The sequence below is a fragment of the Noviherbaspirillum pedocola genome (assembly GCF_016632335.1).
GTDB lineage: Bacteria > Pseudomonadota > Gammaproteobacteria > Burkholderiales > Burkholderiaceae_D > Noviherbaspirillum_A > Noviherbaspirillum_A pedocola.
Map to the genome: position 1 here is coordinate 628,963 of NZ_JAEPBG010000002.1, position 57,671 is coordinate 686,633.

48 protein-coding genes and 1 pseudogene (1 of these 49 running past the window's edge) are annotated in these 57,671 nt (G+C 62.4%); 32 read left to right on the top strand and 17 right to left on the bottom strand.

Features of this window, described 5'->3' with window-relative positions; translation table 11 throughout:
* From bamA to JJB74_RS08050, 8 genes are all read left to right on the top strand, one after another.
* Positions 1-75: the end of an outer membrane protein assembly factor BamA gene (bamA, locus tag JJB74_RS08015; RefSeq protein ID WP_200591284.1), read on the top strand. The gene continues 2,259 nt to the left of window position 1, outside the view; only the last 75 of its 2,334 coding nucleotides appear in the window; its start codon lies beyond the left edge, outside the window; it ends in the stop codon at positions 73-75.
* Positions 76-161: 86 nt separating this feature from the next.
* Positions 162-644, top strand: a complete 483-nt coding sequence (locus tag JJB74_RS08020) for an OmpH family outer membrane protein (protein ID WP_200591396.1) — start codon at positions 162-164, stop codon at positions 642-644.
* A 9-nt stretch (positions 645-653) separates the two neighbouring features.
* Positions 654-1,715 carry a UDP-3-O-(3-hydroxymyristoyl)glucosamine N-acyltransferase gene (lpxD, locus tag JJB74_RS08025; RefSeq protein WP_200591285.1) on the top strand — a complete coding sequence of 354 codons (1,062 nt, stop codon included), beginning with the start codon at positions 654-656 and terminating at the stop codon, positions 1,713-1,715.
* An 11-nt stretch (positions 1,716-1,726) separates the two neighbouring features.
* Complete coding sequence (gene fabZ, locus JJB74_RS08030; RefSeq protein ID WP_200591286.1) at positions 1,727-2,197, top strand: 3-hydroxyacyl-ACP dehydratase FabZ; 471 nt, start codon at positions 1,727-1,729, stop codon at positions 2,195-2,197.
* Entirely contained in the window at positions 2,197-2,988 is a 792-nt protein-coding gene (gene lpxA / locus JJB74_RS08035) for an acyl-ACP--UDP-N-acetylglucosamine O-acyltransferase (RefSeq protein WP_200591287.1), read from the top strand. The genes fabZ and lpxA overlap by 1 nt, the downstream gene beginning before the upstream one ends.
* Positions 2,989-3,001: 13 nt before the next feature.
* Positions 3,002-4,144 carry a lipid-A-disaccharide synthase gene (gene lpxB / locus JJB74_RS08040; RefSeq protein WP_200591397.1) on the top strand — a complete coding sequence of 381 codons (1,143 nt, stop codon included), beginning with the start codon at positions 3,002-3,004 and terminating at the stop codon, positions 4,142-4,144.
* Positions 4,141-4,758 carry a ribonuclease HII gene (gene rnhB, locus JJB74_RS08045; protein WP_200591288.1) on the top strand — a complete coding sequence of 206 codons (618 nt, stop codon included), beginning with the start codon at positions 4,141-4,143 and terminating at the stop codon, positions 4,756-4,758. Before lpxB ends, rnhB begins: the two co-directional genes overlap by 4 nt.
* On the top strand, positions 4,755-5,540 hold the full coding sequence (locus JJB74_RS08050) for a TrmH family RNA methyltransferase (RefSeq protein ID WP_200591289.1): 786 nt from the start codon (positions 4,755-4,757) through the stop codon (positions 5,538-5,540). The genes rnhB and JJB74_RS08050 overlap by 4 nt, the downstream gene beginning before the upstream one ends.
* 138 nt (positions 5,541-5,678) lie before the next feature.
* On the opposite strand, the gene JJB74_RS08055 is transcribed toward JJB74_RS08050, so the two are convergent.
* Positions 5,679-6,035 carry a hypothetical protein gene (locus JJB74_RS08055; protein WP_200591290.1) on the bottom strand — a complete coding sequence of 119 codons (357 nt, stop codon included), beginning with the start codon at positions 6,033-6,035 and terminating at the stop codon, positions 5,679-5,681.
* Between the two features lie 72 nt (positions 6,036-6,107).
* Complete coding sequence (gene ppsR / locus JJB74_RS08060; RefSeq protein WP_200591291.1) at positions 6,108-6,956, bottom strand: posphoenolpyruvate synthetase regulatory kinase/phosphorylase PpsR; 849 nt, start codon at positions 6,954-6,956, stop codon at positions 6,108-6,110.
* 184 nt (positions 6,957-7,140) lie between these two features.
* Here ppsR and ppsA point away from each other — a divergent pair, with 184 nt between their 5' ends.
* From ppsA to JJB74_RS08075, 3 genes are all read left to right on the top strand, one after another.
* Positions 7,141-9,570, top strand: a complete 2,430-nt coding sequence (gene ppsA, locus JJB74_RS08065) for a phosphoenolpyruvate synthase (RefSeq protein ID WP_200591292.1) — start codon at positions 7,141-7,143, stop codon at positions 9,568-9,570.
* Positions 9,571-9,747: 177 nt separating this feature from the next.
* Positions 9,748-10,167, top strand: coding sequence for an NfeD family protein (locus tag JJB74_RS08070; protein WP_200591293.1), 420 nt, complete (start codon positions 9,748-9,750; stop codon positions 10,165-10,167).
* 12 nt (positions 10,168-10,179) lie between these two features.
* Entirely contained in the window at positions 10,180-11,115 is a 936-nt protein-coding gene (locus tag JJB74_RS08075) for an SPFH domain-containing protein (RefSeq protein ID WP_200591294.1), read from the top strand.
* Between the two features lie 35 nt (positions 11,116-11,150).
* On the opposite strand, the gene JJB74_RS08080 is transcribed toward JJB74_RS08075, so the two are convergent.
* On the bottom strand, positions 11,151-11,684 hold the full coding sequence (locus JJB74_RS08080) for a DUF3617 domain-containing protein (protein WP_200591295.1): 534 nt from the start codon (positions 11,682-11,684) through the stop codon (positions 11,151-11,153).
* Between the two features lie 216 nt (positions 11,685-11,900).
* Here JJB74_RS08080 and JJB74_RS08085 point away from each other — a divergent pair, with 216 nt between their 5' ends.
* The 5 genes from JJB74_RS08085 to JJB74_RS08105 all read left to right on the top strand — a co-directional run bounded on the left by JJB74_RS08085 (position 11,901) and on the right by JJB74_RS08105 (position 22,597).
* Positions 11,901-13,388, top strand: a complete 1,488-nt coding sequence (locus tag JJB74_RS08085; RefSeq protein WP_200591296.1) for an efflux RND transporter periplasmic adaptor subunit — start codon at positions 11,901-11,903, stop codon at positions 13,386-13,388.
* An 11-nt stretch (positions 13,389-13,399) separates the two neighbouring features.
* Positions 13,400-16,501 (top strand): efflux RND transporter permease subunit, encoded by a 3,102-nt coding sequence (locus JJB74_RS08090; protein WP_200591398.1) that lies wholly within the window; start codon positions 13,400-13,402, stop codon positions 16,499-16,501.
* Entirely contained in the window at positions 16,498-19,875 is a 3,378-nt protein-coding gene (locus JJB74_RS08095; RefSeq protein WP_200591297.1) for an efflux RND transporter permease subunit, read from the top strand. The genes JJB74_RS08090 and JJB74_RS08095 overlap by 4 nt, the downstream gene beginning before the upstream one ends.
* A gap of 19 nt (positions 19,876-19,894) precedes the next feature.
* The gene (locus JJB74_RS08100; RefSeq protein ID WP_200591298.1) at positions 19,895-21,340 is read left to right on the top strand and encodes an efflux transporter outer membrane subunit; all 1,446 of its coding nucleotides are present in this window, start codon (positions 19,895-19,897) and stop codon (positions 21,338-21,340) included.
* Positions 21,341-21,760: 420 nt separating this feature from the next.
* Positions 21,761-22,597 (top strand): hypothetical protein, encoded by an 837-nt coding sequence (locus JJB74_RS08105; RefSeq protein WP_200591299.1) that lies wholly within the window; start codon positions 21,761-21,763, stop codon positions 22,595-22,597.
* Positions 22,598-22,773: 176 nt separating this feature from the next.
* On the opposite strand, the gene JJB74_RS08110 is transcribed toward JJB74_RS08105, so the two are convergent.
* The 3 genes from JJB74_RS08110 to JJB74_RS08120 form a co-directional block, all read right to left on the bottom strand.
* The gene (locus JJB74_RS08110) at positions 22,774-23,007 is read right to left on the bottom strand and encodes a hypothetical protein (protein ID WP_200591300.1); all 234 of its coding nucleotides are present in this window, start codon (positions 23,005-23,007) and stop codon (positions 22,774-22,776) included.
* 269 nt (positions 23,008-23,276) lie between these two features.
* Complete coding sequence (locus JJB74_RS08115; protein WP_234484025.1) at positions 23,277-24,572, bottom strand: cytochrome P450; 1,296 nt, start codon at positions 24,570-24,572, stop codon at positions 23,277-23,279.
* On the bottom strand, positions 24,569-24,769 hold the full coding sequence (locus tag JJB74_RS08120; RefSeq protein WP_200591301.1) for a hypothetical protein: 201 nt from the start codon (positions 24,767-24,769) through the stop codon (positions 24,569-24,571). Before JJB74_RS08120 ends, JJB74_RS08115 begins: the two co-directional genes overlap by 4 nt.
* A 231-nt stretch (positions 24,770-25,000) precedes the next feature.
* Between JJB74_RS08120 and JJB74_RS08125 the strand changes: the two genes are divergently transcribed.
* Positions 25,001-25,858, top strand: a complete 858-nt coding sequence (locus tag JJB74_RS08125; protein WP_200591302.1) for an SDR family oxidoreductase — start codon at positions 25,001-25,003, stop codon at positions 25,856-25,858.
* Positions 25,859-25,967: 109 nt separating this feature from the next.
* Positions 25,968-27,692, top strand: a complete 1,725-nt coding sequence (locus JJB74_RS08130; protein WP_200591303.1) for an ArnT family glycosyltransferase — start codon at positions 25,968-25,970, stop codon at positions 27,690-27,692.
* A 27-nt stretch (positions 27,693-27,719) separates the two neighbouring features.
* On the opposite strand, the gene JJB74_RS08135 is transcribed toward JJB74_RS08130, so the two are convergent.
* Both JJB74_RS08135 and JJB74_RS08140 read right to left on the bottom strand, forming a co-directional pair.
* Entirely contained in the window at positions 27,720-28,433 is a 714-nt protein-coding gene (locus JJB74_RS08135) for an RES family NAD+ phosphorylase (protein ID WP_234484026.1), read from the bottom strand.
* 22 nt (positions 28,434-28,455) lie between these two features.
* Positions 28,456-28,845, bottom strand: coding sequence for an antitoxin Xre/MbcA/ParS toxin-binding domain-containing protein (locus JJB74_RS08140; RefSeq protein WP_200591304.1), 390 nt, complete (start codon positions 28,843-28,845; stop codon positions 28,456-28,458).
* A 236-nt stretch (positions 28,846-29,081) separates the two neighbouring features.
* Between JJB74_RS08140 and purL the strand changes: the two genes are divergently transcribed.
* Positions 29,082-33,104: a phosphoribosylformylglycinamidine synthase gene (gene purL / locus JJB74_RS08145; protein WP_200591305.1), complete on the top strand. Its 4,023-nt coding sequence runs from the start codon at positions 29,082-29,084 to the stop codon at positions 33,102-33,104.
* Positions 33,105-33,271: 167 nt separating this feature from the next.
* Here purL and JJB74_RS08150 read toward each other — a convergent pair whose 3' ends face one another.
* The 6 genes from JJB74_RS08150 to JJB74_RS08175 all read right to left on the bottom strand — a co-directional run bounded on the left by JJB74_RS08150 (position 33,272) and on the right by JJB74_RS08175 (position 37,780).
* Positions 33,272-34,048 (bottom strand): peptidylprolyl isomerase, encoded by a 777-nt coding sequence (locus tag JJB74_RS08150; RefSeq protein ID WP_200591306.1) that lies wholly within the window; start codon positions 34,046-34,048, stop codon positions 33,272-33,274.
* 63 nt (positions 34,049-34,111) lie between these two features.
* Entirely contained in the window at positions 34,112-34,399 is a 288-nt protein-coding gene (locus tag JJB74_RS08155; protein WP_200591307.1) for a BolA family protein, read from the bottom strand.
* The gene (locus JJB74_RS08160) at positions 34,396-35,016 is read right to left on the bottom strand and encodes a septation protein A (protein ID WP_200591308.1); all 621 of its coding nucleotides are present in this window, start codon (positions 35,014-35,016) and stop codon (positions 34,396-34,398) included. Before JJB74_RS08160 ends, JJB74_RS08155 begins: the two co-directional genes overlap by 4 nt.
* Positions 35,017-35,025: 9 nt before the next feature.
* Entirely contained in the window at positions 35,026-35,430 is a 405-nt protein-coding gene (msrB, locus tag JJB74_RS08165; RefSeq protein ID WP_200591309.1) for a peptide-methionine (R)-S-oxide reductase MsrB, read from the bottom strand.
* Positions 35,431-35,462: 32 nt separating this feature from the next.
* Positions 35,463-36,968, bottom strand: a complete 1,506-nt coding sequence (locus JJB74_RS08170; RefSeq protein WP_200591310.1) for a protein adenylyltransferase SelO — start codon at positions 36,966-36,968, stop codon at positions 35,463-35,465.
* Between the two features lie 11 nt (positions 36,969-36,979).
* Positions 36,980-37,780, bottom strand: a complete 801-nt coding sequence (locus JJB74_RS08175) for a Crp/Fnr family transcriptional regulator (RefSeq protein WP_200591311.1) — start codon at positions 37,778-37,780, stop codon at positions 36,980-36,982.
* Positions 37,781-37,893: 113 nt separating this feature from the next.
* Between JJB74_RS08175 and JJB74_RS08180 the strand changes: the two genes are divergently transcribed.
* From JJB74_RS08180 to JJB74_RS08220, 9 genes are all read left to right on the top strand, one after another.
* Complete coding sequence (locus JJB74_RS08180; protein WP_200591312.1) at positions 37,894-38,670, top strand: class II aldolase/adducin family protein; 777 nt, start codon at positions 37,894-37,896, stop codon at positions 38,668-38,670.
* A 115-nt stretch (positions 38,671-38,785) separates the two neighbouring features.
* Positions 38,786-39,361, top strand: a complete 576-nt coding sequence (locus tag JJB74_RS08185) for an HD domain-containing protein (RefSeq protein ID WP_200591313.1) — start codon at positions 38,786-38,788, stop codon at positions 39,359-39,361.
* A gap of 113 nt (positions 39,362-39,474) precedes the next feature.
* Positions 39,475-41,139: a 3-(methylthio)propionyl-CoA ligase gene (locus JJB74_RS08190; RefSeq protein ID WP_200591314.1), complete on the top strand. Its 1,665-nt coding sequence runs from the start codon at positions 39,475-39,477 to the stop codon at positions 41,137-41,139.
* A 316-nt stretch (positions 41,140-41,455) separates the two neighbouring features.
* Positions 41,456-42,403 carry a branched-chain amino acid ABC transporter permease gene (locus JJB74_RS08195; protein WP_200591315.1) on the top strand — a complete coding sequence of 316 codons (948 nt, stop codon included), beginning with the start codon at positions 41,456-41,458 and terminating at the stop codon, positions 42,401-42,403.
* Positions 42,400-43,710, top strand: coding sequence for a branched-chain amino acid ABC transporter permease (locus tag JJB74_RS08200; protein WP_234484027.1), 1,311 nt, complete (start codon positions 42,400-42,402; stop codon positions 43,708-43,710). The genes JJB74_RS08195 and JJB74_RS08200 overlap by 4 nt, the downstream gene beginning before the upstream one ends.
* Complete coding sequence (locus JJB74_RS08205; RefSeq protein ID WP_200591316.1) at positions 43,707-44,468, top strand: ABC transporter ATP-binding protein; 762 nt, start codon at positions 43,707-43,709, stop codon at positions 44,466-44,468. The genes JJB74_RS08200 and JJB74_RS08205 overlap by 4 nt, the downstream gene beginning before the upstream one ends.
* An 11-nt stretch (positions 44,469-44,479) precedes the next feature.
* The gene (locus JJB74_RS08210) at positions 44,480-45,172 is read left to right on the top strand and encodes an ABC transporter ATP-binding protein (protein ID WP_200591402.1); all 693 of its coding nucleotides are present in this window, start codon (positions 44,480-44,482) and stop codon (positions 45,170-45,172) included.
* A gap of 174 nt (positions 45,173-45,346) precedes the next feature.
* Positions 45,347-46,588: a branched-chain amino acid ABC transporter substrate-binding protein gene (locus JJB74_RS08215; RefSeq protein ID WP_200591317.1), complete on the top strand. Its 1,242-nt coding sequence runs from the start codon at positions 45,347-45,349 to the stop codon at positions 46,586-46,588.
* A 252-nt stretch (positions 46,589-46,840) separates the two neighbouring features.
* Positions 46,841-48,919, top strand: coding sequence for a 3-hydroxyacyl-CoA dehydrogenase NAD-binding domain-containing protein (locus tag JJB74_RS08220; RefSeq protein WP_200591318.1), 2,079 nt, complete (start codon positions 46,841-46,843; stop codon positions 48,917-48,919).
* Positions 48,920-49,129: 210 nt separating this feature from the next.
* Here JJB74_RS08220 and JJB74_RS08225 read toward each other — a convergent pair whose 3' ends face one another.
* Together JJB74_RS08225 and JJB74_RS08230 are read right to left on the bottom strand one after the other, a co-directional pair.
* The gene (locus JJB74_RS08225; protein WP_200591319.1) at positions 49,130-50,242 is read right to left on the bottom strand and encodes a zinc-binding metallopeptidase family protein; all 1,113 of its coding nucleotides are present in this window, start codon (positions 50,240-50,242) and stop codon (positions 49,130-49,132) included.
* A 99-nt stretch (positions 50,243-50,341) separates the two neighbouring features.
* A complete protein-coding gene (locus JJB74_RS08230) occupies positions 50,342-51,127 on the bottom strand; it encodes a ferredoxin--NADP reductase (protein WP_200591320.1) in 786 nt (261 codons plus the stop codon).
* A gap of 104 nt (positions 51,128-51,231) precedes the next feature.
* Here JJB74_RS08230 and serA point away from each other — a divergent pair, with 104 nt between their 5' ends.
* Positions 51,232-52,455 carry a phosphoglycerate dehydrogenase gene (gene serA, locus JJB74_RS08235; protein ID WP_200591321.1) on the top strand — a complete coding sequence of 408 codons (1,224 nt, stop codon included), beginning with the start codon at positions 51,232-51,234 and terminating at the stop codon, positions 52,453-52,455.
* 100 nt (positions 52,456-52,555) lie between these two features.
* Here the strand turns inward: serA and cls are convergent, their stop codons facing one another.
* The gene (cls, locus tag JJB74_RS08240; RefSeq protein WP_234484028.1) at positions 52,556-54,010 is read right to left on the bottom strand and encodes a cardiolipin synthase; all 1,455 of its coding nucleotides are present in this window, start codon (positions 54,008-54,010) and stop codon (positions 52,556-52,558) included.
* Between the two features lie 198 nt (positions 54,011-54,208).
* Here cls and JJB74_RS08245 point away from each other — a divergent pair, with 198 nt between their 5' ends.
* The 3 genes and pseudogenes from JJB74_RS08245 to JJB74_RS33655 all read left to right on the top strand — a co-directional run.
* Entirely contained in the window at positions 54,209-54,814 is a 606-nt protein-coding gene (locus JJB74_RS08245) for a DUF924 family protein (protein WP_200591322.1), read from the top strand.
* A gap of 140 nt (positions 54,815-54,954) precedes the next feature.
* Positions 54,955-56,793 carry a putative bifunctional diguanylate cyclase/phosphodiesterase gene (locus tag JJB74_RS08250; RefSeq protein WP_234484029.1) on the top strand — a complete coding sequence of 613 codons (1,839 nt, stop codon included), beginning with the start codon at positions 54,955-54,957 and terminating at the stop codon, positions 56,791-56,793.
* Positions 56,790-57,524: pseudogene (locus JJB74_RS33655) on the top strand (HAMP domain-containing protein); the annotation flags it as partial. The gene JJB74_RS08250 and the pseudogene JJB74_RS33655, both read left to right, overlap by 4 nt.
* Positions 57,525-57,671: the final 147 nt, after the last annotated feature.

A 57,671-nucleotide genomic window follows, 5' to 3' on the forward strand; every position in this document is an offset into this window, starting at 1 on the left:
TTCGGCAAGCCGCTCAATGCCAAGGATGCGGATCGCACCCAGGCCTTCCAGTTCCAGCTCGGCACCGGCTTCTGACGAGCGGTTATCATTACTGTTTTTTGCAAACGCGGAGAAAGACCTTGAAGTTTTCCCTTCCCCAATCTCTGAGCAACCGGTGCGCGATGCTGCTGGCGGCATCGCTGCTAGTCATCGGTTCCGCCCAGGCGCAGGCCCAGGAAATGAAGATCGGCTTTGTCAGCACCGAACGCATCTTCCGCGAAGCGGCGCCTGCCAAGGCGGCGAATGCCAAGATCGAACAGGAATTTTCGAAGCGCGACAAGGACCTGCAGGACATGGCTGCACGGCTCAAAGCGATGTCGGACAAGCTGGATAAGGATGCGCCGGTGCTTTCCGAGTCCGACCGCGGCAGACGGCAACGCGAGCTGGCTGAGCTCGACAAGGATTTTCAGCGTCGTCAGCGCGAGTTTCGCGAGGATTTGAACCAGCGCCGCAACGAAGAGCTGGCCACAGTGCTCGATCGCACCAACCGCGTGATCAAGCAAATCGCTGAAGCCGAGAAATACGACATCGTCTTCCAGGAAGCCGTCTACATCAGCCCGCGCATCGACATCACCGACAAGGTGCTGAAGGCGCTCAACAAATAAGCGGCGGCAATGGCGATCCGGCTCCAAGCTCTCATCGAGCGTCTGGGCGGTCAGTTGACTGGCGATGGCGAATTGGAAGTCACCGGCATCGCGCCGCTTGATGTCGCCGGTCCGACCGAAATCAGCTTTCTGTCCAACGCCAAGCTGCGCGATCAGGCTAGCGCCAGTCATGCGGCGGCCCTGATTCTTACCGAGGCGGAACACGGCCGCATCGGTCCTGAATATGCGGGCGCGCGTATCGTCACCCCCAACCCCTACGCCTATTTCGCGCGTGCCGCGCAATGGTTCGCCGAACTCGCTGCGCCGCCGGTGACGCCGGGTATCCATCCCAGCGCAGTGGTGGATCCGAGCGCGCGCGTGGCGGCGACTGCCTGCATCGGTCCGCATGTCACCATCGAGGCTGATGCGCATGTTGGCGAGTATTGCCGCATCGATGCCGGCAGCTACATAGGTCGCGGCGCCTCGGTGGGAGCGCATACGCATTTCCATGCGCGGGTGTGCTTCCATGCGCGCTGCGTCATCGGCGAGCGTGGCATCCTGCATTCCGGCGCGGTGATCGGGGCGGATGGTTTCGGCTTTGCGAACGAAGGCGGCGCGTGGATCAAGATCCCGCAAACCGGCCGCGTCGTGATCGGCAACGACGTGGAAATCGGCGCCAATACCTCGGTCGACCGCGGCGCGCTGGCCGACACCGTCATCGAGGATGGCGTCAAGCTCGACAACCAGATCCAGATCGGCCACAACTGCCACATCGGCGCGCACACCGCAATGGCGGGCTGTGTCGGCGTGGCCGGCAGCGCCAGGATCGGCAAGTACTGCACCTTTGGCGGCGCGGCGATGATCAGCGGGCATATCACCATCGCCGACCATGTGCATGTAACCGCGGCAACCATGATCAGCCGCTCCCTGCCTGAGCCGGGGAAATACACTGGCTACTATCCTTTCGCCAGCGATGCGGAATGGGAAAAGTCGGCAGCCATCCTGCGTAACCTGACGAAGATGCGCAGTCGTCTGCGTGAACTCGAGAAGACCGTGGAACGGCTTGCCGATAACAAGAAAGAAGAGAATTGAAAGAGAACGCTATGAACACCCTCGACATCAACCAGATCAAGGAGTATCTGCCGCACCGCTATCCGCTGCTGCTGGTGGACCGGGTACTCGACTATGAGCTGGACAAGTCGATCACCGCAATCAAGAACGTCACAATCAACGAGGAATTCTTCAACGGTCACTTCCCGCACAAGCCGGTGATGCCGGGCGTGCTGATGATCGAAGCGCTGGCCCAGACCGCAGCGCTGCTGTCCTTCATGAGCAAGGGCGTAAAGCCGGACAGCAATTCTATTGTCTATTTCGTCGGCATCGACAATGCGCGCTTCAAGCGGCCGGTGGGTCCTGGCGACCAGCTGCGTATGGAAGTTCAACTGATGCGCGCGGCGCGTGGCATCTACAAGTACAAGGCGCGTGGTGTCGTCGATGGCGAGACCGCGGTCGAGGCCGAACTGATGTGCACGATGCGCAGCGCCGTTGATGCCAGCCAGCCGGCGGGTGAGTGATGGCGAAGATTCATCCCACCGCCATCGTCGATCCGATGGCGGAGCTCGATGCTACGGTCGAGATCGGGCCGTATTCCGTGATCGGCCCGAAGGTGAAGATCGGCGCCGGCACCTGCATCAAATCGCATGTGGTGATCGAGGGCAATACCACGATCGGTCGCGATAACCTGATCTACCAGTTCTGCTCGCTCGGCGCCGCTCCGCAGGACAAGAAGTACCGGGGCGAAGACACCCGGCTTGAGATCGGCGACCGCAACACGATCCGTGAATTCTGCAGCTTCAATACCGGCACCGTGCAGGATGCCGGCACGACACGGCTCGGCAATGACAACTGGATCCTGGCCTATGTGCATCTCGCGCATGATTGCCAGGTCGGCAGCAACACGATCTTCTCGAATAACGCCACGCTTGCCGGTCATGTGCATGTCGGCGATTGGGTCATCATGAGCGGCTTCGCGGCCGTGCATCAGTTCTGCAAGATCGGCGACCATGCCTTCGTCGGCATGAACGCCAGCCTGTCGCAGGATGTGCCGCCGTATGTGCTGGCTGCCGGCACGCCCATCGCTGTGCGCGGCCTGAATATCGAAGGCCTGAAGCGGCGCGGATTTTCCGGTGAAGACATCGCCGCCATCCGCCGTGCGTACAAGCTGATCTACAAGTCCGGGCTGACGCTGGACGAGGCGAAAGCGGCCATCGAAGCCGATCCCGCCTATCAAAACGAAGACGGTGGCGCGCATCTGCGTCGCATGCGCGAATTCCTGGACAACGCAACACGTGGCATCGTCCGCTGATCTCAACATCGCCATGGTCGCCGGTGAACCTTCCGGCGATCTTCTCGCGGCGCGCCTGCTGACGGGCGTGCGCGCGCAGGCGCCGAATGCGCTGGTGCATGGCATTGGTGGTCCGCGCATGGCAGAGCTTGGTTTCCGTAGTGATTGGCCGATGGAGAAACTGGCAGTGCGCGGCCTGTTCGAAGTGCTTGCGCATTACCGTGAGATCAAGGGCATACGCGATGCGCTGCGCGAGAAGCTGCTTAAAGAGCGGCCGGGCGTGTTCGTCGGCGTCGATGCGCCGGATTTCAACCTGGGCCTGGAAGCGGAACTGAAGGCGGCGGGTATTCCGACGGTGCACTTCATCAGCCCATCGGTCTGGGCCTGGCGCGGCGGACGCATCAAGAAGATTGCGCGTTCGGTGTCGCACATGCTGGTGGTATTCCCCTTCGAGGAAGCGATCTACCGCAAGGCAGGTATTCCGGTCACCTACGTCGGTCATCCAATGGCTGAAGTCATTCCGATGACGCCCGACGTTGCCGCGGCGCGCGCTGCGCTAGGCTTGCCCGATGACGCCAAGGTCGTTGCCATCCTGCCGGGCAGCCGCATGTCCGAGCTGAAGTACAACAGCGCAGCCTTCATCGGCGCGGCGAAGCTGCTGGCCGCGCGCGAGCCCGGGCTGCGCTTTGTGGTGCCGATGGCCGGCGCGGCGCAGCGCGGTCTCTTTGAAAGCCTGTTGAAATCCGCCGGCCTTGCCGACGTGCCGCTGACGATACTCGACGGCCAGTCGCATGCGGCCATCGCCGCCGCCGATGCCGTGCTGGTCGCTTCCGGCACCGCGACGCTGGAAGTTGCGTTGTTCAAGAAGCCGATGGTCATCGCCTACAAGATGATGCCCGCCTCCTGGCATGTGTTGAAGCACATGGCTTACCAGCCGTGGGTGGGCTTGCCGAATATCCTGGCGCGGGAATTCCTGGTGCCCGAGCTGCTGCAGCATGCGGCGACACCGGAAGCGATCGCCGAAGAAGTCTGGCTGCAATTGACCGATGAGAGCGCGCGCCGCAGATTGCGTCGCCGCTTCACCGAAATGCATCACACGCTGTTGCGCGACACCTCGCGCGAAAGCGCGCGGGCGGTGCTGCAACTGCTCGCATCGCAACGTGGAAGACTGGCATGAAGCGCGGCCCAAAAAGCCTGCCGCTGTTCGATCGGGCCGGGGAAATCATTTGCGGCGTCGATGAGGCGGGCCGCGGTCCGCTGGCCGGGCCGGTGTTTGCCGCGGCTGTCGTTCTCGATCCGACGCGGCCGATTGAAGGTTTGCGTGATTCCAAGAAATTGACTGCGGCACGGCGCGAATCCTTGGCCGAGGCGATCCGGCGCGATGCCCTCGCCTGGTCAGTGGCGCAATGCTGCGAAGAGGAGATCGATCGCCTGAACATCCTGCATGCGACGATGCTGGCCATGCGCCGCGCGATCGAAGGTTTGCGCCATGCGCCGACACTCGCGCTGATCGATGGCAACCGTTGCCCGGTCGCCTCCGTGCGCTGCGAAGCGATCGTCGGCGGCGATGATCTCGTTGCAGAGATTTCCGCGGCATCCATCCTCGCCAAGACCGCGCGCGATGCCGCGCTTGAAGCGCTGCACCTCGACTATCCGCAGTACGGCTTCAACCAGCACAAGGGATATCCGACCGCGCTGCATCTCGAGCGTTTGCGCATGCATGGCGTATCGCCGGTGCATCGCCGTTCGTATGCGCCAGTACGCTTGCTGCTGGAAAAGGAGGGCGCATGAAGCGGATCAGCTCGCGCGACAACGCGCTGTACAAGGAACTCAAGGCGCTGGCGACCAGTTCGCAGGCGCGGCGCCGCGCGGGCCGCACGCTGCTCGACGGTGTGCATCTGTGCGAAGCCTATCTCGACGCGGTCGGCTTGCCGGCGATTTGCGTCGCCAGCGATAGCGCGATGGTCAATCCGGAAGTCGTGGCCATACTCGAACGCTGTGCCGGCACGCATTCCGTGGTACTTCCGGATGCTCTGTATGGCGCGCTCAGCCAGGTGGAGCATGGCGTTGGCCTGATGTTCGTCATCGACACCCCGCAACTCGACGCGCCAACCGAGCTTTCCGGAGCGGCAGTGCTGCTCGACAATCTGCAGGATCCCGGCAACCTCGGGTCCATCCTGCGCAGTGCCGCGGCGGCCGGCATCCGGGAAGTCCATTGCAGTGCTGGAACGGTGTTCGCGTGGTCGCCCAAGGTCTTGCGCGCCGGCATGGGTGCGCATTTCACCTTGCAGATCCACGAGCATGCGGATCTAGCCTCTCTGCTGAAAACCGCCAGGCTGCCGGTGCTGGCGACCAGTTCGCATGCGAGCGCGAGCATTTACGACACCGATCTTTCGCAGCCTGTGGCCTGGCTGTTCGGGCACGAAGGGCAGGGCGTTTCCGCGGAGTTGCTTGCGCTCGCCGGCCGGCACGTGGCAATCCCGCACCTGGGACCGATCGAATCGCTGAATGTCGCCGCGAGCGCGGCGGTATGCCTGTTTGAAAGCGTGCGGCAGAAGCTCAGCCGCAAGTAGCGCTTGCAGTACGTCGGTATCGAACCTGCCCCCTGTAGCTTTGGACGCGCACCGCGGCTTCTCGTATGGCGCGCCTTACCTCGGCAGTTCGCGCTCCTGCAGCGACAGCGCAGACCCTCAGTCAATGCGCACAGCGTTTCAGGAACGTCGTACGGTTTCGCTGCCACATTCCGAATACAGCAAACCAGGCTCAATACAACGCTGATGCGGCAGCAGCTTGAGGTCGGCTACCCAAGGGCAAATATGCTCGAAACGGTAGATCTTGCCGTCGATGTGCGCATATCGATAAATCGTCGCGCCGCCATAGCTGCCGATCGGTTCACTGAACGACTCGACACGAGCCCGAACGAACGGGCGACTGCGGGCGACGGCTGATTTCCTGCCAGCGCGTGAACGCTCGATGTCGGACTCGAGTTTGCCCATGGTGTCCTTCAGTACCCACAGGAAGAAGATCAAGCCTGCCCACAGCAGTAACTCGACCATGACCGCATCCATATATCCTCCAGAACCTTTCCATGTATTCGACAGATCAGGCTCCGGAAGATTGCGTCACACGCTCGCTTCAAATCAATACGAATGTCGTTCCAGCCTGATTTCCTGCAGTATCGTCGCGGCAATTTCCTCGATCGACTTCGTCGTCGAGGACATCCAGCGTATTCCTTCCCGTCGCATCATCGTTTCCGCCTCATTGATTTCGTAGCGGCAATTTTCCAGGGCGGCGTATTTGCTGCCTGGCCGACGTTCGTTGCGCACTTCAGCAAGACGTTCCGGAGCAATCGACAAGCCGAATATCTTGTTCTTGTATTGCGCCAGGGTGCCGGGCAGCTTGCCGCGCTGGAAGTCTTCGGGAATCAGCGGGTAATTCGCTGCCTTGATGCCGTACTGCATGGCCAGGTAAAGGCTGGTCGGCGTCTTGCCCGAGCGGGATACGCCGACAAGAATCACATCGGCCAGCGCCAGGTTCTTGTCCGACTGTCCATCGTCATGCGCCAGCGAGAAATTGATCGCCTCGATGCGGTTCTTGTATTCGTCGGAGTCGGCGATGTTGTGGCTGCGGCCGATGGTGTGGCTCGACTTGATGCCCAGCTCCTGCTCGAGCGGCTCGACGAAGGTATGGATCAGGTCCATGTGCATGCCGCTGGAGCGGCGCACCACAGCCGACAGGTCGGCCTTGACCAGGGTGGAAAAAACGATTGGACGCTTGCCGTCCTGGACACAGGACTCGTTGATGCGGCGTACCGCGTCATAAGCCTTCTCAAGCGTGTCGATGAAGGGCAGGCGAATTTGCTTGAAGCGCAACTCGAATTGGGTCAGCACGGAATGCCCGAAGGTCTCGGCGGTAATGCCCGTGCCGTCGGAAACAAAAAACACCGTGCGTTCGGCGGCAGGAAGAGAAGAAGAAGCGGGATCGCGCATTGGACTGGCCGGAGAATGGAGTTGATTACGGAACAAAAAGTTGTGGAATTGTACAAGGCAAATCTTGACGGCGCCTGTAGAATGTCGGGCAAATGAAAACCGCCCAAACCGATCGAAGAATAGCAAAAACCCCTGCCACGGGCGGCGCACTTACCGATTTCTTATCATCACCTTTGAGGTTCACATGTCCAATGCAGCAAACACGGGGGGCTCCCAGGAGGCCACCTACGTAGCATCGTTCGAAAATCTGCGGATGAGCGATGTTGAATCGGTCGGCGGCAAGAATGCGTCGCTGGGCGAAATGATTAGCCAGCTGGCTAGTGCAGGCGTGCGCGTTCCTGGTGGTTTTGCAACCACCGCGCAGGCTTTCCGTGACTTTCTTTCCTACAGCGAGCAAGGCGGTCAGTCGCTGGCGCAACGCATCGAAAACCGCCTCGCGGATCTGAACGTCGACGACGTGCGCGCCCTGGCCCAGGCCGGCGCAGAAATCCGCCAGTGGATCATCGACACGCCTTTCCAGCCGCGTCTGCAACAGGAAATCACCACGTTCTACGAGCGCCTGGTTGCCGATTCCGCGGCTGAGGTGTCCTTCGCCGTGCGCTCGTCGGCCACCGCGGAAGATCTTCCCGATGCTTCCTTCGCCGGACAACAGGAAACCTTCTTGAACGTCGTCGGCATCGACAATGTGCTGGAAGCGATGAAGCATGTATTCGCTTCGCTGTATAACGATCGCGCCATTTCCTATCGCGTTCACAAGGGCTTTACCCATGCCGAAGTGGCGCTGTCCGCTGGCGTGCAACGCATGGTGCGCTCGGACGTCGGCGCTGCCGGCGTGATGTTCACCATGGATACCGAATCGGGTTTCCGCGATGTGGTGTTCATCACCTCGAGCTATGGCCTCGGCGAAACCGTGGTGCAGGGCGCGGTCAACCCGGACGAGTTCTATGTGCACAAGCCGATGCTCGAGCAGGGCAAGCTGCCTATCATCCGCCGCAACATCGGCAGCAAGCTGATCAAGATGGAATTCACCGGCGAAGCCAAGGCTGGCCGCTCGGTGCGGACTATCGATGTGCCTATCGAACTGCGCAACCGTTATTCGCTCAATGATGAGGAAATCATCGAATTGGCGAAATATGCAGTGATCATCGAAAAGCACTACGGCCGCCCGATGGATATCGAGTGGGGCAAGGATGGCCGCGACGGCAAGCTGTATATCCTGCAGGCGCGCCCGGAAACGGTGAAGTCGCAGCAGCATGGCGATCAGGCGCAGCAGCGCTATCGCTTGAAGAGCAGCGGCTCGGTGCTGACCTCCGGCCGCGCGATCGGCCAGAAGATCGGCGCGGGCCCGGTGCGCGTGATCAAGGATCCGTCCGAGATGGAACGCGTGCAGCCCGGCGACGTGCTGGTTGCCGACATGACCGACCCGAACTGGGAGCCGGTGATGAAGCGCGCCGCCGCCATCGTCACCAACCGCGGTGGCCGCACCTGCCACGCGGCGATCATCGCCCGTGAGCTTGGCGTGCCCGCGGTGGTCGGCTGCGGCGATGCCACCGAGGTGCTGAAGGATGGCACGCTGGTCACCGTGTCCTGCTCGGAAGGCGATGAGGGCCGCATCTATGACGGCTTGCTGGAAACCGAAGTCACCGAAGTCAGCCGCGGCGAACTGCCGGAAATCCCGCTGAAGATCACGATGAACATCGGCAATCCGCAGCTGGCCTTCGAATTCCAGGCAATTCCGAACCATGGTGTTGGCCTGGCGCGTCTGGAATTCATCATCAACAACAATATCGGCGTGCATCCGAAGGCGATCATCGAGTACCCGAACATCGACCAGGATTTGAAAAAGGCAGTGGAATCGGTCGCGCGCGGTCATGCTTCGCCGAAGGCGTTCTACGTCGACAAGCTGGCCGAAGGCGTGGCGACCATCGCCGCCGCATTCTGGCCGAAGCCGGTGATCGTTCGTCTGTCCGATTTCAAATCGAACGAGTACAAGAAGCTCATCGGTGGTTCGCGCTACGAGCCGGACGAGGAAAACCCGATGCTCGGTTTCCGTGGTGCCGCGCGTTATCTCGCAGCCGACTTCGCCGAAGCCTTCCAGATGGAATGCCAGGCAATGAAGCGGGTGCGTGATGAGATGGGCCTGACCAATGTCGAGATCATGGTGCCTTTCGTGCGTACGCTCGGCCAGGCAAAGAAGGTCATCGATCTGCTGGCGCAGAACGGCCTGAAGCGTGGCGAAAACGGCCTGCGTCTGATCATGATGTGCGAAGTGCCGTCGAATGCAATTCTGGCCGAGCAATTCCTCGAATACTTCGATGGTTTCTCGATCGGTTCGAACGATTTGACCCAGCTTACCCTGGGCCTGGACCGCGATTCGGGCATGGAATTGCTGGCAGCGGATTTCGACGAGCGCGATCCGGCAGTAACCGCGATGTTGTCCCGTGCGATCAATGCCTGCCGCGCACAGGGCAAGTATGTCGGCATCTGCGGTCAGGGTCCTTCCGACCATCCGGACTTCGCCGAGTGGCTGATGGAGCAAGGTATTGGCTCGCTGTCGCTGAACCCGGACTCGGTGATCGATACGTGGCAAACGCTGGCGCAACGCAAAAAGTAAGGCGTTGCGATCATGGAACAGTGTGTTCGAAATTTGTGTGAAGAGTTTGGATAGCGCAATTTTTCGGATACACTGCCCAGCACTGAAGCCGCAGAACAATTAACAATAACAGTTCTTGCTGTTCCTTCTAGCCCCTGCCACCTTGCGTCGCCGGGGCTTTTGTTTTGGAGGCGGGAAATGAGTGACTGGATCGTCTGGATTGCATTGGCCGCCGCGCTGGTCATCCTGGAAATCTTCAGCGGCACCTTTTATCTCTTGATGGTCGCGCTTGGCGCGCTTGCCGGCGCAGCCGCAGCATGGGCCGGCGCCGGTATGGAAGCGCAACTGGTGCTCGCAGGCCTGGTAGGCAGCGCCGCCACCTTGCTGCTGCATCGGATGCGCCGCGGCCGACCGCGTCCGGACCGTAATCCTGATCTCAACCTCGATATTGGCCAGACTGTCGATGTATCGCACTGGCAGGCCGGTGTCGCCCGTGTCAGCTATCGCGGCGCCTTGTGGGACGTGGAACTGGCGTCGGGCGCGGAAGCGCGTCCGGGCCGCTTCGTGATTCGCGAAGTCCATGGAAGTCGTCTCGTCGTATCCAATGAAACTCACTAACAGGGAGCAGTCATGGAACTCAGCATCGGCACGATCGCGCTCATCATTTTCATTCTGGCCGTGGTCTTCATCGGCAAGACGATACAGGTGGTTCCGCAGCAGCATGCCTGGGTCGTCGAGCGCCTCGGCAAATACCATGCGATTCTCGGCCCCGGATTGAATATCGTCGTGCCGTTCATCGACCGCATCGCATACAAGCATCTGCTCAAGGAGATACCGCTGGATGTGCCGCCGCAGGTCTGCATCACCAAGGACAACACGCAATTGCAGGTGGATGGCATTCTGTACTTCCAGGTGACCGACCCGATGCGCGCCTCCTACGGTTCTTCGAATTACGTCGCCGCGATTACGCAACTGGCGCAAACGACCTTGCGCTCGGTGATCGGTCGAATGGAGCTTGATAAAACCTTCGAGGAGCGCGACCACATCAATACTGCCATCGTCAATGCGATCGATGAATCGGCCACCAACTGGGGCGTGAAGGTACTGCGCTATGAGATCAAGGATCTGACGCCGCCCAAGGAAATCCTGCATGCGATGCAGGCGCAGATAACCGCCGAGCGCGAGAAGCGGGCGCTGATCGCCGCATCAGAAGGCCGGCGTCAGGAACAGATCAATATCGCCGCTGGCGAGCGCGAAGCGGCGATCGCGAAATCCGAAGGTGAAAAGCAGGCGGCAATCAATCGGGCACAGGGGCAGGCCGCCGCGATCATTGCCATTGCCCAGGCGACTGCCGATGCCTTGCGCCAGACAGCATCCGCGATCCGCGAACCGGGCGGCGCGGACGCGGTGAACCTGAAGGTGGCCGAGCAGTATGTCAACGCATTTGCGAACCTGGCAAAGACCAATAACAGCCTGGTGGTGCCGGCCGATGTCAGCAACCTGTCCGGCATGATTGCCACCGCCTTGCAGGTGGTGAAGTCGCAATCGCGCGAAACACCACGCTGATCAGGTTGCGGCGCTTGCGCCTGCCGCACGCGGCCTCAACGCACCTCACTGCAACTGGCCGCGACCCAGCGGCCGCTGATATCGGCCCCTTCATTGACCGGCTGCCCATCGAAGGTGCCCGAGAAGCTGGTGCGGCCGGTGAAGCTTTCCGGGTTCTGCAGCAACGCATCGGTATGACCGGTGCCGCGCACACGGTCGCCGCTGCAGCGAATCTCGGCGCTGAGACGGTTGCCTTCACGCCGCGCATCGCTGCTGCTGCAACCCGATTCCGCCTGATAGGCATTCGGCAGCCGGTTACTTCTTGCCATCTCGGGCGTGACGCAGATGCGCGAGGAAGCCGCGCCATTTTCGATGCGAGGCAGCTTGAAGCCGTGTTCGCTGGCCAGTGCGCGCAATTGGTCCATCCTCTCCGGCGGCAATGCGGGAATCATGGAAAGCAGACCCGAGTTTGCCCTGACTTCCCAGAGGCCTGGCTTGATGGCGATGTTTTTCTCTGCGAAAGCCGCAGCCGGTGCGCCCAGCGCGATCGCAAGCAGCGCTGCTGAAAAAGCTGGTGTCGAACGTCTCAATCCTTGCTCCCTTGTTCATTTCGATATCAGGTTCTGATAGCCCGCCGCCTGATGGGTTCCGTAAAGCCTGAGGGCGTAAAGTAATGTAAAACCATTTCCCGCCCGCAAGCGACGCCAAGATCACCGTGTTAGACTGAGGCCGCCTTTTTTCCGGCCCGGATTGCCGATGGCCGAAGCATCAAAACCGCAGGCTCAGCGCGGTTCAGAAAGACTGGTATGGACACCCGATCCCGCGATCCCCAAACTCCCCCAAAGACGACAACTTCCCGACCGCGCCGCCTGCTCGGCAGCGTGATTGCCATTCTCGTGTTGCTTGCGCTTGCCGCGCTGGCCTGGCATCTCACTCACAAGCAAGAGCCGACTGCCGGCGCGCGCCCCGGCGCGCCTGGCGCACCCGGCGGCCGCGGCATGCCGGTGACCACCGTTGGCGTCGGCGCCGCCGAGCAGGTGGCGCTGCCGGTGACGCTGGATGCGATCGGCACCGTCACGCCGCCGGCCACCGTGACGGTTCGGCCGCAGGTGTCTGGCGTGATGCAGCAGGTACTGTTCACCGAAGGACAGGAAGTGAAGGCTGGCCAGGTGCTGGCGCTGATCGATCCGCGCCAGTTCGAAATGGCCTTGATGCAGGCCACCGGCCAGCGGCAGAAGGATGAAGCGCAGCTCGAGAATGCGCGTCTGACGCTGCAACGCTATCAGACGCTGCTCGCGCAGGATTCGATTGCGCGCCAGGATGTCGACACCCAGGCCGCGCTGGTGCGTCAGCTCGAAGGCACGGTGGTCGCCGACCGTGCCGCCGAAGGCACGGCCAAGCTCAATCTCGGCTACACCAAGGTCATGTCCCCGATCAGCGGCCGGGTCGGCCTGCGCAATGTGGATGTCGGCAATATCGTCAGCGGCAGCGATGCCAATGGCATCGCCGTGGTCACCCAGATCGCGCCTATCGATGTGGTGTTTGCCATTCCGCAGGATCGGGTGCCGGAACTGCGGCAGGACGCGCGCGGCGGCATGCATGTCACCGCGCTGGACCGCACCCGCAACACCGTGCTGGCCGAAGGCGGCTTCCACGCGCTGGACAACCAGGTCGATGTGCAGACCGGCACTGTCAAAGCCAAGGCGCGCTTCACCAATGAACAGCGCACGCTGTTTCCGAACCAGTTCGTCAATGTGCGGCTGTTGCTGCGCACGATACCGGAAGCGCTGACCGTGCCGGTCAATGCACTGCGCCATGGCAGCAATGGCGATTATGTGTATGTGCTCAATGCGCAGGAGCGCACCGTCGCCTTTCGCAAGGTCACGACCGGCCTGGCGACGGTAGACCGCGTGCAGATCGTGTCCGGTCTCGAAGCCGGTGAAAAGGTCATCACCGAGGGCGCCGACCGCCTGAAGGATGGCGACAAGGTAGCGCTGCCGGCCGATCGTCCGGCCACACCGCAAGGCACGGGCGGGCAGCGTCGACGCCAGGGCGGTGCGGCCGGGCAGGGCGCAGGCAAGCGCGGCCACGGTGGCGACGCCGCGGCTGCCAATGCCGGCTCGAACAATGCCGACGCCAGCGGCAATACGACCGCTTCGACCGCGGCTGCCGGCAACGGCAGCACTTCCGCGCCGGGCGGAAACTCGGTCACCCCCGCCGCGGCCGACAAGGGCGGTACGTCCGCCATGCCGTCGCGCCCACGCAGCGCCGGCGCCAGCGGCCAGGAGCGCTGAAGCGCATGGCCATGGGTCCATCCACGCCGTTCATCCGGCGTCCTGTCGCGACTTCGCTCCTGATGCTGGCCATCGTGCTGGCCGGCATCATGGGTTTCCGCTTTCTGCCGCTGTCGGCGCTGCCGCAGGTCGACTTCCCGACGATACAGGTGCAGACGCTGTACCCGGGCGCGAGTCCCGAGGTGATGAGCCAGACCGTGACCGCGCCGCTGGAGCGTCAATTCGGCCAGATGGCGGGACTCACGCGCATGAGCTCCACCAGCGCCGCCGGCGTGTCGGTAATCACGCTGCAGTTCGATCTGAGCCTGGCCCTCGATGTGGCGGAACAGGAAGTGCAGGCGGCGATCAATGCCGGCTCCTCGCTGCTGCCGGCCGATCTGCCGGCGCCGCCGGTGTATGCGAAGGTCAATCCGGCGGACGCGCCGGTGCTGACGCTGGCCATCACGTCGGACACGCTGCCAATGACCGAAGTGCAGAACCTGGTCAACACCCGTCTGGCATTGAAGATCAGCCAGGTCGCCGGCGTAGGCCTGGTGAGCCTGTCCGGCGGCCAGCGCCCGGCGGTGCGCATCCAGGCCGACAGCTCGCAGCTCGCGTCCTACGGACTAGGCCTGGACACGCTGCGCTCGGCGATCTCGGCTGCGAATGCCAACAGCGCCAAGGGCAGCTTCGATGGCCCGACGCGCGCCTACACCATCAATGCCAACGACCAGCTGCTGACCGCCGACGACTACAGCAACCTGATCATTGCCTATCGCAACGGCGCGCCGGTACGCCTGAAGAACGTGGCCCGCGTCGTCGACAGCGCCGAGAACGTCAAGCTCGGCGCCTGGGCCAATACCAAGCCGGCGATCATCCTGAATGTGCAGCGCCAGCCGGGCGCGAACGTGATCGCTACCGTCGATGCGATCAAGCGCCGCCTGCCGGAGCTGCAGGCGGGACTGCCGAATTCGCTGCATGTCGATGTGCTGTCCGACCGCACCACCGGCATCCGCGCGTCGGTCGAGCATGTGGAAATCGAACTGGTGCTGGCGGTCGTGCTGGTGGTGCTGGTGATCTTCGCTTTCCTCAACAGCCTGCGCGCGACCATCATCGCCAGCCTGGCCGTGCCGATCTCGCTGATCGGCAGCTGCGGCGTGATGTACCTGCTCGGCTACAGCCTGAACAACCTGTCGCTGATGGCCCTGACGATTGCCACCGGCTTCGTCGTCGACGACGCCATCGTGATGATCGAGAACATCGCGCGCTACATCGAAGAAGGCGAGACGCCGATGGCCGCGGCCCTGAAGGGCGCGTCGCAGATCGGCTTCACCATCATCTCGCTCACGGTGTCGCTGATCGCGGTGCTGATTCCGCTGCTGTTCATGGGCGATGTCGTCGGCCGGCTGTTCCGTGAGTTCGCGGTGACGCTGTCGATCACGATCCTGATCTCGGCCGTGGTGTCGCTGACGCTGGTGCCGATGATGTCCGGCCGCTGGCTCAAAGCCCATCACACTGAGCGCAGCGACAGGCCTGAAGGCCGGGTGCAGCGCTTTTTCTCCGGCGTGATGCATCGCTACGATGGTTCGCTGCAATGGGTGCTCGAGCATCAGCCGCTGACCCTCATCGTGGCACTGGCCACGCTGGCGCTGACGGCGATCCTGTACATCGTGATTCCGAAGGGCCTGTTCCCGGTGCAGGACACCGGCCAGCTGCAGGCGCGGGTGCAGGCGGCGCAGTCGGTGTCATATGAAAAGATGGCCGAACTGCAGCAGGCAACCGCGCGCGCCATCCTCGAGGACCCGGATGTGGCCGGCCTGGCATCCTTCGTCGGCGTCGACGCCGCTAACACTACGATGCTGCATGCCGGACGCATGCTGATCAACCTCAAGCCTGGTCATCGCAATCAGAACGACATCATGGAAAGCCTGCGCCAGCGCGCGCAGCGCATCGCCGGCGTGATTCTGCTGCTGCAACCGACGCAGGACCTGACCATCGATGCCGAAACCGGGCCGACGCAATATCGCGTCTCGATCGAGGGTGTAAGGAGCGCTGTCGTCAATGAATGGGCGAACCGGCTCGCGCAGCGCCTGGGCACGGTGCCGCAGGTACGCAACGTGGTCTCGGACGCCGGCGCCACCGGGCTGGCGGCAGTGGTCGACATCGATCGCGATACCGCGTCGCGGCTGTCGATTACCGCTGCATCCATTGACGACGCGCTGTACAGCGCCTTCGGCCAGCGTATCGTCTCCACCATCTTCACCGAGACCAACCAGTACCGGGTCATTCTCGAAGCGCAGCAGGACGGCCTGGACACGCCGCAGGAGCTTGGCAACCTGCAGTTGAAAAGCGGCTCGGGCAAGGCCACGCCGCTGTCGGCCGTGGCGCAGGTCAGGCAGGAACAGGCGCCGCTGCAGATTACCCATGTGGCGCAGTATCCGGCCACGACGCTGGGCTTCGACACCGCGCCCGGCGTATCGCTGGGCCGCGCGGTGGACGCGATCCGATCCGCGGCGAAGGACATCGGCCTGCCGGCCTCGGTGACGATGAGCTTTCTCGGCGCGGCCGGCGCCTACCAGGCTTCGCTGTCGAACCAGCTATGGCTGATCCTGGCGGCGGTGGTCTGCGTCTACATCGTGCTCGGCGTGCTGTATGAAAGCTATGTGCATCCGCTGACGATCCTGTCGACGCTGCCGTCGGCCGGCGTCGGCGCGCTGCTGGCCTTGATGATTTCAGGCCAGGAGTTGGGCGTGATCGGCATCATCGGCATCATCCTGCTGATCGGCATCGTCAAGAAGAACGCGATCATGATGATCGACTTCGCCATCGACGCCGAGCGCAACGATGGCATGGCGCCGCGCGATGCGATCCACCAGGCGGCGCTCCTGCGCTTCCGTCCGATCCTGATGACCACGCTGGCCGCGCTGTTCGCCGCGGTGCCGCTGATGTTTGGCTGGGGCGAGGGCGCCGAGCTGCGCCGGCCGCTGGGCCTGTCCATCTTCGGCGGCCTGATCGTCAGCCAGTTGCTCACGCTGTACACCACGCCGGTGATTTACCTTGCCTTCGACCGGCTGGGCGCAGGGCGGCGTCGCGCCGACATGCCGGGGGCGGGGTCAGAAGGAGCGGACGCGTGAATCTGTCCGCTCCGTTCGTGCGGCGGCCGATCGCCACGGTGCTGTTGACCATTGGTCTGGCGTTAGCCGGCATCGCCGCCTTTCTGGTGCTGCCGGTATCGCCGCTGCCGCAAGTCGATTTCCCGGTCATCTCGGTCAGCGCCAGCCTGCCCGGCGCCAGCCCGGAAACCATGGCCACCAGCGTGGCCACGCCGCTGGAGCGGCGGCTCGGCGTCATTGCCGGCGTCAATGAAATGACGTCCACCAGCGGCAACGGCTCGACCCGCATCAACCTGCAGTTCGATCTGTCGCGCAAAATCGATGCCGCCGCGCGCGAGGTGCAGGCCGCGATCAATGCCTCACGCGTCGACCTGCCGGCCACGCTGCGCAGCAATCCGACCTACCGCAAGGCCAATCCCGCCGATGCGCCGGTGATGATCCTGGCGCTGACCTCCAGCACCCGCACGCCGGGGCAGATGTATGACGAAGTCTCGAACGTGGTGCAGCAGCGGCTGTCGCAGGTCAGGGGCGTGGGCGATGTCGAGATCGGCGGCGGCTCGCTGCCCGCCGTGCGCGTGGAACTGCTGCCTTTCGCGCTGAACCGTCTTGGCGTATCCATGGAAGATGCGCGCGCCGCCATCCAGGCCAGCAATGCCAACCGCCCGAAAGGCGAGCTCGAAGGCGAAGGCCGCCGGCTGCAGATCTACACCCGCTCGTCAGCGACCAATGGGCGCAATGCCTCGGACTACAAGGGCCTCATCGTCGGCTGGCGCAACAATGCGCCGGTGCGGCTCCAGGACGTGGCGCGGGTCACCGACGGCGTCGAAAACAGCCGTACCCTCGGCCTGTTCAATGGCAAGCCGGCGATCATCGTGCTCATCACCAAGCAACCGGATGCCAACGTGATCAGCACGGTTGACGGCATCCGCGCACTGATTCCCGAGCTGCAGGCGCAGCTGCCGCCCGACGTGACGCTGCAGGTCGCCAGCGACCGTACGATTTCGATCCGTTCGGCGCTGCATGAAATCGAATTGACGCTGGTGATCGCGGTGCTGCTCGTGGTGCTGGTGGTCGGGCTGTTCCTGCGCAACCTGCGCGCGACCATCGTTCCGACGGTAGCCACCGTGGTGTCGCTGCTGGGCACCTTCGGCGTGATGTACTTCCTCGGCTTTTCGCTGAACAACCTGTCGCTGATGGCGCTGACGGTAGCCACCGGCTTCGTCGTCGACGATGCCATCGTGGTGCTGGAAAACACCAGCCGCCACATCGAGGCCGGCATGAATCGCTTTCAGGCGGCGATGCTGGGCGCGCGCGAGGTCGGCTTCACCGTGCTGTCGATCAGCCTGTCGCTGGTGGCGGTGTTCATTCCACTCCTGTTCATGGGCGGGCAGGTCGGACGATTGTTTCGCGAGTTCGCGGTCACGCTGTCGGCCGCGGTGCTGATCTCGCTGGTGATTTCGCTGACTACCACGCCGATGATGTGCGCCTGGCTGCTGAAGTCCGGCCATGCCGAGCGGCCGCCGGGCCGCATCGCGCGCTGGCTCGAACGCGGCTTCTCCGCCATGCAGCGCGGTTACGAGATTTCGCTGGACTGGGCGCTGTCCGCGCGCTGGCTGGTGCTGTTCATCCTGGTTGCCGTGATCGGCCTGAACGTCTATCTGTTCAAGGCCGCGCCCAAGGGTTTCTTCCCGACGCAGGACACCGGACAGATCAGCGGCGGCGTGCGCGCCGACCAGAGCATTTCCTTCGAAGCGATGCAGGGCAAGCTGCGCGAACTGGTCGACGTCATCAAGCGCGACCCGGCAGTCGACACCGTGGTCGGTTTCACCGGCGGGTCTCGCGCCGGCGGCGGCTTCATGTTCATCAATCTGAAGCCGCCAAACCAGCGCGATGTGCGTGGACAGGCCGTGATCAACCGCCTGCGGCCGCAACTGGCGAAGGTCACCGGTGTGCGCCTGTTCCTGAACCCGGTGCAGGACTTGCGCATGGGTGGGCGCTCCAGCAATTCGACCTATCAATACACCTTGAAAGGCGAGAACGCCGCCGAGCTGAAACGCTGGGCGACGCGGCTGGCCGATGCGATGCGCAGCCGTGCCGAGTTGACCGATATCGACACCGATCAGGAGGAAAACGGCGTCGAGACCTTCGTCACCGTCGACCGCGACACCGCGGCCAAGCTCGGCGTGAATGCGCGCGATGTTGACAATGCGCTCTACAACAGCTTCGGCCAGCGCCAGGTTGCCACCATCTACGATGAGCTGAACCAGTACCACGTGATCATGGAGGTCGCGCCACGCTACGCGAAGAGCCCGGAATCGCTGCGCGACCTGTATGTGCCGGCGCGCGGCGCGGCGGCCAGCTTCGCATCCACGTCTTCGCTGGGCGCCGGCGCCAACACCGCGGCCAGCACCGCCCTTGCCAGCACTGCGACTTCCGCTACCGGCAGCACGACCGGCACATCGAGCGCGGCAGGCGCATCCACCGGGACGACTGCCACGGCCGGTACGAGCGGCGCCGTGACCACCGCCAGCAGCGGCAGCGCCGCATCCAGCGTGATCAATCCGGCGCTGCGCGACCAGTCCAGCGGCTCGGCGCTTTCCACGACGCCAACGAAGCTGGTGCCGCTATCCGCCTTCGCGCAGTTCGCGGAGCGGGCCACGGCGACGTCGGTCAGCCACCAGGATGCCGAGCTGGCCACGACCATTTCCTTCAACCTCGCCGACGGCGTGCCGCTGTCCACCGGCCAGGATGCGGTGCGTCAGGCCGAGGCCGACATCGGCATGCCGACCACGGTGCGCGGCAGCTTCGAAGGCACCGCGCGCGGCGCGCAGGATACGCAGAACCAGCAGCCGCTACTGATCCTGGCAGCGCTGGTGGTGATCTACATCGTGCTCGGCGTGCTGTATGAAAGCCTGGTGCATCCGCTGACCGTGCTGTCGACGCTGCCGTCGGCCGGCGTCGGCGCGGTGCTGGCGCTGCTGATGTTCAACATGGACTTTTCCATCATTGCGTTGATCGGCGTGTTTCTGCTGATCGGCATCGTGAAGAAGAACGCGATTTTGATCATCGACTTCGCGCTCGAAGCCGAGCGTTCGCGCGGCTTGTCTGCGGTCGAAGCGGTGCGTGAAGCCTGCCTGCTGCGCTTTCGTCCGATCCTGATGACGACGATGGCCGCGGCCCTGGGCGCGCTGCCGCTGGCCATCGGCTTCGGCGAAGGCTCGGAGTTGCGCCAGCCGCTGGGCGTGGCCATCATCGGCGGGCTCATTGCCAGCCAGGTGCTGACGCTGTTGACCACGCCAGTGGTCTATCTCTTCCTCGACAAGCTGCGCCGCCGCAGCGACGACGAGCGTCTGCTGGCGCGCGTGGCTGAACCCGATCCTTCCCATTCCTCCTGATTCCTTCTGATTTCTTCCGATGCGCCAGATCCTTCGTTCCCGCACCCATCGAACATTGCGCACCGTGCTTGTCGCGGCCTTGTTGGCACCGCTCGCCGGCTGCGTACTCGGCCCCCGTTATGAAACACCGCAGGTGAGCACGCCGGCACAGTTCAAGGAAGCGGGCGACTGGGTACTGGCCACGCCGGCCGACGACGCCGCGCGCGGTGCATGGTGGCGCGTGTTTGGCGATCCGGTGCTCGATGCGTTGGCGGCACAGGTTGCGGTATCGAACCAGAACGTGGCCGCGGCAGCCGCAGCGTATGACCAGGCGCGCTCGCTGGTACGGCAGCAGCGCGCCTCGCTGTTCCCGGTGGTGACGCTCGATGGCGCCGCCAATCGCAGCAGCAGCGGCACGGGCAGCGGCGGCACCATCGCTTCCCGTATTGGCAATACCTATCAGGTCTCGATGGGCGCGAGCTGGGAACCGGATGTCTGGGGACGCTTGCGCCTCGGCGTTGCCGGCGCAAGCGCCAGTGCCCAGGCCAGCGCGGCCGATCTCGCTTCGGCGCAGCTGTCGGCGCAGGGCGAACTCGTGGTCGATTACCTGAACCTGCGAGAGGCCGATGTGCAATCGCAGCTGCTGGCCGAAACCATCGCTGCCTATCAGCGCGCGCTCCAGATCGCGCAGAACCGCTACGCTGCGGGCATCGCTCCGAAAACCGATGTGCTGCAGGCGCAAACGCAGCTGGCCAATGCCCAGGCCGACTTGGTCGCGTTGCAGCAGAACCGCGCGCAATACGAGCATGCCATCGCGGTCCTGATCGGTAAGCCGCCGGCCGAGTTCACGCTGGAATCGGTCGTCTGGCAGCCGACGGTGCCGCAGGTGCCGCTGATGTTGCCGGCCATGCTGCTGGAGCGTCGCCCCGACATCGCCGCCGCCGAGCGCTCGGTGGCCGCGGCCAACGCGCAGATCGGCATTGCGCAGGCGGGTTATTTCCCGAGCATCGGCTTGTCGGGTTCGTATGGCACGAACGGTAGCCGGGTGGCGGATCTGTTCTCGACCTCGGCCGCGGGCTGGTCGCTCGGCGCCTCGCTGGCGCAACGCATCTTCGATGCCGGCGCAGTCAGCGCACAGGTGGCTTCGGCACGCGCCGCGCAGCGGCGCGCCGCCGCAATCTATCGGCAAACCGTATTGACGGCCTTCCAGGATGTCGAAGACCAGTTGTCGGCGAACCGCATCCTGGAAAAGCAGCTCGATCTGCGCCGCACTGCGTCCGAGGCCGCGAACCAGGCCGAGCAGCAGGTGCTGAACCGTTACAAGGCGGGGCAGGTGGCTTATACGGACGTCATTACCGCGCAGACCACGGCGTTGTCGGCACGTCGCACGCTGGCGCAGCTGCAGGCGAACCGGCAGAGCGCGGCGGTTGCGTTGATACAGGCCCTGGGTGGCGGATGGCAGGGGTTGGGTGTGGCGGGCGAGTGAAGTGGGCTTCGGCAAGTCCGGGTAAGCCGGACGTGGCGCAGCATCACCGCATGCGATAGGCCGAAGCCACTGGCCGTACGGAAGGCTGGATGCCGCCCAAGGCTGGATGCTGAACGGTCGACGGTTCGGATTTTCCGGAAGGGGAAGGATCTTTGTTTTACCGAATGCGAATCGTTCTGCGTGGAGAAGCACAAAGCGCCGCAATTTTGCGGTCAATGAAGCGCATCCATCCCGTTCAAGGAGAACCCTGCCATGTTCACGAGTCCTGTAACCGGTCTAACCTCACATCCTGACGCACGGCCCCACGACGCCGGAAGTACAGCAGGCAACTCGCGGCCTGCCTGCAAGCCGCCAGGTCTGCGACAGAGTCATGCCCGTGGAATGTGTAGCGATGCACCGGAAGCGGTAGATCCCAAGGCGATGAGCAAGACAGGAGCCATTGCGCTCGTCAGTAGAAACCGAAGCGCACCGTGCGCAGCGTCTGCGATTGAGGGGCCGGACAAGGCGTCCACTTCTGCGCCGGATCAAGACCGGCAATCCCATGCCAACAAGGCGACGGATTTGAATCGGCGACATGTCGGGCGCTTTCTTTCGCCGGTGAAAAAGGCGATTCGCCACTTTTCAGGCACGGCGATCGGCGCGGCAATCAAGCAGAACCTGGATAACTCGGATCTTGCGCACAGGATGTCGTTTGAAGACATCAGGCGTTGTCTGGATTCGTATCCGATCGATAGTGAGCGAGTGGAGGACATGATCCGCACGCTCACGATCCCGGCGCGGGACTACGGCGGCGTGCTGAAAGGCGATCGGCAATATTACGACTACGTCAAGGCCAATACCCAAAACAAGCGCAAGGGCAAGCAAAAGGAGCACACGAAGGCGGTTCTGGCGGAACTTCTCAATTCCAGTCCCTTCAATCTGCGCCCGGGCAACAGCGCCGAGAACCGATCCCTAGGCAAGGCTTTCGATCCGAATCTTGACAAGACTGGGAAAAAGACTCCGCTGTCTCAAAGCATCGACGACTTGGGAAAGAAGCACACCGGCATCCTTTCGCCGGCCAAGGACTTTAATGCCGGAATCAATCGCCGGCCCGACAACGTAGACCAGGATGCAACTCCCGAGCACAGAAGCTCCACATCGTTGACGCGGGAAGCGGAAGGGCACTTTGAAAAAAGTCTGTTATCAGCTTTTGGCGGGGCGAAAATGCGCAAGTATCCTGATTCGCAGCCTTTTAGCAGTCTTGCGTCGCGCTGCTGACTGAACAGGCGGGCCGGATGGCAAATCGGATCACAGGTTCGGTGAGCATACTTGCCCGCACCCGTCGCTGCAGCACGTCTGCTGCAGCTGTGCTCGACAATCCGCTGCGCAACCTGGGTTGAGCTTGCGCTGCGAGGCCCAAGTTCGTGACGCTTGTCACGCTTCGCAAACGCAGGCTAGATCAACTCCAATCGTCGTTCGATACGCTGCACCCGCTCCGCCAGCTTTTCCATTGCGATCTGCTGAAGAGCCGCGTCCTCATGGAGATGCAGGTGACTGCGGCGCAGGTCGACGACCGAGTTGTCGATGCTCACCATTCTCTGACGCATATCGGAAATGTCGGATCTGACGTCGGCAAGCGCGGCCCGCATGGCCTTGAGGTGTTCAAGGATCAGATTGTCCGTATGCATGTTTCCTCCCGTATTGGCACTCCTGGCCGTGGAGCGATGGGTAGGCAAATCTTGCCGGGCCGACGCGCGAGCCTACCGCAAAAGTCGACCGAATGGTGAAATATTGTGTCTAGAGCGTATTCGCCCTGCCCAGCCTCACGATGCCGGCCGCATTGCCGCCGGCACGGCGTTGCGCCTCCTCGCCGTACTGCCGGTACGGCTCGTCGCCGCGCCTTGTTCCGACGAGAATGCGCCTCGGCCTCGCTGAGTCCAGTCAGGGCGAATACGCTCTAGTGAGGCGTCACATTGCTGACCACAAACCCGCTCGCCGGCAATGCCGGCACGCGGCCGAGATCGATCCAGAAATTCTGTCGCGGCACTTCGCAGCGCATCGACGAAACATACAGGCCCAGCAGCGTCTTGATGATGCCGATCGTGATCCATTCGCCGGGGCAGCGGTGGTTCGTGTGGAAGTCGCCGCCTCCCGAGGGAATGAGCGTGTGGGCATTGCCCTGCCATCCCGTAAAGCGTTCCGGCCGGAAGCGGTTTGGCTGCTCCCACAGGCGCGGATCGTGGTTGGTGCCGTACAGGTCCAGCAGTACCCAGTCGCCCTCGTCGAAGCGATGGCCGCGCCACTCGAAAGGCGCAAGCGCCACGCCGCCCATGGCCGGAATGAAGGGATAGAAGCGTCGCACTTCCTGAACCACCTCGAGCGCCGCATCGCCACCCGCGGCCACGGCGTCCCGGTATTGCGGATGCTGATGCAGGGCCAATGCGCCGAAGGCGAGATAGCGTGCCACGGCAATTGTCGGCCGCAGAAAATTGATCAGTTCAACCGCGCCGACTTCCGCGGACATTTCCTCGCCGTCCGCGTCCCTATGCGTAGCGATCACATCCAGCGCGCTGCCAGCCGGCGGATCGATCCGGTTCGCACGCACATCCTCGATCAGGCCGCTCGCCCAGCGCTCGGTGCGGTGGCGCAGGATCATGCCGCGCCAGTTGCGCGGTCCGACGCTGGCCGAGCCCTCGATCATCGCGGCAAATTCCTCGGTGCGCGTTTCGACCTCGTCGTCCGACATGTCGATGCCGACCCACTCGGCAGCCGCGCGACACAGCACGCGCTGCGCTTCGTCATGCAGCACCACGCTGTCGGCATCAATCCAGCGGTGCAGGCGCGTGTGCCAGGCATCAGTGACGAGCTCGTACAGCTGCTGCATGTGCTCCGGCGTCATCAGCGACATATACATCGCCTTGCGCACGCGGTGCGCTTCGCCGTCGAGCGTCATGACGCTGCCATAGTCCTGCAGCAGCATCACCGTGGTCGGCGGCAGCGCGCCGCGACGGGTAAAGCGTCCGGGCTCGTAAAACATGCGCGCGGCATCTTCGCCCATCACGCAGGTGGCGCGCCTGGCCATCAGCGTGGCCTGAAACACATCGCTGCCATGGCGCTGGAAGCGATTGGGCATGTAGCGATAGCCTTCGGCCAGCAGCGACGCCGACTGGTCAAAGCCGGATTCCTGTGGAAACTCGGTGGCGGCGACCAGAGGACCAGTCACCGCCACCATCGAGGTGCGGGGCGCGCTCATTGCGCTTTGGATGGCGGGGAATTCCTGTCCTCGGGCACATCGTTGTGCCGGGTGTCGCGATTGACGCGGTGCGGCTGGCTGGTGACGTCATCGCCCTCGTTGGGTGGATCCATGTGCTGATCGCCGGATTGCTTGCGGCGGGATTCTTCGCTGCCGGTGGTTTGGCCGCGTTCCCGGTTCGGATGCCTGGTTTCCATGTAGAGCTCCATCTTCGCGATTGTCGAAAGGACTGGTTAGAACGCGGGGTTTGGCCAGAGTTCGCCCGGTCATTCGGCATGCCCCCGGTTCGCGCAAGCTCGGAGAACTCCTACGCGCATTGGCCCTGTCTTCCGACAGACCCGGGACGCCGGGCTGCCTATCATCGCTGAGAGAGGTCGCCGCCATGCACAGGTGCGGCGTCGAAAAGCATGGCAATCGAGGAGAGTGACATGGATGAACCGAAGAGCGTGCCGCCGCAGGTGCAGGATCAGCAGCCCGGCAGCCAGAAGCAAATGACGCCGCAGCCGGCCACCGAAGCACCAGGCGTGAAAGGTAGCGGCAAATTGCAGGACCAGGTCGCGGTCATCACCGGCGGCGACTCCGGCATCGGCCGCGCGGTGGCAGTGCAATATGCCCGGGAAGGCGCGGATATCGCCGTCCTGTATCTGAACGAGCATGACGATGCGAAGGAGACGGTGCGGCTGGTAGAGGCCGAGGGCCGGCGCTGTATCGCCATCGCTGGCGATGTCGGCGATGAAGGCTTTTGCCGCAAGGCGGTAGGAGATGCGGTGGCTCAGCTCGGTCGGCTCGATATTCTCGTGAACAATGCCGCCGAGCAGCATCCACAGGAATCGATCACCGACATCAGCGCCGAGCAGCTCGAGCGCACCTTCCGCACCAACATCTTTGGCCAGTTCTACATGGTCAAGGCGGTGCTGCCGCATATGAAGAAGGGCGCGCGCATTATCAACACCGCTTCGGTGACCGCCTATCGCGGCAGCCCGCAACTGCTCGACTATTCCTCGACCAAGGGCGCGATCGTTGCCTTCACGCGCTCGCTGGCGCAATCGCTGATCAAGGACGGAATACATGTGAACGGCGTCGCCCCAGGACCGATCTGGACGCCGCTGATACCCTCGACCTTCTCCGAGGAGAAAGTGGAAAGCTTCGGCTCCAGTGTGCCGATGGGCCGTCCCGGGCAGCCCGAGGAAGTTGCACCCTGCTATGTCTTCCTTGCCTGGGAAGGCTGCAGCTACATGGCTGGTCAGATCCTGCATCCGAACGGCGGCGAAATCATCAACGGATGATCAGCGGTTTCTTGAGCGTCGATCGCACTCCCATGCCGCCGGGAAAGGGTTCGACACGGCATAAACCGTTCTTTACAATCCGGGGCGCTAATGTGTACCCGCGTGGCCGATGCCTGGGCCAACGGGACAACCCACTCCGGAGACCGCCATCAATTCCGTTTCTTCCAATAAAGCCGACTCCTTCCCGCCGCTGTGGCTGGTATGGCTGGCGGCTGTCGTTTTCATCTTCGCCGGGCTGGGCGGTCCGGGCATCCTGAACAATAACGAAGGGCTGTACGCCGAGATTCCGCGCGAGATGCTGGCCTCGCATGACTGGCGTTTCTGGATCATTCCGCATCTGAATGGCTTGCCTTACATGGAAAAGCCGCCGCTGTTGTACTGGCTGACGGCAGCGTCGTTCGCGCTGTTCGGCATTTCCGAATGGTCGGCGCGCCTGGTGCCGGCGCTGTCGGCGCTTGCCTGCGTGGGCACGCTGCTGTGGTTCGGCCGTGCTGTTGGACGGCCGCGTGCAGGCCGCCTGGGCGCGCTGATGTTCATTAGCGGTCTGGGCGTAGCATTGATGTCGCGGCTGCTGATGTTTGACATGCTGCTGACCGCGCTGGTAACCGCTGCCTTCTGCTGCAGTTATCGCTACCTTATCGAAGGCCGGCCGGCCTTGCTGCGCTGGGCGATGGCATGGCTGGCGCTGGCGATTCTGGCCAAGGGATTGCTCGGCGTACTGCTGTTTCCAATGGTGATGCTGGTCTTCCTTGCGAGCATCCATGGTCTTGGCCAGCGCTTCTGGCGGGCTGCGGCAAGCATGTTGCGGCCGGATGCATTACTGGTGTTTTTCGTGATTGCAGCGCCCTGGCACATCGCCGCCTCGCTGACCGAGCCGATCTTCGCCTGGTTCTATTTCATCAACGAGCATGTGCTGCGCTTTCTGGGTCGGCGCGAGCCGCACGATTACTACAGTGGCCCGTGGTGGTACTACCTGCCACGCATGATGCTTTACCTGTTTCCATGGTCGCTGTTCCTGTTCGGTTTGTTGGCCCGGCAGCAGCCGGAGGCCGCGGCGTCCAGCGCGACCCTGCGCCGTTTTCTGCTGCTCGACTGGCTGTTGCCACTGCTGTTCTTCTCGGTGTCGCGTGCGAAGGCGAATTACTACCTGGTCGCGGTGATGCCTTTCGCCGCGATGCATCTGGCGCTTGCGCTGGAGAACCGCGGCCTCGAGCGGCCATCGCTGCGTTCCTGGCCGGGGTATGCGGTTGCCATCCTCGGCGCGCTGCTGTGCATCATCGCTTCATTGCGCCATGACGACCCGCATAGCCCGGTGCAGTTTCTGCATCTTAGTCAGAAGTCGCTGCTCATCGCGGTCTTTGCAGCGATTGCTGTTGCCGGGCTGTCCTGCGCGCTGCTTGCGCGGCACACCCGGGCCGGGCTGGGCGCGTATCTGGCGCTGCCGGCGGCGCTGGGTGTGTTCGCCTATTTCCTGCTCATGGCAATGCAGCCGCAGGTCACTGCCAAGGACACGGCGTTGTGGCTGGAGCAGGAAGCGCGCGGTCGGGAAATCTATCTTTACCGTAATTTCGAAGAGATCTCTTCGCTGCCGTTTTACCTGAAGAAGCCGCTGCCGATTGTCGACGCCCGCAGCAATGACCTGTACTGGGGCAATCGGCTCAAGGCCAACAGGATCATGCTCAGCGATGCGCAATTCGGGCAGGCGCTCGAACGCGGCGCGAAGATTGCGATCGTCGTGATGGATTCCCAGCTCGCGGATTTCCGCGCGCGCGCCTGGGCTTCCGGGCTGCGCGAGGTGCGACGCAGCGGTCAGCTGACGGTGTTCATGAATTGAAAAAGCCCAGCCGTGCCCGGTCGAGTCTCAGGAGGCGGTGCCGTTTTGCGCGTCGGATGGCGCCATCGTGGACCAGGGCGCGGCATCGAATTCGAATGCGTCATCCTCGAAGACGGAATTCAGTCGCCACAGCACTCGGCGGCGCGATACCGCTAGCGTCCACGACTCGGTCAGATCCGGCTGGTTTGCAGCAAAGGCTTCGTGACTAAGCACGGCCGCGCATACGCCGGCGCCTGGATCGCGTATTGATTCATACAGGATGATCTGTACGCCCGTCTCGCGCGCCGACCTGGCGAACGCTTGACAGGCTGAATAGTCGAGTGGATCACCCCATCGCGCTCGCTGTGCATCGTGCGGCGGTAGCCTCAGGTCGACCGCCGTGCCGGCGACGGGCGTGCGAAACAGGGTTTGTGCCATCGGCGGCATCGTCTCGAGCGCCGGGCTGTCGTTCAAAAAGCGCCAGCGCCAGTAGCCCAGTTCGGCGCAGGCGGTGCGGCGCTCCTCGGCGCCGTAAAACACACCGGGATCCGCTGGTGCGCGAAAGCGCGAACCCGAAGGCAGCGGCGGATAACGGAACGGGGTAAACAGCAGCCAGTGCAATTGACGCGGCGAAGCGGGCAGCGGTGGCTTGGAGGCATCGAGTATCGCTTCCAGCAGCGCCTGTTCATCGAGGGTGTCGACCAGCAACATGGTCGAGGCGCGGTGCTGTGCTTCGACCGCGCGCCACAGGCTGGTGGCCATGCTGCGCGCGTCCATACGCGGGTCAGATGCGGCCACGGTGGGCATCGACATAGTGCAAAACCCTGACCAGGCCTTCCACGCTTTCCAGCATCTCGATCGGACGTCCGCCCAGGGTGGTGTTGTCGCCATTGAGCCATTGCCGCGCATGCTCGTCATGGCCGAGGAGCGCGTCGAGCGAGCGGAACAGCCGTACCAGCAATACCGCCATTTCCCATTCCTTGCCGCGCTCACGCGAGAGGGAATACGCGCTGGCGAACAAACGGGATACCGTCGCGTTCGATACGCCGAGAATTCTTGCGAGCGAAGATTGTTTTAGGTCGAGCAGCAGCGCCACGTTGCGCAGCGCTTTTGTCAGGGTCTGCTCGGGATTTGCTTGTGATACCGCAGCGTCAGGGTGGGTTAACGCCAGCATGAGATTTCTCCAGAAATAAAAGTGGCGAAATATTTCTTCGGAAATCTACCAGTTTCCCGCGCCTCTGTCACCACGATTTGCAAACGGGATATCGCGCTGCACGCCTGGCAGCTCGGTTTGGCAAGCGCTCTCGCGCTGCATCAGGCCGGTCCGATATGGCAAGGTATAATCCCGCTTTCGTCGAACCCGCACCGCGGACGCCGTCCCTCCCGCTGTGCATCAACTCTCTTTTCGCCATGCTGATCCTGCCGGGCTCGAATGCCCTGTCTGCCTTTCGCGCACAACGCTTGCTCGTTCAACTCCAGGCCATCGATCCCGCCATCACAGGTATATCCGGACGCTATCTGCACTTCATCGACGCGAGCCAGGCTCTGGCGGATGACGATGTCCGACGTCTCAAGGCGCTCCTGACCTATGGCGAGGATGTTGCTGGCGGAGCTGACGGCGAGGAGTTCGTCGTGGTGCCGCGCTTCGGCACGATTTCGCCCTGGGCTAGCAAGGCCACCGATATCGCGCATAACTGCGGCATGACGCAGGTGCATCGCATCGAGCGCGGCATTTCCTTCCATGTGCATCTGAAGTCGGGCTTGTTCAGCGGTGCAAAGCGCCTGTCCGGCACGGCGGTGGAAGCGGTATCAGCCGCGCTGCACGACCGCATGACCGAGATGGTGCTGCGCAGCGCCGACGATGCCGCCGGCTTGTTCCGTGAATTGCAGCCGCTGCCGCTGGCGCATGTCGATGTCATGGGTGGCGGTCGCGCGGCGCTGGAAGCGGCCAACAGCGAGCTGGGACTGGCGCTGTCGGATGATGAAATCGATTACCTGGTCAACGCCTTCACCGCGGCCAAACGCAATCCGACCGATGTCGAACTGATGATGTTCGCGCAGGCCAACAGCGAGCACTGCCGCCACAAGATCTTCAATGCCGACTGGACCATCGATGGCGAGCAGCAGGACCGCTCGCTGTTCGCGATGATCCGCAATACCCATCAGCTGCATCCCGAGGGCACGATCGTCGCCTACAGCGACAATTCCTCGGTGATCGAAGGCGCGAAAGTGATGCGCTTTCATCCGCGCGGCGCCGCCGCCGGCAATGTCTATGGCGAGAGCGTCGAGCCCACGCACATCCTGATGAAGGTGGAAACCCACAACCACCCGACCGCGATCTCGCCGTTCCCGGGCGCGTCCACTGGCGCCGGCGGCGAAATCCGCGATGAAGGCGCGACCGGCCGCGGCGCAAAACCGAAGGCCGGCCTCACCGGCTTCACCGTGTCGAACCTGATGATCACGCACGCGGTGCAGCCCTGGGAAAACGCCCGCGACACCGCCGAGCCGTCATCGCAGCGGCAGGCGCATGCGCAGGGCGGCATCCACGGCAAGCCCGAGCGCATCGCCTCGCCGCTGCAGATCATGGTCGACGGCCCGCTCGGCGGCGCGGCCTTCAACAATGAATTCGGCCGGCCTAATCTCGGCGGCTATTTCCGCAGCTACGAGCAGAACGTCGGCGGCACCGTGTGGGGCTACCACAAGCCGATCATGATCGCCGGCGGCATGGGCAATATCTCGGCCGAGCTCACGAAGAAGGAAGAGCTGCCGGCCGGCAGCCTGCTGATCCAGCTCGGCGGCCCGGGCATGCGCATCGGCATGGGCGGCAGCGCGGCATCGTCGATGGCCACCGGCAGTAATACCGCGGATCTCGATTTCGACTCGGTGCAGCGCGGCAATCCGGAGATGGAGCGGCGCGCGCAGGAAGTCATCAATGCCTGCTGGACCATGGGTGAGGACAATCCGATCCTGTCGATCCACGATGTCGGCGCCGGCGGCCTGTCGAACGCCTTCCCCGAGATCACCAACGATGCGAAACGCGGCGCCATCTTCGACCTTCGGCGCGTGCCGCTGGAAGAATCCGGCATGTCGCCGCGCGAGATCTGGAGCAATGAATCGCAGGAGCGCTATGTGCTGGCCATCGCGCCGGAAAGCCTGGCGCTGTTCCAATACCTGTGCGAGCGCGAACGCTGTCCGTTTGCGGTCGTTGGTCATGCGACCGAAGAACGTCAGCTCAAGGTCTTCGATCCGAAGAACGACGATTATCCGGTAGACATGCCGATGGATGTGCTGCTCGGCAAACCGCCGAAGATGCATCGTGATGTGCAGCGTGTGGCAATGCAGCTTCCCGCAATCGACCTCACCGGCATCGAACTCGCCGACGCCGCGCTGCGCGTGCTGCGCCTGCCGACGGTGGCCGACAAATCCTTCCTGATCACCATAGGCGACCGCACCGTCGGCGGCAACACCGTGCGCGACCAGATGGTCGGCCCATGGCAGGTGCCGGTGGCCGACTGCGCAGTGACGACGATGAGCTTTGACGGCTATGTCGGCGAAGCGATGGCCATGGGCGAACGCACGCCGCTGGCCGTCATCGACGCGCCGGCTTCGGGCCGCATGGCGGTGGGCGAGGCGATCACCAACATCGCCGCGGCGCCGATCGAAAAGCTTGGCGACATCAAACTGTCCGCGAACTGGATGGCCGCCTGCGGCCAGCCCGGTCAGGACGCGGCGCTGTTCGACACCGTCAAGGCGGTCGGCATGGAGCTGTGCCCGGCGCTGGGCATTTCCATCCCGGTCGGCAAGGATTCGCTGTCGATGCGTACCACCTGGAAGGAAGAAGACGGCGCTGACAAGTCGGTGGTCTCGCCGGTGTCGCTGATCGTGTCGGCCTTCGCGCGTGTACACGATGTGCGCCTCGCACTGACGCCGCAACTGCGCACCGATCTCGGCGACACCGCACTGATCCTGATCGACCTCGGCCGCGGCCGCAACCGCATGGGCGGCTCGGCCTTGGCCCAGGTCATGCAGCAGATCGGCAATGACGCGCCGGATGTCGATACACCCGAGGACCTGAAAGCCTTCTTCGCCGCAATCCAGCGGCTCAATACGGAAAAGCGCCTGCTCGCCTATCACGATCGTTCCGACGGTGGCCTGTTCGTCACGCTCGCCGAGATGGCTTTCGCGGGCCGCACCGGCGTCTCGGTCAACCTCGACATCCTGACCATGGAAGGCGAGCATGCGAGCGACTGGGGCGACTCGAAGAACTGGGCATCGCAGATCGCCGAGCGCCGCAACGAGATGACGCTGCGCGCGCTGTTTTCCGAGGAACTCGGCGCGGTGATCCAGGTGCGTGCCGACGAGCGCTCGGATGTCATGAACGTGCTGCGTGAATTCGGCCTCGGCGCGGCCAGTCATATCATCGGCAAGACCAATCCGCGCGATGCCATCGAATTCACTCGCGACGCCAAGGTGATCTACAACACGCCGCGCATCGAGCTGCAGCGCGCCTGGAGCGAAACGAGTTGGCGCATCGCGCGCCTGCGCGACAACCCTGCCTGCGCTGACGCCGAATACGAGCGCATTCTCGATGCGAAGGATCCCGGCATCACGCCGCATCTGAGCTTCGATCCGCAGCAGGATGTCGCTGCGCCGTTCATTGCCAGCGGCGCACGGCCGCGCGTGGCCATCCTGCGCGAGCAGGGCGTCAATTCGCAGATCGAGACCGCGTATGCGATGCACAAGGCCGGCTTTGAAGCGGTCGACGTGCACATGAGCGATCTGATCGCGGGCCGTGCGCGGCTGGATGATTTCAAGGGCCTGATCGCGGTCGGCGGCTTTTCCTATGGCGACGTGCTTGGCGCCGGCGAAGGCTGGGCCAAGACCATCCTGTTCAATGCGAAGCTGGCCGAAGCCTTCACGCTGTATTTCAACCGGCCGGACACCTTTGCGCTGGGCATCTGCAACGGCTGCCAGATGATGAGCAATCTGAAATCCATCATTCCGGGTGCGCATGCATGGCCGAAGTTCACCCGCAACAAGTCCGAGCAATTCGAAGCGCGCTTTGCGATGGTGGAAGTCGCCGATAGCCCATCGATCTTCTTCGCCGGCATGGCCGGCACCCGCGCGCCGATCGCGGTTGCGCATGGTGAAGGCTTTGCGGACTTCTCACAGACCGGCAAGCGCGATGAAGCGCTCGTCGCAATGCGCTTCGTCGATAACGGTGGCACGCCGACCGAGACGTATCCGTTCAATCCGAACGGCTCGCCGCAGGGCATCACCTCGGTAACCACACCCGACGGCCGCTTCACGGTGCTGATGCCGCATGCGGAGCGTGTGTTCCGCACGGTGCAGCAGTCCTGGCATCCGGATGGCTGGGGTGAGGATTCGCCATGGATGCGCATGTTCCGCAATGCGCGTGTGTGGGTGGGATAAAGAAGCAGGAACGTATCGTAGGGTGGGCGCAAGCCCACGCGTTGTTCGTACCGCAATGAGCCGCGTGGGCAGCACCCACCCTACAGCTTACCCACCGATATTCCGACCCGGGCCGGGCAATAAAAAAGCGCTCACAAGGAGCGCTTCTTCTTTGGTGCCCGTGGCGATTACTGGATCTTCGCCTTCTTGCGCAGTTCCTGCTGATACGCCTGCAGCTTCTGCTGCTGCAGCGCTTCGGCGATCTGCGGCTTGACTTCTTCATAGCTCGGCACCTTGGCCGGGCGCACGTCTTCCAGCTTGATGACGTGGTAGCCGAACTGGGTATGCACCGGAGTCTCGGTGATCTGGCCTTTCTGCAGACCGACCATCGCGTCGGAGAAGGGTTTCACGAAGGAATTCGGGGAAGCCCAGTCGAGTTCGCCGCCCTTGGAAGCGGAACCCGGGTCCTTCGACTGCTTGGCCAGGTCCTCGAACTTCGCGCCGCCCTTCAGCTTGGCGATGATGGCTTTCGCGTCTTCTTCCTTGTCCACCAGGATGTGGCGGGCATGGTATTCCTTGTCACCAGCCTGCGCCTTGTACTTGTCGTACTCGGCCTTCATGTCAGCTTCGCTGACCGGGTTCTTCTTCACGTAGTCGGCGACCAGCGCGCGAATCACGATCGCCTGGCGGGCCATCTCGAGCTGGTTCTTCACGTCCGCGCTTTGCGCCAGGCCCAGGCGGTCGGCTTCCTGCATCAGGATTTCGCGGTTGATCAATTCTTCCTTGACCATGGAACGCAGCTGCGGCGTGTCCTGCTGGCCCTGTGCGGCCATTTGCTTGACCATCGCATCGGCACGGGAAGACGGCACCGGCTTGCCATTCACGACTGCCAGGTTCTGCGCCATGGCGGGCAGGGCGGCGGTTGCGAAAAGAAGAACGAGCAGGCGAGCGGGTTTTAAGGTCATGTCTTTTCCTAGAAGTTACGGGTAACGATGTTATTGAAAACAGTGTTGGTGACGACCGGGCGCCTATTGATCCGTTCCGGCGTCGGCTTCGGCGGGAGTCAGGGCAACGATGGCGAGTGCATGGATGTCCTGCTGCATCATGTCGCGCAGGCAATCATACACGAGCCTATGACGCATCACGCGGTTCTGCGCTTCGAAGCGCGAGGATACGAGACGAACGCGGTAATGTCCACCTCCGGAAGCCGCGCCGGCATGGCCGGCATGCAGCGCGGATTCATCCTCCACCACGCATTCGATCGTATCGAGGCCGGCCTGCAGGCGGGCCCGGATTTGCTGCACACGGTCGTTCATCCTGCATCCTTCATGTATTTCGACAACACCATCGATTGCGCGACCACGAAGGCAATCATCAGGCCGATCGAGCCGAACATCTTGAAATTGACCCAGGCCGAGGTGGAGAAGTTGAAGGCCACATACAGATTGAGCACACCCATTGCGGCGAAGAAGCCGGCCCAGGCCATGTTCAGCTTGTCCCAGACCGCATCGGGCAGATCGACCTGGTGGCCCATCATCATGCGAATCGGGTTCTTGCGCATGAGCAGCTGCCCGCCGGCCAGCGCCACCGCGAAGACCCAGTACAGCACCGTGGGCTTCCACTTGATGAAGGTGTCGTTGTGGAAGTAGATGGTTGCACCACCAAAGACAACGATGATCGCCAGCGACACCCACAGCATTGCATCGACCTTGCGCCGGCGTGCCAGCAGATAAACGATCTGTGCGATGGTGGCGACGATGGCCACTGCGGTGGCGATCAGTATCGGCGCCTGGTCGGCAGTGACGTGGCCGCCGGAAACCAGCCCCGACAGATAGGTGCCGACCAGCGACTGCGCCGCATCGCCATGGCTTTCGCCCCATTTGAACACCCCGAAGAACAGGATGACCGGGAACATGTCGAACAGGAACTTCATGCGCGGTCCTTATTCCGGTTGCGGGTCGAAGCGCAGCGCGGCCGAGTTGATGCAATAGCGCAGGCCGGTCGGCGGCGGGCCATCCGGAAACACATGCCCGAGATGCGCATCGCAGACATTGCACAGGATCTCGGTGCGCACCATGCCGTGGCTGCGGTCGACGCGCTCGCTCACGTTTTCCGGGTTCAGCGCGCGGAAATAGCTGGGCCAGCCGCAGCCGGACTCGAACTTCGCATCCGACTCGAACAGCGGCGTGCCGCAGCACACGCAGGTATAGATCCCATGCTCATGGTGATCCCAGAAGCGGCCGGTGAAGGCGCGCTCGGTGGCGGCATGGCGGGTGACCTGGTATTCCATCGGGTCAAGCATCGCGCGCCATTCGGCGTCGGTCTTGACGACTTTGTCCTTGCTCATGGTTTCATCTCCCGCATTGGATGAGGCGTCGCTCACGACGAGCAACTGACCTCAAGTTCGCTTGCCCAGTCCGGCGGCAGCGCTGCGTAGGCATCATGCTCCGGCTGCTCATCAAAAGGCCGGGACAGGATCCCGGCCAGTTTCTGCACTTCGGAAAAGTCCTTCTTCTGCGCCCGCTCGATGGCGACCTGCGCCAGGTAGTTGCGAAGCACATACTTGGGGTTCTTTGCATGCATTGCAAGCCGCCGTTGCACATCGTTACTGCTTTCCTGGCGCAGGCGGGCGCGGTATTGTACCGCCCAGTCATCAAAGGCGGCCCTGTCGATGAACAGATCGCGCAACGGCTCATCCCTTGCAGGCTCGTCGATGCGCAAATCGCCGAGGCGGCGAAAGAACAGCGTGAAGTCGACGTGGCTCTCGGCCATGATCGCGAACATTCTGTCGATCAGAGCGACATCGCCGTCCGCCATCGATTGCAGGCCGAGCTTCTCATGCATCAAGGCATCGAACTTCGCGTCATGCGCGGCCTGATAACCGGAAAGCGCTGCCTTGGTCTCTTCGACATCGCCAATCAGCGGCAGCATCGCCTGCCCGAGCGCGAAGCAATTCCATTGCCCGATGCGCGGTTGCATCGCATACGCATACCGGCCGCCCTGGTCGGTGTGATTGCAGATATGGCCAGGGTTGAACGCTTCCATGAAGCCGAAAGGTCCGTAGTCCAGCGTGATGCCTAGGATGGACATGTTGTCGGTATTCATTACGCCGTGCATGAAGCCAACCGCCTGCCAATGCGCCATCAGCTCCGCGGTACGGTGCGTGACTTCGATCAGCAGCGCCTTGTACGGCTGCGCTGCCTCGCGCAATTCCGGATAGCAGCGATCGAGGACATGGTCGGCAAGCGCTTTGAGTTCGTCGTGCCGGTTGTGATAGAACCAGTGCTCGAAGGAACCGAAGCGCACAAAGGATGGCGCCATGCGCGTGGCCACCGCGGCGGTTTCCGGCGTCTCGCGCAGCACGCGCGCATCCGAACCCGTCACGCACAGCGCGCGTGACGTTGGGATGCCGAGCGCGGCCATTGCTTCCGAGCACAGGAATTCCCGTATCGACGAGCGCAGCACCGCGCGGCCGTCGCCCATGCGCGAATACGGCGTCATGCCGGCGCCTTTCAACTGCAACTCCAGCCGGCCTGGTGCTGCCGAGCCTGTTGCTTCGGCATCGCCGAGCAGGATGGCCCGGCCATCGCCGAGCTGCCCGGCCCAGACGCCAAACTGATGCCCGGAATACACCGCGGCCAGCGGCTGCGATTGCGGCAGCAGGCTGTTGCCGGTGAAGGCATCGATGAAGGCCGGCTCGGCGAACTGCGCGGGATCCAGTCCGATCAGCCGTGCCGCCTCGGCGCTGCCGCACACCAGGTAAGGCTTCGACAGGGGAGTGGGCTGCAGTCGCGTGTAATAGGCGGCAGGCATGGCTGCGAAGCCGTTATCCAGCCGCAGCTCATCGATCAGCAGCCCGTGGGCTGCGCGTTCCGGTGCATTCATTCAGTTTGTCCTTATTGCTTGCGATTGCCGGCTTCGTTGCCGGCGCTTGCCAGTGAGACCACGCGCGCCGCCTTTCGTGCGCTGCGCGCATCATGCCGGTCCGGATAGGCGATGGCGGCCAGCGCCGCCGGCTGCTCGATGAAGACGCGACCGTACTTGGTCTGCACCAGGCCTTCCGTCTCCCACAAGCGCAATTGCTTGGCGATACTCTGGCGCGACTTCCCCAGCAGATGGCCAAGCTCTTCCTGCGTAAGCGGCACTTCGCGGCCCTGTGGAAAGATGGCGCCGGACATCAGCGAAGGCTGCAGTTGCGCCAGTTCCAGCAAGCGCCGCGCCAGGCGCAGCGCCAGCGGCGCGACAGCGGCTTCCTCGACCAGATCGAAAGTGGCGCGCAGTCGCAGCGCCAGCATGCGCGTGAAGCGCTCGTAGATCGCGGGATGACGCATCAGCAGGCGCTGGAAATCGGTGCGCGCATGAAACAGCAGCACAGTCGGGCCGGCGGCATGGCCATCATGGGTGCGCGGCAAGCCATCGAACATCGATATCTCACCGAACCAGTTCGGCCGCTCCATCACCGACAGCGTGGTGGTATGCCCATCGACAGTGGCCCGGGAAAACCGTACCGAGCCGCTGGCGATGGTGTAGAAGCCGTCGGGCGCATCGCCACGCGCATGGACCAGCTCGCCATCCTCATAACGGCGCAGCGAGCCGCAGGCGGCGGCTTCCCTGATGACCTCGTCAGGCAGGTTGGCGAGCCAGGACTCGCGCAGCAGCGCAGTCTTGTCGATGGCGGACTTATCCGGTTGCGGCATGCAAATGTTAAAGAGTTGACAGTTGGCGGCTCTCGATGTGGAGATACTCCGGTGCAGAGACCGCAGTCGGCAAAGCCGCGGCCGTATTTTGACAGAGATAGGAGACAGACAAGATGAACGCACCCGAAAAGCTGGCGTTTCCCTCGATGCGGGATCGCGTATCGGCGGAAGAATGGCAGGTCAGGCAGGACCTCGCGGCCTGTTATCGCCTGGTGGCCGACTTCGGCTGGAGCGACCTGGTGTTCACCCACATCACCGCGCGCGTGCCCGGCACCGAGGACCAGTTCCTCATCAATCCGTATGGCCTGATGTTCGACGAGATCACCGCATCCTCGCTGGTGAAGATCGACATCAATGGCAACAAGCTCGACGACTCGCCATACCCGGTGAATCCGGCCGGCTTCACCATTCACTCGGCCGTGCACGCGGTGCGCCACGACGCGCTCTGCGTGATGCACACGCACAGCCTGAACGGCGTGGCGGTGTCGGCGCAGAAGGGCGGCGTGCTGCCGGTGTCGCAGCAATCGATCTTCGTGCTTTCCAGCCTCGGCTATCACGGCTATGAAGGCGTGGCGCTGAACGAGGAAGAAAAGCCGCGCCTGGTGGCCGACCTCGGCGACAAGACCTACCTGATGCTGCGCAACCATGGCCTGCTGACCGTGGGCAAGACCATCGCCGACGCCTTCCTCAACATGTATATCTTCGAAGCCGCCTGCACGATACAGATCCGCGCGCAGGCCGGCGGCAACGAGCTGATTACGATTCCGCAAGCCATCGTCGATGGCGCGAAACGGCAATCGAAAGTGGCAACGAAATCGCAGGGCGGCATGCTGGCATGGCCAGGCCTGCTGCGCCGGCTGGATCGCCAGGATCCGACCTGGCGGGACTGAGTGAGCGCGTAATAGATGTGTAGGGTAGGCGAAGCACACGCGTATGGTTGACCAACCTTACGAGACCATACCGCGTGGGCTGCGCCCACCCTACGGACAAACGAGAGGAGACCATATGGAACAGAAAGCCACCTTCCGCGACATGCAGGACGGTACCGCGGAAGACTGGAGCATCATTGGTCGCGAATTCCGCGCCTATTCGGCGGCGCTGCCCGACCGCGTGCTGGCGCATCTGCGCGTGCTCGAAGGGGATTGCGGCGGCTTCCCGGTGGACCGGCTCACGCACAGCCTGCAGACCGCGACCCGCGCGCATCGCGACGGCAAGGATGAGGAATACGTGATCTGCGCGCTGCTGCACGACATCGGCGACACCCTCGGCAGCTACAACCACCCGGACATTGCGGCTGCAATCCTTAAGCCCTTCGTCAGCCGTGAAAACCATGAGATGGTGGAAAAGCATGGCATCTTCCAGGGCTATTACTTCTTCCACCACCTGGGCCTGAATCGCAACCTGCGTGATGCCTTCGAAGGACAGCCAGTCTACGAACGCACGCTGGAGTTCTGCGAGAAATACGATGCGCCGGCCTTCGACCCCGACTACGACACCCTGCCGTTGTCGTTCTTCGAACCGATGTTGCGGCGCGTAATGGCCAAGCCAAAAAACTCGATTTATCGCGCTGACTCCGAATAGAAGGGGTGCCTGTCTTCTGATTGTGCGGCGCAACGTCGAAAGTCGTTGACCGGTATAGCACGACCGTACAGAATTGGTTGCCTTTGAAACAACCAATATTCAGGAGACAGGCAATGCAGGAATACCCGAGGAGCCCGGTCATGGGCCAGATGATGAGCCAGCCCCTGCTCATCTCGAACATCATCCGGCATGCCGACCGCTACTTCGGCAACAACGAAATCGTGTCGCGCCGGGTCGAGGGCGACATACACCGCTATACCTACCGCGACTGCCACCGCCGCGCGCGCCAGCTGGCCAATGCGCTGAAGGACCTTGGCGTGAAGATGGGCGACCGGGTCGCCACGCTGGCATGGAATGGCTACCGCCACCTCGAAGCGTATTACGCAGTTTCTGGCTCGGGCGCGGTGCTGCATACGATGAATCCGCGGCTGCATCCCGACCAGATCGCCTACATCGCCAATCACGCGGAAGACCAGTACCTGCTGTTCGAACTGACTTTCCTGCCGCTGATCGAAGCCGTGGCATCGCAGTGCAAGACCATCAAGGGCTTCATCCTCCTGTCCGACCGCGACCGCATGCCGGCCGGCAGCAAGATCCCGAACCTGATGTGCTACGAAGATCTGGTTGAAGCCGCAAGCCCGGACTACGACTGGCCGCAGTTCGACGAAGATTCCGCTTCCAGCCTGTGCTACACCTCAGGCACCACCGGCAATCCGAAGGGCGCGCTGTATTCGCATCGCTCGACCCTGCTGCATTCCTATGCGTCCGCGATGCCGGATGCGCTGAACGTTTCTTCGCGCGACACCGTGCTGCCGGTAGTACCGATGTTCCATGTGAACGCCTGGGGCCTGCCGTATTCGGTGCCGCTGACCGGCGCGAAGCTGGTCTTCCCCGGCCCGGCGCTGGATGGCAAGTCGCTCTACGAGCTGTTCGAAGCCGAAGGCGTGACCTTCTCCGCCGGCGTGCCCACGGTCTGGCTCGGCCTGCTGAACCACGTGGCGCAGAACAACCTGAAGTTTTCCAGTTTCAAGCGCACCGTCATCGGCGGCTCGGCCTGCCCGCCGGCGATGATGAAGACGCTCAACGACAAATACGGCGTCGAAGTCGTGCATGCCTGGGGCATGACTGAGATGTCGCCGCTGGGCACTACCTGCACGCTACAGTCGCATCACATGACGCTGCCGCATGAGCAGCAACAGGCGCTGCTGGAAAAGCAGGGCCATGTGATCTTTGGCGTGGACATGAAGATCGTCGACGACGCCGGAGACGAATTGCCCTGGGATGGCAAGACCTACGGCAACCTGCTGGTGAAGGGGCCGTGGATCATCAACAGCTACTTCAAGAACGAGGGCGGCAACGTGCTCGAGGATGGCTGGTTCCCGACCGGCGACGTGGCCACCATCGATGCCGATGGCTACATGCAGATCACCGACCGCAGCAAGGACGTCATCAAGTCCGGCGGCGAATGGATAGGCTCGATCGATCTGGAAAACATAGCGATGGCGCATCCGGCCGTGCTGCAGGCGGCCTGCATCGGCGTGTTCCATCCGAAGTGGGATGAGCGGCCGCTGCTGGTCGTGGTGCGGCGTCCCGGCATGGATGTCAGTCGCGAGGAACTGCTGGCCTTCTATGAAGGCAAGATCGCGAAATGGTGGACGCCGGACGACGTGGCCTTCATCGATGCGCTGCCGATAGGCGCCACCGGCAAGATATTGAAGAACCGCATACGCGAAACCTTCAAGGATCATGTGCTTCCGGGTGCGGCTGCTTCCGCATAATCCATTGGCGCTTTACAAGCATGCAGGGCGCCGATATAGTCGTTTCACAAAAACTATCAATACACGGAGACAACATGAGCACCTACGCGCACCCCGCCATGCCGACGCGAACGCGTCGCAGCATGCGCTTCGCTTCATGAGGCCATGACCCCGGCGGCGGCCGTCCAGTTCCACTGCAATCTTCCCGACCGCCGCCGCACAGACTCTCAGCCAGCCGCGCGTCATTTCCGCACCTTGTGCAAATGGCGCGTCCATGAACGCCTTGCGATCCGCATGGCGTCATCGATGAAGTCGCACACGGAAAGGGAAACAGTCGGTGGAATTCACGCTTATCACCCTGCTCAACGGCCTGGCTTACGGGCTTCTGCTGTTCATGCTGTCTTCGGGGCTGACGCTGATCTTCAGCATGATGGGAGTGCTGAACTTCGCGCATGCCAGCTTTTACATGCTGGGCGCCTACTTCGCGTACACCATCAGCGCCAAGATCGGCTTCTGGCCGGCGCTGGTCGTAGCGCCATTGCTGGTGGGCGCGGTCGGCGCCGTGATCGAGCGCTACGGTCTGCGCTCGGTCCATAAATACGGGCACATTCCCGAGCTGCTGTTCACCTTCGGACTTTCCTATGTCATCGTCGAGCTGGTGCAGCTGGTCTGGGGCAGGGCGGCGGTGAATTACCAGGTGCCGCCGTCGCTTGAAGGTCCGCTGTTCACGCTCTTCACCACGACCTTTCCGATCTACCGCGGCTTCATGATGCTGATTGCGCTGCTGATGCTCGTGTCCATCTACCTGATGCTGACCAAGACCCGCATCGGGCTGGTGATCCAGGCGGCGCTGACGCATCCGGATGCGGTCGAGGCGCTTGGCCACAATGTGCCGCGGGTGTTCATGCTGGTCTTCGGCGGCGGTTGCGCGCTGGCTGGCCTTGCCGGCGTCATCGGCGGCAATGCCTTCGTCACCGAGCCCGGCATGGCTGCCACCGTGGGCAGCATCATCTTCGTGGTCGTCGTGGTGGGCGGCATGGGCTCGCTGGTCGGCGCGCTGGTGGCTTCGCTGCTGATCGGCATCATCCAGACCTTCGCGGTGGCGCTGGATTATTCGATGGCCAGCGTGTTCAACGCGATCGGCATGGCCATCGGTCCAGGCACGCCAGGGTACTCGCTGCTCGGGCTGACGATCTCGCAGACCGCGCCCATCCTGCCTTACCTGTTCCTGGTGTTGATCTTGATCTTCCGGCCGCGCGGCCTGATGGGTACGAGGGAGGGATGATGGAAGTGATGAATACCGCTACCCGCAGCAGCGTGAAGTTCCAGCCCTTCAATCTCGGGCGCTGGCTGATCTGGTCCCTGTTTGCGCTGCTGCTGATTGTCGCGCCGCTGGTCTTCAACAAGGGCGCGTCGCTATCGCTGTTGTGTCAGATGGGCACGGTGATGATCTTCGGCCTTTCCTACAACATGCTTCTTGGACAGGGCGGCATGCTGTCCTTTGGCCACGCGGTGTACTCTGGCCTCGGCGCCTACTTCGCCATCCATGCGATGAACATGGTTACGGCCGGCCAGTTCGCCCTGCCGGTCACGTTGATCCCTCTGGTCGGCGGCATATTCGGCATGCTCTTCGGCGTACTGTTCGGTTACGTCATTACAAAGAAGTCAGGCACAACCTTTTCGATGATCACGCTGGGCATCGTCGAACTGGTCTCGGCCTGCTCGCTGATGTTCCCTGACTTCTTCGGCGGTGAAGGCGGTATCTCGACCAACCGCGTCATCGGCGCGCCGGTAATGGGCATCTCTTATGGTCCGCAGATCCAGGTCTATTACCTGATCGCCTTCTGGCTCTTCATCGCCACCGTCGGCATGTATGCGTTCACGCAGACGCCGCTGGGCCGTATCATCAACGCGGTGCGCGACAATCCCGAGCGGGTCGAGTTCATCGGCTACGACACCCACTGGGTGCGCTACATGGTGGTCATCCTCTCGGCCTTCTTCGCCGGCATCTCGGGCGGGCTCGCGGCGATCAACTTCGAGATCGTCACCGCCGAGAACGTCAGCGCGATCCGCTCCGGCGCGATCCTGCTGTTCACCTTCATCGGTGGCATCGGCTTCTTCTTCGGCCCCCTGATCGGCGCGGTAATCGGTGTGTTCCTCACGGTGCTGCTGTCCGACTTCACCAAGGCCTGGCAACTGTACCTGGGCGTGTTCTTCATCGTGATCGTGATGTATGCGCCGGGCGGGGTGGCCAGCATCCTCATGATGAATGTGCGCCTGCTGAAGTATCACCGTTTTCATCGCGTGTGGCGGTCTATGGCGGGGATGGTCGGCGCAACGCTGCTGGTTTGCCTGGGCGTCGTGATGATGGTCGAGATGCTGTATCACCTGACCCTGAACGCGGCCAATGGTCCGCAGATGCAGCGCTTCGGCCAGGTCATCGATACCTCGGCGGCGCTGCCATGGATCGTCGCCTTCGCGCTGGCCGCCATCGGCGCGCTGCTGTTCTGGCGCATCAAGCCGATATTCCGGCATGCCTGGGATGGCGCCAATATCGAAATCGAGGAACAGCTGCGCAAGGAGGGAGCATGAGCGAGCTTGCGGTCGAGTTGAAGGATGTCAGGAAGGCCTTCGGCCGCGCCGAGATCATACGCGGTGCGAACCTGCAGGTGCCGAAGGGCCAGCGCTACGCGATCATCGGGCCCAACGGCGCCGGCAAGTCCACGCTGTTTAACCTGATCTCGGGACGCTTCGGCGTCTCTTCCGGCGATATCCTGTTGAATGGCGCGAGCATCAATGGCCTGAAGCCTTTCGAGATCAATCGGCGCGGGCTGTCGCGCAGCTTCCAGATCACCAACATCTTCCATCGGCTGTCGGTGTATGAAAACCTGCGTTGTGCGGTGCTCTGGTCGCTCGGCTATCGCTATTCGTTCTGGCAGCGGCTCAACGGCCTGCGCGATGCGCACGAGCGCGCCGAGATGGTGCTCGAGCAGATTGGTCTGCGGCGCCGGCGCGACGTCGCGGCGGGACTATTAACCTATGCCGAGCAGCGTGCGCTGGAGATCGGCGTCACCATCGCCGGCGGCGCCGAGGTGATCCTGCTGGATGAGCCGACCGCGGGCATGAGCCGCTCGGAATCGGACCATGCGGTGGAGTTGATCCGCCGCGTGACCGAGGGCAAGACCCTCCTGATGGTCGAGCATGACATGAGCGTGGTGTTCGGCCTGGCCGACAAGATCGCGGTGGTGGTCTATGGCGAAGTGATCGCCTGCGACACACCGGCCAATATCCGCGCCAATGCGCGGGTGCAGGAAGCATATCTTGGCGGCCATGCGCCGGTGGAGGCATAGGAATGAGCGCAATGCTGGAGATAGCCGATCTGCATGCCTACTACGGCAAGAGCCATGTGCTGCATGGCGTGGACATGCATGTGGGCGAGGGCGAGATCGTCAGCCTGCTGGGCCGCAACGGCGTGGGCCGTTCGACCACGGTGAAGGCGGCAATGGGACAGGTAACGGCGACCGGGTCGATACGCTTCAAGGGGGAACAGATCCTCGGGGAGAAAGCGTTTCGCATCGCCTGGAAGGGCCTGGGCTATGTGCCGGAGAATCGCGACATCTTCCCGACGCTGACGGTTGAGCAGAACTTGCTGCTCGGCGAGAAGAAGGGGAAACGTTCGCGCTGGACGCTTGCCGACATGTACCGCATGTTTCCGCGGCTGGAAGAACGCCGCAATACCGCCGCCGGCGTGCTTTCGGGCGGCGAGCAGCAGATGCTGACTCTGTGCCGCACGCTGATGGGCGACCCGGACCTGATCATGATCGACGAGCCGACCGAAGGGCTGGCGCCGAAGATCGTCGACTTGGTTGCCGAATATCTGAACACGTTGAAGAGCCGCGGCATCTCGGTGCTGCTGGTCGAGCAGAAGCTGGCGATCGCGCTGGAGATCTCGCAGCGGGTGTATGTGATGGGACACGGCGCGATCGTGTTCGAAGGCACGCCGGCGGAGCTGCGCGCCAATGAGGCGATCAGGAAGGAATGGCTGGAGGTGTAGGTTGGGCTGGAAAGCCCAACGTGCATATCCGCGGGCCACCGATGTCGATGTTGGGCTTGCCAGCCCAACCTACACATGGATTCATGGATGCATCAGGGTCGTGCGCCTTCGCGCCGCAGAGCGCTTGGGCAACCGGAGGGTAGTGGTAGTCAAATCAAACAGAAGGAGATAAACATGGCTTTCAAGCTTCGCTCGCTCGCACTCGCATCGCTCACTCTTGCCTGCCTGCCGCATTTCGCGCAGGCCGAAAACGTGAAGATGGCTTTCATCGACCCGCTGTCCGGTCCGTTCGCGCCGGTTGGCACGAATATCCTGCACAGCTGGCAGTACATCGCCGATATCGCCAACAAGGACAAATGGTCGCCGGGTAACACCTTTGAGATTGTCGGCTTCGATAACAAGGCCAGCCCGCAGGAAAGCCTGACGCAGCTGCAGGCAGCCATCGATCAGGGCTATCGCTACGTCATCCAGGGCAACGGCTCGGCCGCCGGCATGGCGCTGCTGGACGCGATCAATAAGCACAACCAGCGCAACCCCGGCAAGGAAGTCGTGTACATCAACTACGCGGCCGTGGACCCGGACATGACCAACAGCAAGTGCAGCTTCTGGCAATACCGCATCGATGCCAACTCGGACATGAAGATGGAAGCAATGACCAGCTTCATGGCGAAGAAGCCGGACATCAAGAAGGTCTACATCATCGGCCAGAACTATTCCTTCGGTCACCAGGTAACGCGCGCGGCCAAGGAATATCTGAAGCGCAAGCGTCCGGATGTGCAGATCGTTGGCGATGATCTGCATCCGATCGGGCAGGTGAAGGATTTCTCGCCGTACATTGCCAAGATCAAGGCTTCCGGCGCCGATACCGTCATCACCGGCAACTGGGGCGCCGACCTGGCGCTGTTGATCAAGGCCGCCAAGGATGCGGATCTGAAGGCCGATTTCTACACCTACTATGCGTCCACCACCGGCGTGCCGACCGCGATGGGTCCGTCCGGCGCGGACCGCGTCAAATACGTCGGCTACTGGAATGCGAACAATGAAGGTTTTGTCGGCCATGAGATCGTCGATGGCTTCAAGAAAAAGTACAACGACGACTACTACACAATGGCCACTTATACCGGCCTGAAAATGCTGTCGCAGGCCTTCAACCAGGCGAAGTCCACCGACCCGGTGAAGGTTGGCTTCGCCATGGAAGGCATGAAGGTCAAGAGCCTGAACGGCGATACCGAGATGCGCAAGACCGACCATCAGCTGCAGCAGCCGCTGTATATCGCGACCTGGGTCAAGGTCAATGGCAAGGACGTGAAATACGATCAGGAGAACACCGGCTACGGCTGGCGTACCGACCAGAAGATTGACTCCTACGTCGCTTCGCAGCCGACCTCCTGCCAGATGAAACGTCCGGCGCAATAAGCAGCGGCAACAGTGAGCGGAGCGTCCGCGCGCGGTATGGCGCGGACGGCCTTGGCGGTGCCCGGAAGCCTTGCGGGCGCCGCTATTTTTTTTCGTCCGAAATAATACGATCGTTCTTTTCTGCGGTATAGTTTGGCACTGTGTTTTTTATAACGATACAAAAGCCGTATCAATGCGCACAGGCATCAAACAAGCATCAAACAAGATTCAACGAAGGCACCAATACGGGCATCAACATTTAAAGGAAGAGACATGACTGCCGAATACAAAGTCAATGGCGCGGTTGCCGTCATTACCCTCACGAATCCTCCGGTCAATGGGCTGGGTCATTCAACCCGTGCCGGCATCGTTGACGGCATGAAGAAGGCCCTCGCCGATGACGCAGTCAAGGCAATCGTGATCACCGGCGCCGGCAAGGCCTTTTCCGGCGGCGCCGACATCCGCGAATTCAACAAGCCCGAAGCCTTTGCCGAGCCGACGCTGCACAGCGTGATCCGCGTCGTTGAAAGCTCCGAGAAGCCGGTCGTTGCGGCCATCCACAGCGTGGCCATGGGCGGCGGCCTGGAACTGGCGCTGGGCTGCCATTACCGCGTTGCCGTGCCGGGCGCGCAGATCGCGCTGCCGGAAGTCAAGCTCGGCATCCTGCCCGGCGCCGGTGGCACGCAGCGCCTGCCGCGCGTGGTTGGCCTGGAAATGGCGCTGAACATGATCGTTTCGGGCACGCCGGTGATGTCGGAAAAGCTGGCCAAAACCAAGCTGTTCGACCAGATGATCGACGGCGACCTGATGGAAGGCGCGATCGCCTTTGCCAACCGCGTCGCCGATGCGCGTCCGCTGCCGAAAGTGCGCGATATCAAGATCGACTACCCGAATTACGAAGGCTTCCTGCAGTTCTCGCGCAATACCGTGAAAGCGATGGCGGGCCCGTACCCGGCGCCGCTGAAGTGCGTGGAAGCGGTGGCCGCCGCGGTCACCCAGAAGTTTGACGAAGGCATCAAGACCGAGCGCGAACTGTTCCTGGAACTGGTGCAGACGCCGGAATCGAAATCGCTGCGCCATGCCTTCTTCGCCGAGCGCGCCGCGAGCAAGATTCCCGATGTGCCGGCCGACACGCCGATGCGCGAGATCAAGAGCGCCGCCGTGATCGGCGCCGGCACCATGGGCGGCGGCATTGCGATGAACTTCGCCAATGCCGGCATCCCGGTCAAGATCCTGGAAATGAAGCAGGAAGCGCTGGACCGCGGCCTGGCGACGATCCGCAAGAACTACGAAAACACGATGAAGAAGGGCAAGCTGACGCAGGAGAAGTTCGACCAGCGTCTGGGCCTGATCACTTCTACGCTCAACTATGAAGACATCGGCCAGGCCGACATCGTGGTCGAAGCCGTGTTCGAGGAAATGGGCGTCAAGGAAACCGTGTTCAAGCGGCTCGACGAAGTGATGAAGCCGGGCGCGATCCTGGCGTCGAACACGTCGACGCTGAACGTCGACAAGATCGCTTCCTTCACCAAGCGTCCGCAGGACGTGATTGGCCTGCATTTCTTCAGCCCGGCAAATGTGATGCGCCTGCTGGAAATCGTGCGCGGCGAGAAGACCGGCAAGGATGTGCTGGCCACTTCGATGGCGCTGTCCAAGAAGATCAAGAAGGTCGGCGTGGTGTCGGGCGTGTGCGATGGCTTCATCGGCAACCGCATGATCGAGCAATACAGCCGCCAGGCCGGTTTCCTGCTGGAAGAGGGCTGCACGCCGGAGCAGGTCGACAAGGCCGTCGAGAAGTTCGGCTTTGCCATGGGCCCGTTCCGCATGGGCGATTTGGCCGGCAACGATATCGGCTGGGCAATCCGCAAGCGCCGCTATGTCGAGAAGCCGGACATCACTTATTCGAAGACTGCGGATCTGCTGTGCGAGATGGGTCGTTATGGCCAGAAGACATCGGCCGGCTGGTATGACTACAAGCCGGGCGACCGCAAGCCGTATCCGTCGCAACTCGTCAACGACATGATCATCAAGCACTCGGCCGACCTCGGCATCGAGCGCCGCAAGATCAGCGATGAAGAGATCGTCGAACGCCTGGTGTTTGCGCTGGTGAACGAGGGCGCAAAGATTCTGGAAGAGGGCATCGCGCTGCGCGCTTCAGACATCGACATGGTCTATCTGACCGGCTACGGTTTCCCGGTATTCCGCGGCGGCCCGATGTTCTATGCCGATACCGTCGGCCTGCCGAACGTCGTGATGGCGATGGAGAAGTATGCGCGCGGCCGCCATGGCGAAGCGTGGAAGCCGGCGCCCCTGCTGGCGCGCCTGGCCGCGGAAGGCAAGACCTTCAACTGATCTCAAGCGGTCGCAAGGCCTGCTACGCAAAGCCCGCGCATGTTGCGCGGGCTTTTTTTCGGCCATGCGCCTTAGGTGAATTTGCAACTATCGAAAAGTGCAGCGCGTTGCAACCCGAACTTGCAGAAAGCGCGGCCAGCCGCGGGCAAGCACGACTTCCCAATGCCTTCGGCCACTTGAGGCTGGAGTTCGGCGGACCGGCGGCGCGGATCAGTCTGCCAGGCCGGGGCCGCTTTCGAGCGCGGCTTCATGCTCGTCCAGCGGCTGTTGCGCGCGATGTTGCAGGATCACTTCATGGATGAAACCGAGCTTTTCCAGCACTGGTGTCGATAGCGTGAACGGATAGGCATCCGGCATGCCGACGCTGCGGTTCAGGCTGTTGAGCACATAGGACAGCGCGAACCAGTTATCCATCAATTCCGCGAAGGAGTCGATGCGCACCGGCCGGTGCTCGATCACCATCCGCGGCTCACCCGCCTTCTTCGGATTCAGCGTCATGCCGCAGGCGAAGGCGGTATCGATGGTGTCAATCACGTGCAGATAATGCGCCCAGCTCTCGGCCCAGTCTTCCCATGGATGCGAACTGGCATAGGTAGTGATGTAGCGGCTGTTCCAGTCGAGCGGCGGACCTTCGTTGTAATGCCGCTGAAGCGCTTCGCCATAGTCGCCGCGCTCGTCGCCGAACAGCTCGCGGAAACGCGTTATCCAGGACGTGTCGGCGATCAGTCGGTCGAAGTAGTAGTGGCCGCTTTCATGCCGAAAGTGGCCAAGCAGAGTGCGGTAGGGCTCGTGCATCTGCTCGCGCGTTCTTTCGCGATGCGCAGGATCCGCTTCGGCGATGTTGAGCGTGATGATGCCGTTCGCATGCCCGGTCATCACGCGCTTCGTCGGCAAGTCCTGCAGGAATTCGAAGGCCAGTCCGGTGTCGGGAGCGTCGACCTTCGGCATGGGCTGCAGCTTCAGGTCCCATAGCGTGTACAGCAGCCGGCGCTTGGACGCTTCGAGACGCTGCCAGTAGACCCGGTTCTGCTCGGTGAGCATCGGGATCGTATGGGTGAGCTGGCAGGAAGCGCAGAGGTCGTTTTCGGCTTGGGCCGGAATCATCCAGTTGCACACATGCTCGCGCGCGTAGTTTGCGCATTGCCGGTACAGGCGGCCGGCGTTGACCGGGTTCAGGCTGCGCCACAGATCGTTGCCGGCGGCTTCGAAGGTGCTGATGGCGCGATGTTCCGGCTGGTAGCCGAGCATGCCACCGCAGCGCTCGCAACGCACGTTCTCAAAAAACACCTGCAGGCCGCATTTGTCGCAGTGGAAGGTCTTCATATCGGGTAAGCCGAAAAGCCTGTGCAGCTCGGTAGAGCTGTCAAGGCGGAAAACGTTCCTGCTTTGCGGCACGGCATTGATGGCGTGCCTTCCTGCGGTCTACCAATAGTTCTCGGTAACGAAATGGCCAGGCTTCATGCGGCGGCAGGGACGCATGCCGCGCGCATGCAGCAGCTTGCGCGTGTCTTCGATCATGTCCGGATTCCCGCAGAGCATGATGCGGCTGTGGTCCAGTGTCAGCGGCAGGCCGGCGGCGCGCTCGAGCTCGCCATTCTCCAGCAGCGTCGTGATGCGGCCATGCAGGCGCTGCGCATGGTCTGCAGCAGCTTCGCGGCTCACCGCCTGCAGCAGCGTGAGCTCTGCTTTGGCACCGGCCGGCGGCGCATCGCGCAGTGCGCGCAATTCGTCGGCATAGGAAAGCTCTTCCGCGTGGCGCACGCCATGCACCAGCACCAAACGGGAAAAGCGCTGCCAGGCTGCAGGATCGCGCAGGATGGAAATGAAGGGGCCGATGCCGGTGCCGGTGGCAAGCATCCAGAGTTCATTGCCATCGGTGAAGCGGTCGGCGGTCATGAAGCCATACAGGTTCTTTTCGAGCCACACTTCGTCGCCCACCTTGAGCTTATCCATCTGCGTAGTGAACAGGCCGTTGGGCACGATGATGCCGTAGTACTCAAGCGTGTCTTCATCGGGGCCGGAAGTGATCGAATAAGCGCGCCAGATCATGGCGCCGTCTTCGCCGGCAAGGCCGAGCCGTGAATACTGGCCGGGAACGAAGCTGTAGCCGGCCGGTCGGGTGATGCGGAAGGTGATGAGCCGCTCGTTCCAGCGACGGATGTCAGTGACAGTCTCGCGGGTGGCCTTGCTCTCGATTGCTGCATTCATGCTGATTAAACCGTTTTCAAAATTGGTGGTCCATCCCTTGAGAGTGGCGATTCTGCCATAAAATCCGGAACACCCTCAGCGCAAGCAAAGGAAGGAAAGGCCCCATGAGCAATCCGAGCAACCCAAGCAACATGAACAAGATCGTCCTGCTGGAAAAGATCCATGCCAGCGCCGTTGAGAATCTGCGCGCGCAAGGCTTCGAGAATATCGTCCAGGTGCCGCGCGCGCTGTCCGGCCCAGAATTGATCGAGACGCTGTCTGATGCGGCCGCGGTCGGCATCCGCTCCAATACCCACCTGACCGGCGAGGTGCTGCGCGCGCTGCCGAAGCTGCGCACCATCGGCTGCTTCTGCATCGGCACCAACCAGGTCGATCTCAACACCGCGGCTGCGATGGGCATTCCGGTATTCAATGCGCCGTATTCGAATACCCGTTCGGTGGCCGAGCTGGTGATTGCCGAAGCGATCCTGCTGCTGCGGCGCATTCCCGAGAAGAATGCGCGCTCGCATGCCGGCCGGTGGGACAAGAGCGCGCAGGGCGCCTATGAGGTGCGCAACAAGACGCTGGGCATCATTGGCTACGGCAACATCGGCGCGCAGGTCGGCATCCTGGCCGAAAGCGTTGGCATGCGGGTCTGCTATTACGATCCGGAGAGCAAGCTGCCGCTCGGTAATGCGAAGCCGCTGCCGCTGGAAGAACTGCTGCGCAGCGCCGATGTGATCACGCTGCATGTGCCGGGCGGACCAACCACGGTGAATCTGCTCAATGGCGAACGCATCGGTTTGATGAAGCCGTCCGCGGTGCTGATCAATGCGTCGCGTGGCGGCGTGGTCGATATCGATGCACTGAACGCGTCGCTGCGCGAAGGCAGGCTGGCCGGCGCGGCGCTGGATGTGTATCCGACCGAGCCGAAAAGCGAGAAGGAAGAGTTCATCACGCCGCTGCGGGGCCTGGAGAACGTGATCCTGACGCCGCATATCGGCGGCAGCACCGAGGAAGCGCAGGAAAACATCGGCCGCGAAGTATCGGACAAGCTGGCCCGCTTCCTCGCCGCCGGCACCACGCGTTCGGCGGTGAATTTCCCGGAAGTTGCACACCAGGCCAAGGAAGTCCTGAGCCGGATTCTGCATGTGCATCGCAACGAACCCGGCGTGATCGCGCGCATGAACGCGCTGTTTGCCGAGGGTGGCCTGAATATCGTGGCCCAGCATCTGCAAACCAAGGGCGCGCTCGGCTATGCGATCACTGACGTCGATTCACCGATCAGCCCGGAGCTGATGAAGAAGCTGTGCAGCGATAGCGCGGCGATACGCTGCAACATGGTTTGATCGGGACGGACGGCCCGCAATCGCGTAGGTTGGGCTGACAAGCCCAACGTGGAAGTCAAGCCCGTGCGGACACTCGTTGGGCTTGTCAGCCCAACCTACGTCACAAAAAATAATCGAGGCTGCGCGCGCCGCTTTCCTTGATGCGTTCCAGCACGCCGCGCTGCTGCCATTCATCGAGCAGGATTTCCTGCGAATGGCTCAGGTCTTCGCGAAACGCTGATTCCATGCTCAGGCCGAATTCCTTGTCCAGCACGACCGCCGTGACTTCGCTGTTCAGCAGGAAGCTGCGCATGTCGAGATTGGCAGAGCCGATCGTGGACCAGGCGCTGTCAATGACCGAGGTCTTCGCATGCAGCACCGAGCCCTGCAATTCATACACGTGGATGCCGGCGTGCAGCAGTTCGGTATAGAACGAGCGCCCGGCATAAAAGCTCAGACCGACGTCGGACTTGGCGGGAAAGATGATTTTTACATCGACGCCGCGCCCTGCCGCCGCCTTCAGCGCTTCCAGCATCTGCACGTCCGGAGCGAAATAGGCATTGGTAATGTGAATCGAGGCCTGCGATTGCTGCATCGCGAGCACGAAGGCCTTGTAGATCGCGAAGTTGCCATTCGGCTTGCTGGCAATGATGCGCATCACCTTGTCGCCCACGGGTTTCAGGGGCGGAAAGTAATCAAGATCGGGCAGCGCTTCCTTTTCCTGGCCGGCCCAATTGCTCATGAACAGCAGCTGCAACTCGGCAACCGCCGGGCCCTCGACGCGGATGTGAGTGTCGCGCCAGCCGAGCTGCTGGCCGCGTCGCGCGCGCGAACCCGAGCGGAACAGCGAGCTGTGCGAATAATCCGCGGAGATATTGACGCCGCCGGTGAAGCCGATCTTGCCGTCGACGATCAGGATCTTGCGATGATCCCGGTTGTTCAAATGCCAGTGTTTTGGATTGCGTACCGGGTTCACCGGATTGAATTCGACGATATTGATGCCGGCTGAACGCAGGTGTTCAAAGAATTTTCGCGGCGTATCCATTGAACCGAGACTGTCGTACAGGATGTTCACCTGCACGCCTGCGCGTTGCTTCGCCATCAGCAGGTCGGCAAATTTCTTGCCGACCTCGTCGTCGTCGAAGATGTAGGTCTCGAGATTGACATGGTCTCTTGCGCCGGCAATGGCTTCCATCATTGCGCTGATCGTGCGCGGGCCGTCGAACAGCAGCGTCACCTTGTTGCCGGCGATGAGCGGACTGCCGGTTGCAGCCTCTTCGAGCGCGGCAAGTTGCTTCAGGTCGGTTTTCTTTGCGCCGTGCAGCCGTTGCGAGAGCAGAGACTCCACTTTGGCCGGCGGCAATTCGCCGTTGGCCGTCGCCACGGTGGGCACCGGGTCGGGATCCAGTTCCTTTGCCAGATCCCGCACATCGGGCAGGCTGGCGCAACCGTTCAGCGCCGCGACCAGCGCCATCCATTGCAACAAGAGGAAAAGTCGCATGAAGCGATGGAAAACCGGCACATCCGAGGGCTTTCCGGCTGGCGTCGCCCGCAGGTGGCCATTTACTGCTTTCATTTTTTTCTCCATCTCTGCCGCACATGGTTTGAGGCGGCTTCTTTCCGGGTGGAGAAAAGATTAGCATCGGGCGTTTCCGGCGGAACACGGTTCGCGCAAGCGGATGAGCCGCACCGGCATGCAAAAAAGTAACGATTAACGTTTAATTGTGCGAAACTGTTACGCGTTTTTATGACTTCGTGTTTTCGGGTGGGGCACATGAGCGAAGAGACACCGGAGAGGATCCTGCATTTCTGGTTCGGCACTGACACCGACGAGGCTGCCGTTGCCAAGGCGCCGGCGTCGCTCTGGTGGGGCAAGAAGCCGGAGATCGACCGGCAACTGGCGGATCGCTTCGGGCCAGCGGTAGAACTGGCCGGCAGCCGCGCGTTGGACTCCTGGATGGAAACCCCGCGTACCGCATTGGCGCTGATCCTGCTGACCGACCAGTTCCCACGCAATATCTATCGTGGCACCGCCCGAGCTTTCGCCTCGGATTCCCTTGCGCTGGCCACCTGCCTTCATGGATTGGAGGTGGGGCAGGACCAGCAACTGCGCCCGCTCGAGCGGGTGTTTTTTTATCTGCCCCTGGAACACTCGGAGACCTTGGCGGACCAGGAACGCTCGGTGAGGCTGTTTTCCACGCTGTTTCAACAGACGCCGCAAGCGCGGATGGAAACCTTTCGCGGTTATCTGACTTATGCGCTCCGGCATCGGCGAGTGATCGAGCGCTTTGGTCGATTACCGCACAGAAACGCTGCTTTAGGCAGGACATCTACCGAGGAGGAAAAGCGTTTTCTGCTGGAGCCGGGCTCATCATTTTGAGCAGAGGCAAAATGTTGCCGATTTTTACTGATTTGCGGTAGGTCAATGTAATTTGCATGCTGCAATGCAAAAATCTTTCGACTTTCGCCCGTATGTGCGTTGGTTGATCAGTTTAGATTGCTTAACTTGCCAAGATAGACATGAGCGTGATGAAGCCGAAGGTTTTGCTGGTCAATGACCACCCGGCCAGCCTGGTGGCGCTGGAAAGCTTGCTGCTTCCGGACACTGAGTCTGCGGAATATGAAGTGGTCAGTGCGATTTCCGGCGCTGAGGCGCTGCGGCAGGTATTACAGCATCAATTCGCGGTGATCCTTCTGGACGTCAGCATGCCGGGCATGGATGGCTTTGAAACCGCGGATCTGATTCACTCCCATCCGCGCTGCGCCATGGTGCCGATCATCTTCGTCACTGCGCACTACGCCGATGAACTGCATCGCTTGAAGGCCTATCAGCGCGGTGCGGTGGATTACCTGTTCACGCCGGTCATTCCGCGGGTGCTGCAGAACAAGGTGGCGGTGTTCGTCGAACTGGCGAAAAAGAACCTGCTGCTGCAGCGCCAGGCCGAGGAGTTGGCGGAACTGAACCGCGATCTGCAGGTGCAGCGACTGCATGACTTGAAGCGTATCAACGCAGCGCTGGAAGCGGAGATCGTTGAGCGGCGACAGGCCGAGGAAAGGGCGCATGGCCTGGCTACCCGCGATGCGTTGACCGGCCTGTACAACCGCCGATCGCTGATTGAAAGACTGGAACAGGCAATCGCCAGGGCGAACCGTACCGGCAACAGCCTGGCGCTGCTGTTCCTCGACATGGACCGTTTCAAGACCATCAATGACACCCTGGGCCATGACGTCGGCGATGAATTGCTGATCCAGGTAGCCCGGCGCATCAGCGGTTCGGTGCGCGAATCCGATGTCGTGGCACGCCTTGGCGGCGATGAATTCGTGGTGCTGATGGAAGATCTGCCGGATTTTCCGGACGCCGCGGCAGTCGCGCGCAAGATCGTGCAGGCAAATTCGACGCCCTGCGAGATCGGTATGCACAGCCTGAAGACCTCGGTGAGTATCGGCATCAGCCTGTTTCCGCAGGACGGCGCCACGGTGCAATCGCTGATGAAGAACGCCGACCTGGCGATGTATCACGCCAAGCAGCAGCGGCGCGGCACGATCCAGTTCTTCCACGAAGAGCTCAATGCGCGGGTGATGGAGAAGGTGCGGCTGGAGCGCGAGCTGCAGCAGGCGCTGGCGGCCGGGCAGTTCGAGCTGTATTACCAGCCGAAGGTCGACATCACCACGGGGCGCATCGTCGGGCTGGAGGCGCTGTTGCGCTGGAACCATCCGCGGCTGGGCCTGGTGTCGAGCGGTCAATTTCTCGATGGCGCGGCCGACAGCGGCCTGCTGGTGCCGATCGGCCACTGGGTGTTGTCCTCGGCCTGCGCGCAGGCGCAGGCCTGGCGCGACCATCCGCAGCTGGGCAGCCTGCCGATCGCCATCAACATCGCGGTGCCGCAGATGGAGACGGAACTGGCCTCCACGATCCGCAATCTTCTGCGCGAGCACAATCTGGCGCCGCGGCGGCTGCAGCTGGAAATCACCGAATCCCTGCTGATGCGCGATATCGAAAAGGCCGGCGTCATGCTCGGCCAGCTCAACGAGGCCGGCCTGACGCTGGCCATCGACGATTTCGGCTCGGGTTATTCCTCGCTGTCGGTGCTGAAGTCGCTGCCGGTCGACATCCTGAAGATCGACCAGAGCTTCGTGCGCGACCTCGGCAAGAGCGCTGGCGACACCGCCATCGTCGCCGCCGTGGTCAGCATGGCACGCGCGCTGGCCCTGCGCGTGGTGGCCGAGGGCGTGGAGAGCCGGGAGCAGCTCGATATCCTCAGATCCCTGGGCTGCGACGAATACCAGGGCTATCACTACTGCAAGCCGCTGCCGCCGGCGGCGCTCGAGGACCAGCTGGTCCGGCTGGGTGACGTATGACGCCGCTCGGCGAAGATGGAGCGGCGCCGCTGCAGCTGTTCAACGCACACGGCGACATCGATGCGGCGGCGCTGCTGGCGGCGCTGTCGGCATTGCGGCAGGGTGACTTTTCCGTGCGCATCGCGTCACAGGAGGGCGAGCTGTCGCGTCGCATCGCGCAGGAATGGAATGCCCTGGCCGGCAATGCCGCCCGCACGCGCGATACCGTGGCAGCCTTGTCGCAGGCGGTCGGACGCGAGGGACGTCTGCGTGAGCGGGCCGATGTCGCGGGTCTTTCCGGCGGCTGGGCCGAGACCGTGGCCGCGGTGAATGCGATGGTCGAACGCGCCTGGGGGCCGGTGGACGAGCTGGCGCGCGTTATCAACGCCGTGGTCGATGGCAATCTGTCGCAGCACATGAGCGCCGAGCAGAGCGGCGATTGGCGCGATCTGAAGCAGTGCGTCAACGCGATGGTCGATCATCTCGCCGGCTGCGTTTCGGAAGTCTCGCGCGTGGCGCGCGAGGTCGGTCGCGAAGGGCGATTGGGTGGCCGGGCAGTGATCGAAAATGCTAGCGGCATCTGGAAAGACCTTGCAGACAATGTCAACGGCCTGGCCGACCGGCTCACAACGCAGGTCCGTGCGATTTCCGAAGTCGCCACTGCGGTGACGCGCGGTGATTTATCACGCGCCATCACGGTCGATGCACGTGGCGAAGTGGCCGAGCTGAAGGATCGTGTCAACGGCATGATCTGGGCGCTGCGCGAGTCCGCGCGTAACAACGCGGAACAGTCGTGGCTCAATACCCATCTGACCCGCTTCACGCGTCTGCTGCAGGAGCAGCGTGATTTGTCCGGCCTGTCGCGCCGCATTCTGTCCGAGCTGGCGCAGCTGGTATCG

Bases quoted from the DNA above. Each gene is read 5' to 3' on its own strand.
- JJB74_RS08190 (WP_200591314.1), top strand. From the start codon at position 39,475: ATGCAGGAATACCCGAGGAGCCCGGTCATGGGCCAGATGATGAGCCAG.
- JJB74_RS08100 (WP_200591298.1), top strand. From the start codon at position 19,895: ATGCGCCAGATCCTTCGTTCCCGCACCCATCGAACATTGCGCACCGTG.
- JJB74_RS08225 (WP_200591319.1), bottom strand. From the start codon at position 50,242: ATGAAGACCTTCCACTGCGACAAATGCGGCCTGCAGGTGTTTTTTGAG.
- JJB74_RS08130 (WP_200591303.1), top strand. From the start codon at position 25,968: ATGCCTGGGCCAACGGGACAACCCACTCCGGAGACCGCCATCAATTCC.
- JJB74_RS08075 (WP_200591294.1), top strand. From the start codon at position 10,180: ATGGAACTCAGCATCGGCACGATCGCGCTCATCATTTTCATTCTGGCC.
- JJB74_RS08115 (WP_234484025.1), bottom strand. From the start codon at position 24,572: ATGAGCGCGCCCCGCACCTCGATGGTGGCGGTGACTGGTCCTCTGGTC.
- JJB74_RS08120 (WP_200591301.1), bottom strand. From the start codon at position 24,769: ATGGAAACCAGGCATCCGAACCGGGAACGCGGCCAAACCACCGGCAGC.
- JJB74_RS08055 (WP_200591290.1), bottom strand. From the start codon at position 6,035: ATGGATGCGGTCATGGTCGAGTTACTGCTGTGGGCAGGCTTGATCTTC.
- JJB74_RS08125 (WP_200591302.1), top strand. From the start codon at position 25,001: ATGGATGAACCGAAGAGCGTGCCGCCGCAGGTGCAGGATCAGCAGCCC.
- ppsR (WP_200591291.1), bottom strand. From the start codon at position 6,956: ATGCGCGATCCCGCTTCTTCTTCTCTTCCTGCCGCCGAACGCACGGTG.
- JJB74_RS08085 (WP_200591296.1), top strand. From the start codon at position 11,901: ATGGACACCCGATCCCGCGATCCCCAAACTCCCCCAAAGACGACAACT.
- JJB74_RS08180 (WP_200591312.1), top strand. From the start codon at position 37,894: ATGAACGCACCCGAAAAGCTGGCGTTTCCCTCGATGCGGGATCGCGTA.
- JJB74_RS08155 (WP_200591307.1), bottom strand. From the start codon at position 34,399: ATGAACGACCGTGTGCAGCAAATCCGGGCCCGCCTGCAGGCCGGCCTC.
- fabZ (WP_200591286.1), top strand. From the start codon at position 1,727: ATGAACACCCTCGACATCAACCAGATCAAGGAGTATCTGCCGCACCGC.
- JJB74_RS08210 (WP_200591402.1), top strand. From the start codon at position 44,480: ATGCTGGAGATAGCCGATCTGCATGCCTACTACGGCAAGAGCCATGTG.
- JJB74_RS08110 (WP_200591300.1), bottom strand. From the start codon at position 23,007: ATGCATACGGACAATCTGATCCTTGAACACCTCAAGGCCATGCGGGCC.
- rnhB (WP_200591288.1), top strand. From the start codon at position 4,141: ATGAAGCGCGGCCCAAAAAGCCTGCCGCTGTTCGATCGGGCCGGGGAA.
- cls (WP_234484028.1), bottom strand. From the start codon at position 54,010: ATGAAAGCAGTAAATGGCCACCTGCGGGCGACGCCAGCCGGAAAGCCC.
- JJB74_RS08090 (WP_200591398.1), top strand. From the start codon at position 13,400: ATGGGTCCATCCACGCCGTTCATCCGGCGTCCTGTCGCGACTTCGCTC.
- lpxD (WP_200591285.1), top strand. From the start codon at position 654: ATGGCGATCCGGCTCCAAGCTCTCATCGAGCGTCTGGGCGGTCAGTTG.
- JJB74_RS08160 (WP_200591308.1), bottom strand. From the start codon at position 35,016: ATGAAGTTCCTGTTCGACATGTTCCCGGTCATCCTGTTCTTCGGGGTG.
- JJB74_RS08170 (WP_200591310.1), bottom strand. From the start codon at position 36,968: ATGAATGCACCGGAACGCGCAGCCCACGGGCTGCTGATCGATGAGCTG.
- JJB74_RS08070 (WP_200591293.1), top strand. From the start codon at position 9,748: ATGAGTGACTGGATCGTCTGGATTGCATTGGCCGCCGCGCTGGTCATC.
- JJB74_RS08050 (WP_200591289.1), top strand. From the start codon at position 4,755: ATGAAGCGGATCAGCTCGCGCGACAACGCGCTGTACAAGGAACTCAAG.
- JJB74_RS08220 (WP_200591318.1), top strand. From the start codon at position 46,841: ATGACTGCCGAATACAAAGTCAATGGCGCGGTTGCCGTCATTACCCTC.
- purL (WP_200591305.1), top strand. From the start codon at position 29,082: ATGCTGATCCTGCCGGGCTCGAATGCCCTGTCTGCCTTTCGCGCACAA.
- msrB (WP_200591309.1), bottom strand. From the start codon at position 35,430: ATGAGCAAGGACAAAGTCGTCAAGACCGACGCCGAATGGCGCGCGATG.
- JJB74_RS08175 (WP_200591311.1), bottom strand. From the start codon at position 37,780: ATGCCGCAACCGGATAAGTCCGCCATCGACAAGACTGCGCTGCTGCGC.
- JJB74_RS08135 (WP_234484026.1), bottom strand. From the start codon at position 28,433: ATGGCCACCAGCCTGTGGCGCGCGGTCGAAGCACAGCACCGCGCCTCG.
- JJB74_RS08140 (WP_200591304.1), bottom strand. From the start codon at position 28,845: ATGCTGGCGTTAACCCACCCTGACGCTGCGGTATCACAAGCAAATCCC.
- JJB74_RS08150 (WP_200591306.1), bottom strand. From the start codon at position 34,048: ATGACCTTAAAACCCGCTCGCCTGCTCGTTCTTCTTTTCGCAACCGCC.
- lpxB (WP_200591397.1), top strand. From the start codon at position 3,002: ATGGTCGCCGGTGAACCTTCCGGCGATCTTCTCGCGGCGCGCCTGCTG.
- JJB74_RS08230 (WP_200591320.1), bottom strand. From the start codon at position 51,127: ATGAATGCAGCAATCGAGAGCAAGGCCACCCGCGAGACTGTCACTGAC.
- JJB74_RS08105 (WP_200591299.1), top strand. From the start codon at position 21,761: ATGAGCAAGACAGGAGCCATTGCGCTCGTCAGTAGAAACCGAAGCGCA.
- lpxA (WP_200591287.1), top strand. From the start codon at position 2,197: ATGGCGAAGATTCATCCCACCGCCATCGTCGATCCGATGGCGGAGCTC.
- JJB74_RS08245 (WP_200591322.1), top strand. From the start codon at position 54,209: ATGAGCGAAGAGACACCGGAGAGGATCCTGCATTTCTGGTTCGGCACT.
- ppsA (WP_200591292.1), top strand. From the start codon at position 7,141: ATGTCCAATGCAGCAAACACGGGGGGCTCCCAGGAGGCCACCTACGTA.
- JJB74_RS08020 (WP_200591396.1), top strand. From the start codon at position 162: ATGCTGCTGGCGGCATCGCTGCTAGTCATCGGTTCCGCCCAGGCGCAG.
- serA (WP_200591321.1), top strand. From the start codon at position 51,232: ATGAGCAATCCGAGCAACCCAAGCAACATGAACAAGATCGTCCTGCTG.
- JJB74_RS08200 (WP_234484027.1), top strand. From the start codon at position 42,400: ATGATGGAAGTGATGAATACCGCTACCCGCAGCAGCGTGAAGTTCCAG.
- JJB74_RS08215 (WP_200591317.1), top strand. From the start codon at position 45,347: ATGGCTTTCAAGCTTCGCTCGCTCGCACTCGCATCGCTCACTCTTGCC.
- JJB74_RS08185 (WP_200591313.1), top strand. From the start codon at position 38,786: ATGGAACAGAAAGCCACCTTCCGCGACATGCAGGACGGTACCGCGGAA.
- JJB74_RS08250 (WP_234484029.1), top strand. From the start codon at position 54,955: ATGAGCGTGATGAAGCCGAAGGTTTTGCTGGTCAATGACCACCCGGCC.
- JJB74_RS08205 (WP_200591316.1), top strand. From the start codon at position 43,707: ATGAGCGAGCTTGCGGTCGAGTTGAAGGATGTCAGGAAGGCCTTCGGC.